Genomic DNA, 55,279 nt, shown 5'->3' on the forward strand with positions numbered 1-55,279 from the left:
TGATGCCCTGGTCGCGCAGCATCTGCAGGATCTTCGGGGTGTCCGGGCCGGGGCCGTCGTCGAAGGTCAGGGCCACCGTCGCGTCGCCCGTGGTGCGGATGATGCCGTCCGCGGGCGGGGCCGTCGACGCGGACGCCGACGGGGCGGCCGAGGTGGACGCCGAGGGTGAGGCCGAGGCGGAGGCCGACGGCTTGGCGGCGGGGGTGGAGCCGGCGGGGGCGGCCGCGGGGTGGGCGATCGGGTCGCCGCCGCCCTGGCCGGAGCCCGGGTACGAGCCGGAGCCGGACTGCGCGTGCCACGAGGCGGCGGAGGGTGTGCCGGAGTCGCAGCCGGCCGTGAAGGCCAGGATGGCGGCGGCGCTGATCACTGCTCCCACCGCGGCGAGTCGTAGACGAGGCATGAGGGGCTCCGAGGGGTCTATGGGGTTTCTCTGACGGAGCCACACGTTACTGATTCGAGACCGTCACTGTGCTCCCGCATTCGGCCCATGGCACGAACCCGGGAGTACTGGCACAAGGTTCTTTTACGCAGAGGGCTGGTCGTGTACCGAGCGCAGCATTCCCAACGCCTCGGCCAGACTGTCCGGAAGGAGGACGCCCGATGGCACGGACGGCCGAGGCCAGCCCGGGCCGGCCGCGGCGAGGACGAGCGGCCGGACGCGCTCGGCGAGGATCGCGGCGAGCTGCTCGGGTGCGCCGGTGGACGTGAGGTGCGACCAGATGAGCACCGCCGCGGGACCGGTGCGGCGCACGGCGGCCAGCAATGCCTCGAGCGGCACCCGGGCCCCGAGCGACCGGGCCGGCACCCCGTCGGCCGCCAGGGCCGCCGCGACCGCCTCGATCGGCAGGCTGTGCTGCTCGTCGTCGGCACAAGCCAGAAGAATTTTCGGCGGTACCCCGACCGGCGGCCGCGGCACCGCCCCGAGCACGGCCGAGATGCACCCCGAGACCAGGTGCTCGACCTCGACGAACTCGCCCGTCGCGGCGTACCGCTCCCCGATCCCGGCCAGGACGGGCCGAAGCACGCCGTCCCACGCCGCGGTCACCCCGAGCTCGCGGACGGCCTCGGCGACGCGCTGGCGCACGGCCGGCGCATCCAGGCGCAGCGCGGCGCGGCTGAGCCCGCGGACGGCGGAGAGGTCCGGGCCCACCTCGGGCGAGGCCATGGCGAGGACCGGACGCTGGGCCCAGCGCGCCGCCTCGGCCGGGGCGACGCCCTCGACGATCAGGCGCTGCATGAGCTCCAGGCGCTGGATGTCCTGCTCGGTGTACCGCCGATGATGCCCCGGCTCGTGCAGCGACGGACCCATCCCGTAGCGCTGGTGCCAGGTGCGCAGGGTCGTCACGGCGACGCCGAGCCGCCGCGCCACAGCCCCGGCCGAGTAGGCGGCGGCCCCGTTCATCGCGCGGCTGACCGCCAGGCGTCGAGCACCCCGGCGAGCCACGGCGCGTAGAAGTCGGGGAAGCGGCTGATGCGCGCGGCGAGCTCGTCCGGGGCGACCCAATCGGTCTCGGCCACCTCGGCCGGGTCGGCGCGGACCGGGCCCTCGTAGGGGCCGGTGAGCACGTGGTCGTACTCGAACTCGACACGCCCGGAGTCGGGGTCGGCGGCCTGGTACAGGTACACCCCGACCTCCTGCAACGGCGCGCGGACCCCCAGCTCCTCGCCCAGCCGGCGCGCGGCGGCGGCCTCGACCGGCTCGCCGGGGGCGGGGTGCCCGCAGCAGGAGTTGGCCCAGCGCAGCGCGAACCGGGTCTTCACCGCGGCGCGCTGCTGCAGCAGGATCCGGCCGTCGGGCGCCACGAGCAGCACGGAGAAGGCGCGGTGGAGCCGGCCGGGGGCCTGGTGGGCGGCCTCGACGGTCGCGGTGCCCTCGGCCCGGCCGTCGGCGGCGACGAGTTCGACCAGCTGGTGTTCGCGTGACAAGGGCTACGACTCTCCCGTGACCCGGCTCGCCGCGAGGCGGCCGGAGATGAGCACCATGGGCACGCCGACGCCGGGCTGCGTGCCCGAGCCGACGAAGACCACATTGGACAGTGTGGGGTGCAGGTTGCCCGGCCGGAAGGGGCCGGTCTGGCGCAGCGTGTGCGCCGCGGCGAACGGGGTGCCGGCGGCCATGCCCTGGTCGGCCCAGTCGGCGGGCGTGATGAACCGGGACACCTCGATGCCGTCGCCGAACCCGACGTACCCCCGCTGCTCCAGCGTCTCGATGAGCTCGCTGCGGTAGGTGCCGGCGAGCGTGCCCCGCCAGTCGAGCAGCTTCGCGGTCAGGTTGGGTGTCGGGGCGAGTACGTAGTAGGTCTGGCGACCCTCGGGGGCGAGCGACGGGTCGCTGCGCGTGGGGTTGGTGACCAGCAGCGACGGGTCGCTCATCAGCCGGCCCTGGTCGATGACCTCGTCGAAGGTCTCGCGCCACGCCCGCCCGAAGTGGATGTTGTGGTGCGCGATCGAGCCGTAGGCCTGGCGGGAGCCGGCGTGCAGCACCACGCAGGACGGCGAGTACCGCAGCGGGCCCAGCAACGGGCTGCGCCAGCGGGTCGGGGGCAGCAGGTCGCGGTACGCCACCGGAAGGTCGGGGTTGAGCACCACGACGTCGGCGGCATAACGGCGGCCGTCCGCGGTGGACACCCCGGTCGCCCGCCCGTTGGCGGTCTCGACGCGGCTCACCTCGGTGCCGTAGACGATCTCGACGCCGTGCTTCTCCGCGACCCCGGCGAGCGCGCGGGCGACGGCGTGGATGCCGCCGCGCGGGAAGTACACCCCGGCGACCGAGTCGAGGTAGGCGATGACCGCGTAGAGCGCGAGGGCCTGGTGCGGCGCGACGCCCGCGTACATGGCCTGGAAGGAGAAGATGCGACGGGTCCGCGGGTCCTTGAAGTACCGGTCCACCTTGGCCTGCAGTCGCCCGAAGCCGCCTTGGCGGGCCAGCCGCCACAGGTTGGCCGTGACGAGGTCGCGCGGGCGGTCGAGGTTGCGGTCGATGAAGTCGTCGCGCTCCAGCGCCCAGAGCTCGCGGGCGTGGTCGACGAAGCGGAGGTACCCGTCGGCCTCCCGCGACCCGCAGACCCGCGCCACCTCGCCGGCCATCCGGGCGGTGTCGGCGATGACGTCCAGCGTGGAGCCGTCGGGGAAGTGGGCGCGGTACGCCGGGTCGAGCTTCTCCATCGGCAGCCAGGCCGTGAGATCCTCGCCGACGGTGCCGAGCAGGTCGGCGAGCAGGTCCGGCATGGTGAGCACGGTCGGGCCCGTGTCGAACTCGTAGCCGTCCAGGACGAGCCGCCCGGCCCGGCCGCCCGGCTGGTCCTCGCGCTCGAGCAGGGTGACGGCGCGGCCGGCGGCGGCCAGGCGGATGGCGGCGGCGAGTCCGCCCAGGCCCGCGCCGACGACGACCACCCGATCGGTTCGCCCCTCGACGGTCCGCATGGTGTCCCCCTGAACGTTTCGGGTAGCTGCGTCGTCAACAGTAGCGTAGGCTCGACCTTGCGTCGATTGCTGCGTCGATTAGCTCTCATGCGAGCCTGGAGGTCAGATGGACGCGTCCTTAGCCGCCGCCTACGAGCGGTGCCGCGCGCTGCATCGGTTCCACGGTCGCACCTACTACCTCGCGACCCGGCTCCTGCCCGCCTGGAAGCGCCGGCATGTGCACGCGCTCTACGGGTTCACGCGCTACGCGGACGAGATCGTGGACCGCACCGAGGGCCGCACCCCGCGCGAGCGCGCCGACGAGCTCGCCGCCTGGTCGGCCGAGTTCCTGCGCGGGCTGCGGGGCGGGCACACCGACGACCCGCTGCTGCCGGCGGTGCTGCACACGATCCAGGTGTTCGACATCGACCTCGAGGACTTCCGCAAGTTCCTCGACAGCATGGCGATGGACCTGACCGTCACCGAGTACGAGACGTACGACGACCTGCTCGGGTACATGGAGGGCTCGGCGGCGGTGATCGGCACGATGATGCTGCCGATCCTCGAGTCGTCCGACCGTGCGGCCGCGCGCGAGCCGGCCCGGCAGCTGGGCCTGGCCTTCCAGCTCACGAACTTCATCCGCGACGTGGCCGAGGACCTGGAGCGCGGGCGCGTCTACCTGCCGCAGCGCGACCTGGCCGAGTTCGGCGTCACCCGCGCCGACCTCGAGGCGGCGCTCGCCTCGAAGCAAAGTTCCGAAAAGATCAAGAGCCTGGTTCGGTACCAGATGAGCCGCGCCCGCCGCCACTATGCCCTCGCGGCGCCGGGCATCCCGATGCTGGCGCCCGCGTCGCAGTCGTGCATGCGTGCGGCCTACCGCCTGTACGGCGGGATCCTCGACGAGGTCGAGGCGCAGGACTGCGACGTGTTCGCGCGCCGCGCGACGGTGCCGAAGTGGAAGCGGCTCGCGGTGGCGCTGTCGTGCGTCCTGGCGCGCCCGGGCGCCCCGGTGCCGGCGCCGTCCGCGGTGGAGATTCCGCAGCAGCGGGACGGCGCGGGGCTGCTGGATCTTCGCGGTACCGCCGCATGACCGTCTGTGTCGTGCTCTTCACGCGCGACCTGCGGGTGCACGACAACCCGGCGCTCGCGCAGTCGGCGCGCGCGTTCGACGCGGTGGTGCCGCTCTTCGTGCACGACGCGGCGCTGGCCGTCGGCGAGCACCGGCGGCGGTTCCTGCGCGGGGCGCTCGACGACCTGCGGGCCGCGCTGCGCCGGCGCGGCGGCGACCTTGCCGAGCTGCGCGGCGACCCGGTCCACGAGGCGCTGCGGGTGGCCAGGTCGGCCGGGGCGACGGCGATCGCGGTGGCCGGCGATGTGAGCGGCTACGCGCGATCCCGGGAGACGCGCCTGGCCGCGGCCGGCGTCGCGTTCAAGACCTTCCCGGGCGTGACGGTGCTGCCGCCCGGGGCGGTCCGGCCGGGCGGGGGCGGCTCGCACTACAAGGTGTTCACGCCGTACTACCGCGCGTGGGAGGCCGCCTCGTGGCGCCCGGTGCTCGACGCCCCGGAGCGGCTGGTACTGCCGCCCGACCTGCCGAAATCCTGGTTCAAGGGCACCACCGGCTCCGCCGGCGAGACCGCGGCCCGGCAGCGGCTGTCCTCCTGGCTGCCCTCGCTTTCGTCGTACGCCGACATCCACGACGACCTCGCCGCCGACCGCACGTCGCGGCTGAGCCCGTACCTGCACTTCGGCTGCCTCTCCCCGCGCGAGGTCGCGGAGACGGTGCGCGGCCGCGAGGGCGCGGAGCCGTTCCTGCGGCAGCTGTGCTGGCGCGACTTCTACCACCAGGTGCTGTCGGCGTTCCCGGCGCTGCGGCACCAGGCGTACCGCTCCGGCGCCGAGGACCGCTGGCGCGACGAGAAGGACGCGCTGCAGGCCTGGCAGGAGGGGCACACCGGGGTCCCGATCGTCGACGCCGGGATGCGGCAGCTGCTGGCCGAGGGCTGGATGCACAACCGCGCCCGCCTCATCACCGCGTCGTTCCTGACCAAGCACCTGAACCTGGACTGGCGCGCCGGCGGCGACCACTTCTTCGACCAACTCCTGGACGGCGACGTGGCAAACAACTACGGCAACTGGCAGTGGGTCGCCGGCACCGGCAACGACACGAAGCCGTACCGGCGGTTCAACCCCATCCGCCAGGCCGAGCGCTTCGACCCGACCGGCGACTACGTGCGCCGCTACGTGCCCGAGCTGGCCGGCATTCCCGGCAAGGCCGTGCACGAGCCGTGGAAGCGCCCGGCCGCCGAGCGTCGCGGCTACCCCGCGCCGCTGGCGCTGGACGTGAGCGCTTAGCCCGGCACCCTGGCTCGCCCGACCGCGGGATTAACCACGGCCTCGAACCACCCGCGCCGGCGCAGGTTCCGGTCCGCGTTCGCCCAGTCGAGATCGCGCCGATTCCGCCCGCTCGGCCTCTGGTTGTGCGGCGGCCGGACGCCGGCGGCTTGCAGCGCGGCCCCCGGCACGCGCCGGGGTAACAGCCCGAACGCGTTGAGCGTCCGATCGGCGACGCGGCGGAACCCGCACGGGAAAACGTCCCCGCACGCGGAGCACTGCTCCCCGGTCAGCGAGGGAAGATGCTGGGAGACGACCTGCTGCGCCGCGACGACGCCGGCCTGTGAGTTGCCCACGTTTGCTGAACCGCCTCTCGTGCGTACACGTAGGTTGGCATTGGGGGGCGGGCGCCCGGACCGCCAAGGGTCAGTTGACGAGTGCGGACGCCCGCCCTTTTCACCCGACCGCGCGGACCCCTTGTCAGCACACAGCCGGGGCTCGGGCGCTGCGCCGCGAGATATCAACGAACACGACGATTCTTCCAACGTGCACGTGCAGATAGCAACGACGTATGGCCCCAATCGGCTCCGACCAGCCATCAACCACCCTGCCGAGTGACGCGGCCCGCCTTATTGCCGCCCGCCATGCCATCGCGACAGTTCGTTGTAATCTGCACGCACCTGACCCGCGCCTGGAGCAAAATGCCCCCCGCGCCGGTCGGGTCGATCGCGGCATCAGCGCAGGCCCGCGAACCTCTCCCACGCGCCCGCCGACGTGCGGTTGGCGATCAGCGGCTGCGCGCCGCCCGCCTCCGCGGTGACGTACCGGCCGTTGACGCTCGCCACCAGCCCCTGGGTGTCGTCCATGTTGGGGATGATCCGGAACTTCTCCCACGCGCCGACCGCGGTGCGGTTGGCGATCAGTGGTTGCGCGCCCGCCGCCTCCGCCGCGACGAACCGGGAGTTCGCGTGCGCGAAGAGGGCCACCTGCCCGTCGCCCGCGTCTATCAGGTCGAAGGTCTCCCACGCGCCGGCGGACGTGCGGTTGGCGATCAGTGGTTGCGCGCCGCCCGCCTCGGCGGTGACCAGGCCTCTGACCTTCGCCGCGAAGGTGATGTTCGTGCTCCGGGCGGCGAGGAACTGCTCCCACGGGCCGGCCGCGTCGCGGTCCGCGGTCAGCTGGCGGTCGTAGTTCGTGCTCACGTACTTGCCGGTCGCCCGGTACCGCAGGCTGATCACGCCGTCGGGGCCGGACACGTACTGGAACCGGTCGGGCGTCGTCGCGCTCGCGACCAGGCGCGACGTAGCGGGGTCGACGGTCACGTAGCGCCCGTTGACCGAGGCTCGCAGGGCCACGTCGCCGTTGCCCAGGTCTTCCAGCTCCAGCCGCTCCCAGGCGCCGGCCGCGGTCCGGTTGGGCACGAGCGGCTGGCGGCCGGCGTCCTCCGCGGTGACGTACCGCAGATTGCTCAGCGCCAGCAGCGCGACCGGCCGGCTCAGCCAGGTGATGCGCAGCGGCTGGGCGGTGGTTCCGGTCCGGCCGTCGGCATCGGTCACGGTGAGCGTGACGACGTACGTGCCGGGGCCGGGGAACGTGTGCGAGGGGTCGCGCTGCGGGGTGGCGACACCGGTGCCGTCGCCGTAGTCGAACCGGTAGGCGACGATGCGGGCCACGCCGGTGAGCGAGTCGGTCGCGTCGAACTGCACGAAGCCGTAGGGGTTCGTGCGGTCGCTGTAGGTGAAGGACGGCGCCAGCGCGGCCGGCTCGGGCACGGTGACGTAGGCGATGCCGTAGGCGCCGCGGGTCAGGTCGATCGCCACCTCCGCCGTGTCGGTGGTCGTGTCGATCGGGACCAGGTCGTTGAAGACGCCCTGGGCGGTGACGTACGCGTGCTTGCCGTCGGGCGCCATGGCGATGCCGTTCGGGTGCTCGCCGACCGGCAGCGCGATCGTCGCCGTGACCGCGTTCGTCGTCGTGTCGACGGCCGCCACGGTGCCCGGGAGACGGTTGGTGATGTACGCCCGCCGGCCGTCCGGCGTGACCGCCACATCGGCCGGCTCGGCGCCGGCGGTGATGGTCGCGGCGACGGTGTTCGTCGCGGTGTCGATCACCGACACGGTGCCGGCGGCGAGGTTGGTGACGTAGGCGCGCCGGCCGTCGGGCGCAATGGCGACGGCGGTGGGCTTGCGGCCCACCGTGACGGTCGTGGTGACGGCCCCGGACGCGACGTCGATGACCGCGACCCGGCCGGCGGTACCGTCGTCGGCGCCCTCGACGGCCACGTAGACGCGCTTGCCGTCGGGCGTGACGGCGACATCGCTCGCATTGCCGCCGACGGCGACGGTCGTGTAGCCGGAAAGGTTCGCGAGGTCGATGACCGTGACTTCGCCGACGGTGGTCGCGGCGTAGATGCGGCCGCCGTCCGGAGTGACCGCCAGGCCCCGCACCGGGCCCCCGGCGCCGGCGCTGCCGACGATCTGGCTGCGCGCGGGGTCGACCACGCTGATGGATGTCCCGTTCGCCACGTAGGCCCGGCCCTTGACCGGATCGAACGCGATCCCACCGGTGCCGCCCTTGACGTCGACCGGCGGCCGCTCGGTGATCGTGTTCACGTCCTTGCCGGTGGCCGCGTCGACCACGGTGGCGAGCCCGGTTCCGGTGCCGCCGACGTAGAGCACCGGCCGGGGAGCCGTCGCGGCGGCGGACGCCGGGGCGGCCAGGGCGATCAATGCGCTCGCCGCGCCGGCCGCCGTCGCCGCGACGGCGGCGATGAGGGGTTTCTGCACGCGACGATTATGATCGACCACCCGCAACCCGTGGATGCGGGTGGGCGGTCGGCCAGAGGTATGTCAGGCGACCCGGCGCAGGGTGGTCAGGGCGCGCAAGGCGTCCGACAGGGAGATCGGGTGGTCGTCGGCCTCCGTGGCCAGGCACTGTTCGATCATCTGGCGCATCAGTGTCGAGGGCTTCACGCCGCGGTCCTTCGCCAGCGTCGCCAGCTGCTCGGCGGTGTCCGTCGGCAGGCGTACCGAGTACACGGCCATGGTCTCGCCGTCCGGTCTCGGGGGGAGGGTCGCCGGGGTGTCCGTGTAGGTGATGTTGCCCGCGGCGACGGCCAGGGCCAGCTGGTCGAGCTCGTCGTCGGTGGCCCGGGGGTGCGGCTGGCTCATTGCGAGACCTCCCATGCCTGGAACTCGGACTGCTGGGTGGGCGTCATGTCGAGCGCGCCGACGATGAGCCACTCCAGGCCGCCTTCGTGTCGCAGGACGACGATCAGCGGTCGTCCCGCCTTGGTGCGGGCCCACACGCTCAGGACCGGCAGGCCCAGGGCCTCGCCCGCCCGTGGGAGTCGACGGTCCGCGTTGAGGGCCTCCAGGGCCTCGAGCGGGTCGATTCCGCTGAGGGCCGCCAGGGTCGCCGGCCACCAACGGTAGGGCATACCCCAATGTACGACGCTCGTCATACGCACGTCCAGCAGGGAGGATACTGACGGCATGATCATTGTCAGCGGAGCGTCGGGGCAGGTCGGGTCCAGGGTCGCCCAAGGGCTCTCGAAGCCGTACGTGCGGATGGTGCGCGACGCCGCCAAGCTGCCCGGGGCCGAAAGGGCCGCCGACTACGCCGATCTCGCGGGGATGGTCGAGGCGCTGCGCGGCGGGGAGACGCTGTTCCTGGTGTCCGGGCGGGAGGACCCGCACCGGCTGCGGGCGCACAAGACGGCCGTCGACGCGGCGGTGCAGGCGGGCGTGCGGCGGATCGTCTACCTCAGCTTCGCCGGGGCCGCGGCCGACTGCACGTTCACGTTCGGGCGCGACCACTGGCACACCGAGCAGTACATCCGGGAGAGCGGCCTGCGGTTCACCTTCCTGCGGGACAACCTCTACCTCGAGATGGTTCCGCGGCTCGCCGGCGCGGACGGGGTCATCCGCGGGCCGGCCGGGGACGGGCGCATCGCCGCCGTGAGCTACGACGACATCGCGGCCTGCGCCGTGGCGGTGCTCGAGGACCCGGACTCGCACGACGGCCGGACGTACACCCTGACCGGGCCGGAAGCGTTCACGCTGCACGAGGCCGCGGAGGTCCTGCACCTGACCTATGTCCCGGAGACCGTTGCGGAGGCCTATGCGTCGCGGGCCCACCTCGGCGCGCCGGAGTTCGAGGTCGCCGGCTGGGTGACGTCGTACGAGGCCATCGCCAACGGCGAGCTGGAGCAGGTCACGGGCGACGTCGAGCGGCTAACCGGACAAAACCCCCGATCGCTGCGGGAATTGAGAGGTGTGTGACCGGGGCCGGCCATAGCATGAGATCCATGCCTGAAACCGATCGCATACCGCAGCGCCCCAGTCTCGACGGTCTCGAGGAGAAGTGGGCGCGCGTATGGGAGGTAGACGGCACGTACCGCTTCGACCGCACCGCGGCCCGGGAGGACATTTTCTCCATCGACACGCCGCCGCCGACGGTGAGCGGGGCGCTGCACATCGGGCACGTGTTCTCCTACACGCAGACCGACATCATCGCGCGGTACCAGCGCATGCGCGGCCGCGAGGTGTTCTACCCGATGGGGTGGGACGACAACGGCCTGCCGACCGAGCGCCGTGTGCAGCTCACGTTCGGCGTGCAGTGCGACCCGACGCTGCCGTACGACGCGGACTTTCAGGCGCCGGCGAAGCCCGGCAAGGACCGGGTGCTCGTGAGCCGCCGCAACTTCATCGAGCTCTGCCAGCGCCAGACCGCGATGGACGAGCAGTCCTACGAGCGGCTGTGGAAGCTCCTGGGCCTGTCGGTGGACTGGTCGCTGCTGTACACCACGATCGGTGACCGGGCCCGCGCCACCGCCCAGCGCGGGTTCCTCAACAGCCTCGCGCGCGGGGAGGCGTACCCCCTGGACGGCCCGACCCTGTGGGACGTGTCGTTCGGGACCGCCGTGGCGCAGGCCGAGCTCGAGGACCGGGAGCGGCCGGGCGCCTTCCACCGGATCCGCTTCGGCGAGCACTTCGTCGAGACGACCCGGCCCGAGCTGCTGCCGGCGTGCGTGGCGCTCGTGGCGCACCCGGGCGACGAGCGGTACCGGGCGCATTTCGGCGGTACCGTGCGGACCCCGTTGTTCAACGTGGAGGTGCCGATCCTGCCCCACCGCCTCGCCGACCCGGAGAAGGGCAGCGGCCTGGTGATGGTGTGCACGTTCGGCGACCTCACCGACGTGATCTGGTGGCGGGAGCTGGACCTGCCGACCCGCACCGTGATGCAGCGCAACGGCCGGCTCGGGCTCACCGCGCCCGACGGCGTGGACGAGGACCTCTACGCGCCGGTGGCCGGGCTGACGGTCCACCAGGCGCGGGAGAAGATCGTGGCGCTGCTGCGCTCCTCCGGCGAGCTCGACGGGGAGCCGCGGCCGATCACCCACTCGGTGAAGTTCTACGAGAAGGGCGACCGGCCGGTCGAGATCGTGGCGACCCGCCAGTGGTACATCCGCAACGGCGCCCGCACTCCCGAGCTGCGGGAGATCATGCTCGAGCGCGGGCGGGAGCTCGAGTGGGAGCCCACGCACATGCAGACCCGCTACGAGCACTGGGTGGAGGGGCTCACCGGTGACTGGGTGATCAGCCGCCAGCGGTTCTTCGGGGTGCCGATTCCGCTGTGGTACCGCCTCGACGCCGACGCCAACCCGGTCTACCACGACCCGATCGTGCCCGAGTCCCTGCCGATGGACCCCAGCAGCGAGGTCCCGCCGGGCTACGAGGAGATCGACCGCGGCATGCCGGGCGGCTTCGTCGGCGACCCGGACGTCATGGACACCTGGGCGACGTCGTCGCTGACCCCGCAGATCGCCGGGGCCTGGCTCGACGACCCGGAGCTGTTCGCGCTGGTGTTCCCGATGGCGATGCGGCCGCAGGCACACGAGATTATCCGCACCTGGCTGTTCTCCACCGTGCTGCGCGCCCAGTTCGAGCACGGCGTGCTGCCGTGGCGGCACGCCGCGATCGCCGGCTGGATCCTCGACCCCGACCGCAAGAAGATCTCGAAGTCGAAGGACAACGCCAAGGACTCGCCCGAGGAGCTGCTGGCCCAGTACGGCGCCGACGCGATCCGGTACTGGTCCGGCAGCGCCCGCCGCGGCGTGGACACCGCCATCGACGTGAACCAGTTCAAGGTGGGCCGGCGCCTGGCGGTGAAGCTGCTCAACGCGAGCCGGTTCGTGCTCGGGCTCGGCTCCGGGGGTGCCCCCGACGCGACCGCGGTGACCGAGCCGGTGGACCGCGCGCTGCTCGGCGCGCTGTCCACGGTGGTCCGCGAGGCGACCGCCGCGTTCGAGGGCTTCGACTACGCCCGCGCGCTGGAGGTCACCGAGCAGTTCTTCTGGACCTTCTGCGACGACTACGTGGAGCTGGTGAAGGCCCGCGCCTACGGCGAGGCCGCGCCGGCGGAGGTGGCGTCGGCCCGGGCCGCGCTGGCCGTCGCGCTGTCGGCGGTGCAGCGGCTGCTGGCGCCGTTCCTGCCGTACGTGGCCGAGGAGGTCTGGTCCTGGTGGCAGGAGGGCTCGGTGCACCGGGCGGCCTGGCCCGAGGCGCCGGCCACCGCCGACGTCGCGCCGTTCACGGTGGCGGCCGAGGTGCTCGGGGCGATCCGGCGGGCCAAGTCGGCCGCGCAGCAGTCGATGCGCGCCGAGGTGGCCCGGCTGGAGGTGGCCGGGCCGGTCGCCACCCTGGAGCGGGTCCGCGGCGACCTGACCGCGGCCGGCAACGTGCGCGACTGGGCCATCTCCGAGGCGGAGGAGCTGTCGGCTACCGTCAGCCTGTGATGGAACTTCAGGCCATCGGGCTCCAACACCCGGCCGTCCGGCAGGTGCAGCACATCCAGAACAACACCGCACCGAACCGGTACAAGCTCTTCGTCGCCGAGGGGCTGTGGGCGCACAACATGCTGCTGGAGGCCGGGGCCCCGATCGACACGTTCTTCTGGTGCCCGGAGGCGATCTACGCCGACGAGGCCCACAAGCGGGCCGAGGAGATCGCGGAGCGGGCCGAGCGCTCGTTCCGCATCTCCCTGCGCACGCTGGAGAAGATCTCCGAGCGTGACAAGCCCGACGGGCTGCTGTCGCTGGCCGCGCTGCCCCGCTGGGACGAGCGCGACCTGCGCTTCGGCAAGACGGCGCTGGTGCTGGTGGCCGACGGGCTGGAGATCCCCGGCAACCTCGGCACACTGATCCGTTCGCTCGACGCGTGCGGGGCGGACTGCCTGGTGCTGACCAACCGCAAGACCAGGCTCACGCATCCGAAGGTGATCCGGGCGAGCCAGGGGACGATTCTGACGGTACCGACGCTGGAGTTCGAGACCGTGGACGACGCGGTCGCGTGGCTGGAGTCGCGGCGCTTCACGGTGCTGCTGGCCGACACCGACGAGGCCGTCAACTACCGGCAGGCCGACTACGGCGGGCGCACCGCGCTCGTGGTCGGCAGCGAGCGGTACGGCATCGCCAAGGGCTGGTACGGCCACGGATACCAGCGAGTCGCCGTCCCCATGCTCGGGTCCGGCGACTCGCTCAACGTGTCGGTCTCCGCGTCCGTCCTGCTGTACGAGGCGCAGGCGCGCAAGTCCGGCTGGTAGCCCTTACTTCGGCTGCGCGATCTGGCCGCGCAGCGAGATGGCCTGCAGGAAGATGTCGCCGATCTTCGCCGGGTCCGGAGCGACGAACGTGCCGCCGCCGACCGAGTCGGTGATCTGCTTCATCGCGGCCTCGCCGACCTTGTCGCCGATGCCGATCAGGATGATCTGGATCGGCTTCTGCGGGTCGGCCGCGGCCTTCAGCTGCGCGATGAGATCCTCGAGCTTCAGGCCGCCGGCGGGGTCGTCGTTCTCGCCGTCGGTCATCACGATGATCGAGTTGACCCGGCCGCTCTCGTACCCGCTCTGCACCGCCTTGTACGCGGCGAGGATCGTGTCGTACAGGCCGGTGTCGCCGTTCTTCTTGGGCTGGATGGTGGCCAGCGCCTGCAGCGCGGTCGCGCGCTGGCTGACCAGCGGCCCGATCGGCACCAGCTGCTTGTAGTCCTTGTTGCCGTCCAGCAGCGTGGAGAAGATCCACACGCCGAGCGACCAGGAGTCGTCGAAGAGGCTCATGCCCTTGCGGGCGGCTTCCAGCGTGACCTGCATGCGGGTCGCGTTGCCGGCGGTCGGCACCGGCTCCAGCATCGAGCCGGAGACGTCGATCACGGCGAGCATGCGGGCCGGCAGCGTGATCGCCTGCCAGCGGCTCAGCAGCTGCTCGACCGTGGCCGCGTCGGGCAGCTGCGGGGCCGCGGCCGCGAGCGCACCGGGGGCGTTGGCCGGGGTCTGGAAGCCCTTGCCGGGCGCCCCGTCCGCGCCGCGCAGCCCGATCGCGCCGAGCTTGTCGCGGAAGTCCTGGCTGTTGAGCTGCTTGAGCAGCTCGTCGGCCATGCTGGCCTTGTCGGCGCTGAGCACCACGTAGGGGTAGTCCATCGGCGGGGCCGACGGCTCGGCGTAGAGCGCGGCCAGGCGGACCGGCGGCTGCTGGCCGTTGTACTGGATGACCGCCTGCTCCGACAGCGGGGCGACGGTCAGGCCGCTGCCCAGCGCGGCCGGGTCGCTGCCGCGGGGGAACTTCTGCACCAGGTCGGAGCGCACCGAGGAGCGCCCGGCGGCCAGCGCCCGCAGCGCGGCGGTGGCGATCTGCGTCGCCTGGGTCTGGTTGCCGCCGCCGGCCTGCTGGGCGACGGTGGCCAGGGTCAGCAGGCTGCCGAGGCCGGTCGCGTCGCGGCTGGGCTCGACGATGCCGACCTTGACCTTCTGGTCGGTCGCCACCTTGGTCACCAGGTCGGCGTACGAGATGTTCTTGTTCGGCCAGCCGAAGGAGGCCGTGGCGATCGGCTCGGGCATGGCGAGCACGACCGGGCTCAGCGCGATCGAGTGCGCGCCGGCCTGGAGGCTCTGCGGGTTGACCGCGCGGATGCGCTGCAGCCACAGCGAGGAGTCGGCGACCCAGACGTCCGGGATGCGGGTCTTGCCGTTGGCCTGCCCGACGCCCGTCAGCGACTTCTCGGCCTTGCCGGCCAATGCGGCGGCGACGTCGGCCGGGTCCTCGTCGAAGACCTCGATGTCGACGCAGTTGCCGTTCTGCTTGGCCTGCTCGGCCCAGTCCGCGGCCTGCTGGCGCAGCGCGGGCGCGATGTCCGCGACCGCGCCGATGCTGAGCTTCGCGGCGGTACCACCGCAGGCGGGCTTGGAGTACTTGTTGAACGCGTACCAGCTACCGGCGAGGACGATGAGCACGGCGACGGCGGCGGCGCCCAGCTTCAGCGCTCCGCCCGACGACCCCGCTGAGCGGTGGCGACCTTTCACGGCTCTAATCCTCCGGACCGGCGGCCTCTGCGGCCTTGTACCTTCGGTTGAAAAATCACTGACGGTACGCATCCCAACAAACGAACGCCCAATCTACAAGGCGCCGAAGAATCGTAGTTATCCGAGCACTCTTCGCAATCGCGACGCCTCCGCCTGGTGATCTACCAGCGGCCACGCACCGTCACCACGAGCGGCCGATGGTCGGAGAACGGCATCGAGGGGCTCGTCACATCGATGACCCGCCCCAGCCGCTCGATCCTGCGCCGGTCGGCCAGCACGTGGTCGAACTGCACCTGCGGCGACTGGGAGGGGTAGGTCGGCACGCCGGCCAGCCGGTGCCACCCGGAGAACAGCCGCGGCAGGCCGCCGGGCAGGTTCAGATCGGCGAGCAGGACCCGCGGGGCGGGCAGCGTGAGCAGCGCCCGGCGGACCATCCGCAGCTGCCGGACGTTCCACCCGGGCACGAACGACAGGTGGGTGGTGGCGACCGTCATACGCCCGACCGGGGTCGCGACCACCGCGGCGAGCAGCACCCGCGGCTCGTCGTCGAGCAGCGTCAGCCGCATCCCCTTCGGGCCGGGGATCACGATCGGGGCGCGCAGCGGGGCCGCGGGCAGGCGGGTGATCCGCCACTCCAGCACCGGATAGCGGCTGACCAGGGCCACGCCGTAGTGCGGGTCGACGCCCTCGGCGTCCTCGTCGGTGGCGGGCCGGAAGGCTTCCCCGGGTGTGCCGACGACCGCCGGCACGAACATCGCGTGCTCGGCGCCGAGCGCGTCCGCCGCGATCCGGGCCAGATCGGCGTGCCCGCTGCGCGGCTGGGCCCGGTCGACCTCCTGCAGGCCGAGCACATCGGCGTCGAGCTGCGCGATCCCTGACCAGATCCGGCCGGTCTCGACCAGCCCGTCGGTCAGCGAGCGTCCGTGCATCAGGTTGAACGTGCCGAACCGCATGACCTCATTCTTGTCGCTTGATCTTCGCGACGGCCGCCTTCGCGATCGACTCGGTCTCGGCGCGGTCGACCCCGGGCTGCCTGAAGTGCACGAGTGTGCAGGTCAGACCCGGCGTGACGCTCACGTTCGTGGTGTCGCCTTCGTCATCGGCGTCCGTGCAGCGGGCACATGTGCCCGCCATGGAGTTTATGTCGGTTTCCTGGGCCAGGCTCTCGGCGAGGAACGGGCCGCTGGTGCCGGCCTCGAACCGGGCCGCGTCCGCCGGGCCGGACTGGAAGAGGTCCAGGAGGGTGTCGCAGCCGGGGATGCTCGCGGTGCTCGCGGCGCTCACCCTCGTTTGGGGAATATGCACTCCTAGTGCATACTTTTCGAGACCCTGTCTCACGCGGGAGGATCGGTGTCGTGACCATTACTGACCTGAACCGCGTCGCCATCGTGACCGGCGCGGCCCGCGGCATCGGAGCCGCCACCGCCATCCGCCTCGCCGCCGACGGCCACGCCGTCGCCGTGCTCGACCTCGACGCGGACGCGTGCAAGGACACCGTCGAGCAGATCACCACGGCCGGCGGGCGGGCGCTCGCCGTGGGCGCCGACGTCGCCGACGCCGAGCAGGTCGCCGCGGCCGTCGAGCGGACCGTGGCCGAGCTCGGCCCGCCCGTGGTGCTGGTGAACAACGCCGGCGTCATCCGCGACAACCTGCTGTTCAAGATGACCGACGGCGACTGGGACACGGTCATCGGCGTGCACCTGCGCGGGGCGTTCCTCATGAGCCGGGCCGCCCAGGCGCACATGACCGCGGCGAAGTTCGGCCGGATCGTGAACCTGTCCTCGTCCTCGGCGCTGGGCAACCGCGGCCAGGTGAACTACTCCGCGGCCAAGGCCGGCCTGCAGGGCTTCACCAAGACCCTGGCGATCGAGCTCGGCCCGTTCGGCGTGACCGCGAACGCGGTCGCGCCCGGGTTCATCGCCACCGACATGACCGCGGCCACCGCCGCGCGCATGAAGATCGACTTCGAGACCTTCCAGAAGGGGGCCGCGGAGCAGATCCCGGTGCGGCGCGTCGGGCGGCCCGACGACATCGCGCACACCATCTCGTTCCTCGTCAGCGACGGTGCCGGGTTCGTGTCCGGTCAGGTGATCTACGTGGCCGGCGGGCCACTGAACTAGAGGGGTACCTCCTTTGAGTACAGCGGACCTCGCCCGGGAGTTTCTGGCCGGTCATGATCCTGTTCGTATGGACCCGTTGGACTTCCAGCGGGCGCGGTTCGACGCGGGGCTGGCCTGGGTGCAGTACCCGCCCGGCCTCGGCGGCCTCGGACTCCCGCGGGCCGAGCAGCTCGCGGTGGACCAGGCGTTCGCCGAGGCCGGGGCGCCCGACAACAATCCGCGGCGCATCGGCATCGGGCTCGGCATGGCCGCCCCGACCATCCTGCGCCACGGCACCGACGAGCAGCGCCGGCGCTGGCTGCGCCCGCTGTGGACCGGCGAGGAGGTGTGGTGCCAGCTGTTCAGCGAGCCCGGCGCCGGCTCCGACCTCGCCGGGCTCGGTACGCGTGCGGTCCGCGACGGCGACGACTGGGTCGTGGACGGGCAGAAGGTCTGGACCTCCATGGCGCACGAGGCCCGCTGGGCGATCCTCATCGCCCGCACCGACCCGGCCGTGCCCAAGCACCAGGGCATGACCTACTTCGTGCTCGACATGACCGGGCCGGGGGTGGAGGTGCGCCCCCTGCGCCAGATCACCGGCGAGGCGGAGTTCAACGAGGTCTTCATCACCGGCGCCCGGATTCCCGACACCGATCGCCTCGGCGCGGTCGGCGAGGGCTGGGCCGTGGCGCAGACGACGCTCATGAACGAGCGCGTCTCGATCGGCGGCCAGGCGATCCCGCGCGAGGGCGGCACGATCGGCATCGTGACCGAGCTGTGGCGGACGCGCCCCGACGTCCGCTCGCCCGGCCTGCACGACGCCTTGCTGCGGCTGTGGGTGGAAGCGGAGGCGGCCCGGCTCACGGGGGTGCGGTTGCGCCAGCAGCTCGCGGCCGGCCAGCCCGGGCCGGAGGGCTCGGCCTCGAAACTGCTCTTCGCGCGGCTCAACCAGGAGATCTCGGCCCTGGAGCTGGACCTGCTCGGCGAGGAGGGCCTGCGCCACGACGACTGGACGATGCGGCGCCCGACGCAGGTGGACTTCGCGGGGCGGTCGGCGGGGTACCGGTACCTGCGCGCGAAGGGAAACTCGATCGAGGGCGGCACCTCGGAGATCCTGCGCAACATCGTGGCCGAGCGGGTACTGGGCCTGCCGCAGGAGCAGCGGGCCGACAAGAACGTCGCGTGGAAGGACCTGCCGAAGTGAGCGACCTGCTGTACTCCGAGGTCGAGGAGGAACTGCGCGCATCGGTGCGCTCGCTCCTGTCGGACCGCGTCGACCTTTCGCTCTTCGAGGGCGCGGCCGACATGAAACTGTGGCGCGCGCTGGCGGCCGACATGGGCTGCGCGGGCCTGCCGATCCCGGAGTCCGCCGGCGGCGCGGGAGCCACGTGGCGGGAAACCGCGGTGGTCATGGAGGAACTGGGGCGTTTCGCGGCACCGGTGCCGTTCCTGGGCAGCGCGGTCCTCGCGACGGCGGCCCTGCCGGCGGACGATCCTCTGCTTCCGGAACTGGCCGCCGGCACCCGGACGGCCGCGCTGGCGATTCCGCTGTCCGGCGCCGCGCAGTGGACGGTCGAGGGCGGCGCTACCCTTTCCGGCCCGGTCACCACCGTGGCCGACGCCCTGACCGCGGACGTCCTCCTGGTGCCGACGGCGGCGGGCCTGTTCGCGGCCGACGCCTCGGACGTCACGCGGACGCCGGTGGTGTCCCTGGACCTGACCCGGCCGGTGGCGGACCTCGCGTTCGAGGGCACTCCGGCGCGGCTGGTCTCGGCGGACGCGGCCCCGCCCGTTTCCCGGGCCCTGCTGGCGGGCGCGGCCCTACTGGCGTCCGAGCAGCTGGGGATCGCCGAGTGGTGCCTGGAGACGACGGTCGAGTACGCCAAGACGCGCCGCCAGTTCGCCCGGCAGATCGGCTCGTACCAGGCGATCAAGCACCGGCTGGCCGACCTGTGGGTCGCGGTGACCCAGGCCCGCGCGGTGGCGCGCTATGCGGCCGACTGCCTGGCGAACGACGACCCGGACCTACCGGTTGCCGCGTCCCTGGCGCAGGCCTTCTGCTCCCCGGTAGCCGTGAAGGCGGCCGAGGAGTGCGTGCAGTTGCACGGGGGGATCGGGTTCACCTGGGAGCATCCGGCGCATTGGTACCTCAAACGCGCCCGGGCCAATGCGACGGCTCTGGGCTCGGCGACGCGCCATCGTGCGCTGCTGGCCGACCTGGTGAATCTTCCCGCCTGACGCTCTTCCGCTCAGCGCACGGGTGCGTCACGCGCCCGCGCGCTGAGCGGCCGAAGTCAGATGAGCAGGCGGGTCAGGGCGTCCGTCACGCAGACCGGCTTCTCGTGGCCCTCGCGCTCGATCGTCACCCGGCACTTCAGCTGGGTCCAGCCCTCGCCCTTGTCGTCGGCCGCCAGGATCTCCACGCCCGCGCGGATCTTCGAGCCCGTCGGCAGCGGGGACGGGAAGCGGACCATGTCCAGGCCGTAGTTGATGCCCATGCGGACGCCGTCGACGCGGTACACCTGGCCGACCAGGATCGGCAGCAGGGACAGGGTCAGGTACCCGTGGGCGATCGTGGTGCCGAACGGGCCCTCCTTGGCCCGCTCCGGGTCCACGTGAATCCACTGGTGGTCGCCCGTCGCGTCGGCGAAGAGGTTCACGCGCTCCTGCGTGACGTCCTGCCACTCGCTGTAGCCGAGGTGCTCGCCCACCGAGGCCAGTAGTTCGCCCGCGCTCGCAAAGGTCCGCATGGCCTCGATCCTCGGGCGGGGCATCCCTCGGCGCAAGGCATTGTGAGGAAATGGAAGCGGCCGGCCCCGGAGGAGGGGCCGGCCGCCTGTGTGCAGGGGTGGATCAGGTGCCGATGCGGTTGAGCCTCGGGCTCACCGTCACGGTGCTCTTCACGATCGTCGTGCCCGGTACCGCGGGCGTGCTGACGGACGTGGTGACCTCCCCGTTGCCGGGTATGAGGCCGAACACGGTCACGGTGTAGGACGTCGACGCCCCGGGCACCGGTTCGGTGCTGACGATGCGCAGGTCCTCGGTCGGCAGGGTGTTGTACAGGCCCTGGCCGCCCGTGCCGTTGACGTTCTCGGCGCCGACCGCCAGGTTCTGCCCGTTCGGCAGAGCCCCGACCGTCGCCGGGTCGTAGGCGAACACGATGTCCTGCACGCCGTTGATGCCGATCCAGGTCTGGAACCGCCGGGTCGTCGCCGTGCCGAAGTCGTTCACCCGCCACTCGACCACGAGCCACGAGTCGACCCCGTCGGTCAGGTTGGCCACGTAGATGCCGTCCGCGCCGGTGCCGTTCAGGTCGGTCCAGAACGGGGCCAGCACGTTGTTGGGCTTCGACGGGTCCGGGATCGGGGGCGGGTCGAAGACGCTGTTCTCGTTGCTGTCATCGCTGCCCGGATACATGTACCCGTTCGACGAGATGGTGAACGAGTTGTACGTGACGCCGTTGTACACGTAGTCGGGCACGTTGAACGAGAGCAGGCTTTCGTCGGTGACCGGCGTCGGGGTGATCCCGAACAGATCCAGGGGCAGATACCCGGCGATGGTGCCGGGCGTCAGCGACGGGGTACCAGGAACGGCCCCGGCAATGGGCGCGCCCTTCTTCTCCGCCTTGAACGGGTTCACGACCTTGGCGCCGTTGGCCCCCGCGATCGGGAGGTTCAGCGACGTCGTGGTGGTGAAGTCCGCCGTGGTGTCGTTGAAGGTGTTGTTGGTGGCCGTGACCGTGCACTTGCTGGTCTGCAGCAGACCGATCGCGGCCGGCGTGCAGGTCTGGGTGACCGTCACGTCGCCCTGCTTGGGCACGAACGCCACCGGCAGATGCAGCGTCGGTACCCCGCCGGTGACCGGCACGAGCCGGACCTCACCGAAGTACTGGCCCTGCGCCGCGCTGGACTTGATCGTGATGCTGATCTGCTGGCTCTTGCCCGGCGCGACGGAGAACACCGCCGGCGTCGCCGTGATCGAGGAGCCCTTCGGGGAAGTCGTCTCGACGCGGTACAGCAGCGTCTTGTTCGTGACGTTCTTCGCCGTTCGAACGGCGGTGAGCTTGCCCGGCATGACGGGCGCGTTCACCGACGGCAGGTTGATCTGCACCGCGTTGACCGGGTCGTTGCCGAGGGCGAACATCCGGTCGGCCGTCTCGTCGAACGTCAGGCCGGGGTTCGCGGCCAGGTTGACCTGGACGCGGCCCGAACCGAGGTCGAACGGGTCGGCCGGGGTGACCCCGTCCTCCTTGACCACCTTGGTCGTCGCCGTGGTCATCAGCGACGACTTGATCTGACCCGGGGTGAAGCCCGGGTGCAGCGCCTTCTCCAGGATCGCGGAGCCGGCGATGTGGGGGGAGGACATCGACGTGCCGGCGATCGCCTGGAAGTAGTTACCCGGCGGGCCGACGGCGATGTCATCCGGGGTCGGCGTGTTGCCGGCCAGGATCTGGGTGCCGGGCGCGGTGATGTCGGGCTTGATGAAGTTGCCGCCCGGGCCGCGCGACGAGAAGCTCGCCATCACGTCACCGGCCTGTGTTCCCTTCTCGCCCTGCGTGAAGCTCGCCGTGACGTTCGGGTGAGCCCCCATGTACGCCAGGAACGGCGCCCCGTTGCCCAGGTGCACCGCCGGCAGCCAATGGCTGTCGCTCAGCGTCTCGGCCGCCGGGTTGTTGTACAGGATCATGCCGGCCGCGCCGCCCTGCTTGACCGTGAAGCCCTTGAGGACCCGGTTCGGCCCGCGCTGGCACGCCACGATCTTGCCGGTGAACAGACCGGCGGGTGGCGTCTTGATGCAGAGCGGGTCGCTGTACGGAGCCGCGGAGGCCAGCACGACCGGCAGCGGGGTGGAGATACCGGGCGTGATCGAGGTGCCGATCAGCGACGCCCCCGTGCCGTCCGAGGACTGCAGCGTGAGCGTGGACTGGAACGCGCGCTTCTGGGTGGACGCGGCCACCGTGGTCACCCACGGCGACAGGTGGTCGGACGTGCTCGCGCCCGGTCCGGCGTTGCCGGCCGAGGCCGCGACGAAGACGCCGGCCTTGTACGCGTCGAAGAACGCCAGCTCCACGATGTCGGTGTACGGGCTCGCGCCACCCGAGATCGAGAAGTTGATGACGTTCACGCCGTCCTTGATCGCCTGGGCGACGGCGGCGGCGGAGTCGGTGCCGTAGCAGCCGGTGGCCCCGCAGACCTTGTACACCGAGACCCACGCGCCGGGCGCGATGCCGTTGACCGGCCCGCGCTCGATGTCGAAGATCTTCGCCGAGGCGACCGGGTCACCGGCGGCGGTCGACGCGGTGTGCGTGCCGTGACCGTCGGAGTCCCGGGCGGTGTACCCGTACACCTCCATCGGCTGCAGCGCGTTGTAGGTGTCCAGGAAGCCCTTGCCCCCGATGAGCTTCTTGTTGCACACGAACGGGTCGCTCGCCGGGGTCAGCGGGTTGTCGCCGAAGTCGCACGCGCGGGCCGTACCGTCGGCCTTGGCGGGCGGCGCGCCGAGGTTGCCGTTGTCGGCGAAGGACGGGTGCTCCGGCCAGACGCCACTGTCCAGCGAGCCGAAGATCACGCCCTTGCCGGCGTTGGGCGCCCCGCCGAGCTGCGGGTACACCTGGTCCGCGCCGATGAACTGCGGCGAGGAGTCCGTCTGCGGCTGCCGGGCCGAGTCGGCCTGGACCGCCACCACGTTGTCGATGGCGAGGATGGTCCCGATCTTGTCGGCCGGCACGGAGAGCGCGATGCCGCCGTAGACCGTCCGGAGCCGCTGCCCGACCTTGGCGTCGGGCACCTGCTTCTTCAGGTCGGCGAGGAACTTGTCCTCGATTCCGGCGATCCGGTTCTCGTACCGCTTTTCGTCGGCGCTGCCGGACAGCGCCTTCCCCGTTACGGATGGGCTCGTCGCCGCATATCCGGCGATATCACCGGAATAGGTCGCGGTCGAGTCGTAGTCGAGCTTGACCGCGATCGCCACCTTGGCGGTGTCGGAGCGGTTGAGCAGGGACGGGTCGGTCTTGGCCATTCGGCTCGTCGGTGCCTTGGCCATCTCGGACTGCTTGGCCGGTTTGAGGTTTTCGACGGCCTTCAGGCTGCCTGCCGGGATTGGTGCCGCTTCGCTCGGACTCGCCGAGACGATAACGAACAGAGGCGGAAGGAGTGCGCTCGCCACTGCGGCGTGCACCCATCTCCGTCGGCCCATCGTGCCCCCTCTCGCTGGTGGAGGTGATGCCTCAACATGCCAGCTTTCGTACGCACGGAAAAGAGGGGTTCACGCTGTGACATCGAATCGTGAAAAGCCGGTAGGGCAACGGCGAGGGTCGGTCCGAATTAGCCGTACCGACCGCATTTGACATTTATTGCCGTCGTTCGTCCGGGGGGCGGCACACGACGACGCCGGGCAGGCCGAGGAGCCCGGGGATCGGGCCCGGGATCGGTGCGACGATGTACGAGGCGGGCGCGGCCGGCTCGAGGAGGTCGGCGGGGCCGGGCACACGACGGCGCCGGCTCCCGTGGCGCCTGGTCAGGCGCTGGAAGCCGGCGCGGACAAGCCGGGCTATCACCCCAGGGGTCTCATGGATCGAATCCATGCTCCGAGGGGTTGCCCCATTCAGGCGTGTTTATTCATCCATGCCCGCGAGGCCGCGCGGGCTCTCCGCCTCACGGGCGTGTTCGGGGCCGCCGGCCATCTCCCCGGCGAGCGTGACGCTGCAGTGCTCGGAAGCGAAATCGCCGAGGTCGTCCTCGTCGAAGCCGGGAAAGGGCTCGGCGACGGCGACCGGTTGTTCTTGCTCGGTCATGGATCCAGTGATACCCCGGCCGGGGTGGGTATCACCCGCACATGACCAAACCCGTGACGGGCGTTCTCTTTGATGTGGACGGCACCCTGGTCGACAGCGTGTACCTGCACGTTGCCGCCTGGTGGCAGGCGCTGCGCCAGCACGACCACGACGTGCCGATGGCGCGCATCCATCGCGCGATCGGCATGGGCTCCGACAAGATCCTCGACGAGCTCCTCGGGCCCGGCCACGACCCGTCGGACGACGACGCGATGCGGACCGCGCACTCCAGCCTCTATGCGCCCCACTGGCCGGCCCTGCGCCCGCTGCCCGGGGCCCGGCCGTTGCTGGACACCTGCGCGAACAGGGGCTTGAAGGTGGTACTGGCGACATCCGCTTCCCGCCCGGAGCTCGACGCGCTGCTGCGCTGCCTCGACGCGGACGCATCCCTTACCGCGGTGACGAGCTCCGACGACGCCGAGCAGAGCAAGCCGGCGCCGGACATCGTGGAGGTGGCGCTGGAGCGCTCGGGGCTGTCGGCGGACGAGACGGTGTTCGTGGGCGACTCGGTGTGGGACGTGCATGCGGCCGGCAATCTCTCGATTCCGTGCATCGGGCTGACGTCCGGGGGATTGTGCGCGGCGGAACTGCTCGACCACGGGGCCGCCGGGATCTATGCGGATCCGCAGGATCTGCTGGACCACCTCGACGAGGCGCTGACCACGGCGTTCAGAATGGCGCTGGCGTAGAAACGGTGGGATGAGGCGGTCAGCCGGTACGCCGAGCACGTCGGCGGGCAACCGCGCTGTGCGTTTGAAGTCCACCGATTGGGTACCCCACACTGTTGACCAGTGAATCGGAAGGGAACGCCAGGTGGTTGACGACGACGAGGCGATCTGGGAGCTGGAGACGCACCGGCGCGGCGGCCGTGCGCACATGATGCTGACGGGGGAACTCGACCTCGACACCGCCCCCAGCCTGCTCACGGCCGTCGTGGGGGAGCTCGACGCCGGCGCCGGGGAGGTCGTGGTCGACCTCACGCACCTTTCCTTCATCGACTCGAGCGGCCTCGGCACGCTCGTCGGCTGCTGGCGGCGGGCGAAGAGCGCGGGCGCGAAGCTCGTCGTGGCCCACCCGAACGAGGACGTGCGGGTGACGCTGGAGATCACCGGGCTCGACCAGATCCTGCCGATCACGAACGAGCCGGTCGCCAACTGAGTCAGGCCGCGATCTCCGCCCAGACGGTCTTGCCGCCCTGGTGGGGCCGCACGCCCCAGGCGCGGGCGAGGGTGTCGACGATCTGCATGCCCCGGCCCGACATGCTGGTGAGGTTGTCGATCTCGGCGATGCGGGGCACCTGGTCGCTGCCGTCGCCGACCTCGATGATGAGCCCGTCGCCCCGGCGCAGCAGCCGCAGGACCGCCGGCGGCATGCCGTGGCGCAGGGCGTTGGCGACGAGCTCGTGGCCGACCATTACCGCGCCGCGGGTGAGATGGGGCAGGCCCCAGGCCTCGACTGCCAGGGTGATCACGCGGCGCGCCCAGCGGGCCTGACCCGCGAGCACGTCGACCTGGATCGAATCCCCCTCCACGTATTCATGGTGCCCTGCGGGGGTCGCAAAAAACAGTCAGGTTTGGGCCACCACCCGGGCGGGCAACCCGGAAGCCAATCCATCGCCGCGACACCGGGGGGCCCGATGACGCTCGTTTACCCTGAGACCCGTACCCAGGAAATCCGTACGGCCCTGCTCGGCCGGCGGGAGGAGCTGGAGGCGGAGCACGCCGTGACCGTGGCGGAGATGACGCTCGCGGGCGTCGTGGACGCCGGCGACGACGTGGCGGACCTGGGCACCAAGGCGTTCAACCGGGAGCAGGAGGCCGCGCTCGCCCTGTCGATCCGGACCCGTCTGGACCAGGTCGACCGGGCGCTCGAGCGCCTCGACGCCGGTCACTACGGCACCTGCGAGACCTGCGCCGGCGAGATCCCGGTGGCCCGGCTGGCGGCGTTCCCCTCAGTCACCCTCTGCGTCGCTTGCAAGAGCCGCAGTGAGTCGCGTCACTAGTCCCAGCGCCCGCTCGGCCGCGCTCTGCAGGTGCGGCAGGTACTCCGGGGCCGCCCCCGTGCGCGCCAGGTCCTCGGCGAGGAAGGTCGTGTAGTTCAGCACCGCGCCGAGGGCGTTGGACAGGTCGTGGGTGGTCGCGGCGACGGTGGCGCGCAGCGCATCATCGCTCATCCGGCCCCCCGCCCTCCGTCGACTGGCTAAAGTGAGTCCCGTTCGCGAAGGTAACGGGGCGTAGTCATGTGGTAACTCTTGTCACAGCCGCGCTGGTCGCGGCCGTCTTCCTGCGGGCGGCCGCGGGCTTCGTGCGTGGCCGGGACCCGTTGCGGCGCGACGTTGCCCTCATCTTCCTGCCGACGCTGGCGGTGTGCGCCAACGCCGTGTTCCGCGACCTGTCGCACCGGCGGCTCGCCGGCCGCCTCGGCCGGGTGCCGCGCCGGCTGAACAGGACGCTGCTCGTGCTCATGCTGGGTAGGCGGCGCCACGTGCACGTCGTGCACGACACCACCGGTACCGATGCCGTCCTGCTCCTGGGCCACGACCTCGAGCGCATCGCCTCGGTCTGCCGCTCCGGCACACGCCTGCCGCACGAGCGCCTCGAATTCGACGTGCCGGCGCTCCTCGCCGCGCGCCAGCCGGTCCGCCTGCCGAAGGACCACCCGCTCGCGCTGGCGCCTTTCCCGACAAACCCTATGCAGCCGCCGATTTGGTGACAATTCTGTCAAACCACCTAAGTCGTGCGTGATGGTTTGATCCTCGCCCTTGGCTGGGTAGGAGCCTCGACGCTCCACTCGTACCGGCACAAGGGGAGGAACGGGTGCAGACATTCGCCGATGGGCTGCGCCTGCAGATGGACGCGATGGACTACGTCCTGCTGGCGCTCTACTTCATCACCGTCCTGGGGGTGGGTCTCGCGGCCCGCCGCTCGATCCGCAACAGCGTGGATTTCTTCCTGTCCGGGCGTTCGCTGCCGGCCTGGGTGACCGGCCTCGCGTTCATCTCCGCCAACCTCGGGGCCCTGGAGATCCTGGGCATGGCCGCCAACGGGGCCAAGTACGGCCTCATGACGCTGCACTACTACTGGATCGGCGCCGTGCCGGCCATGGTGTTCCTGGGCATAGTGATGATGCCCTTCTACTACGGCTCGAAGGTGCGCAGCGTCCCCGAGTTCATGCGGCGGCGCTTCAACCGCCCCGCGCACATGCTCAACGCCCTGTCGTTCGCGCTGGCCCAGGTGCTGATCGCGGGCGTCAACCTCTACGCGCTCGCACTGATCATGCAGGCGCTGCTCGGCTGGCCGCTGTGGACCGCGATCATCGTGGGCGCCGCCATCGTCCTCGTGTACATCACCCTGGGCGGTCTCTCCAGCGCCATCTACAACGAGGTGCTGCAGTTCTTCGTGATCATCGCGGGCCTGCTGCCCATCGCCATCGTCGGCCTCGTCAAGCTCGGCGGCATCGGCGGGCTCTTCGACGCGGTACGCAACAGCACCAAGCTCGGCGACGCCGGCCTGCACACCTGGGCCGGCACCAGCGGCAGCGACAACCCGCTCGGCGCATCCTGGTGGGGCATCGTCTTCGGCCTCGGCTTCGTGCTCTCCTTCGGCTACTGGACGACCAACTTCGCCGAGGTCCAGCGCGGTCTGTCGGCCCGCAACATGAGCGCGGCCCGGCGCACGCCGATCATCGCGGCGTACCCCAAGCTGCTGATCCCGTTCGTCACGGTCATCCCCGGCCTCGTCGCGCTGGTGACCGTCAAGGGCCTGGGGGCGGACACCGGCGACCTGCAGTACAACAACGCGGTCCCGCTGCTGATGCGTGAGTTCCTGCCCAACGGCGTGCTCGGCATCGCCGTGACCGGCCTGCTCGCCTCGTTCATGGCCGGCATGGCGGCCAACGTGTCCGGCTTCAACACCGTGTTCACGTACGACCTCTGGCAGGAGTACGTCGCCAAGGACAAGCCGGACGGCTACTACCTGCGGGTCGGCCGGATCATCACCGTCGTGGGCGTGGTGATCGGCATCGGTACCGCCTTCATCGCGTCCGGCTACAGCAACATCATGGACTACATCCAGGCGCTGTTCTCGCTGTTCAACGCCCCGCTGTTCGGCGCGTTCATCATCGGCATGTTCTGGAAGCGGATGTCGGCCTGGGCCGGCTTCTGGAGCCTGCTGCTCGGTACGCTCGCCGCCTTCATCACCTACGCCGGATACAAGTGGTTCGGCTGGTTCACGTTCGGCTCCGACCTCGACGAGTCGTTCTGGGGCGCCGGCATCGCGTTCGTGGTGGTGGCCATCGTCGCCGTCATTGTCACGCCGCTGACCCGGGCGAAGGAGGAGTCCGAGCTCCAGGGCCTGGTCTACGGCGTGGGCAGCCACGACCTGCGGGCCGACGCGATCGCCGGCGACACCGCCTGGTACCGCTCGCCGGTCCTGCTCGGCTCGGGCGCCCTGGTCCTGGCCTTCGTCTTCTACCTGCCGTTCCTGTAGGCCTTCGTTCGTTGATAGGGGTGAACTTCCATGAGTGACGAGCAGAAGGTCGACACCGCCCGGGCCGCGCGCCTGTTCGACGTCCGGCGGGTCATCGGGGGCCTGTTCACGGTGTACGGCGTGATCGTGACGACCCTCGGGATCTTCGACTCGCAGGCCGAGATCGACAAGGCCGCGGGCGTGCGCATCAACCTGTGGATCGGGCTCGGGATGCTCGCGCTGGGGCTGCTGTTCCTGCTGTGGCAGTGGCTGCGGCCGGCCGAGCCGCCGGAGACCTCGGACATTCCGCCCGCGGATCACGTCCGGGAGTAGATGTTCTTTCGCGCTGCGGCGCCGCAGACTGCTCGGCATGGAAATCGTGCTGGCCGATGTGGCGCCGCAGCCGTCTGTCTCGCCCACGTCGGCCGTGGTCGTCATCGGCCTGGCCTGCCTGGTCTTCGTGGCTGCCCTGGCGGTGCTGATCGTCTGGCTCGTCAGGCGGCGGTCAGGCCGATGAGCAGCGAGGCGGCGTTCGCGCCGACGGCGATGAGCGTCAGTAGCAGTTTGTCGGTTTTTATCGCTTTTATTAGGACAAACGCCTCGATCGCCGTGGCGGTCACCTCGGCCGGCCAGAGCCGGTCCGGGTGGTGGCTGAGGAAGAGCCACAGGGCCGGGTGGGTCAGCAGGTTCACGAGAACGCCCAGCGCCGCCGCTTTCGCCGGTTTTGCGAGCTTCAGGGCCACGAGGGCTGCGGTGTACAGCGGCACCTCGACGGCGAGGGTCAGCAGCAGGGCCCGGAGCACGCGATGAAGATAAGCCTGCTCTTCGTGCTGGCCACCCTCGCCGCGCTCGGGATCGCGGTGCGCTCGCCGCTCATCGTGACCGTCGGCGGGCTCATCGCGTTCGGGGCGCTGCACAACGTGCTCGAGCTGCGCTATGTCGCCGGGCGCTTCTCGGCGTTGCTCACCGGGCGCTTCCTGGCGGTGCTGCTCGGGCTGGTCACCGCGATCGTGCTGTGCCGCCTCGCCGCGCTCGTGGTCGGCGACCCGGCCCGCCACGCCGAGATCCTCATCGGGTACGCGGTGCTGGCCGCCGCCTGCATCCACGCGCTGCGGGGCCGGCGGCTACTCGGTGCGGGGTTCGTCCTGTTCGTCGGGGCGGCGGTGTCGCTGAGCTTCCCGGGGTACCACTTCGTGGTCTTGGCTCATCTCCACAACGCCGTTCCGCTCTTCTTTCTGTGGGAGTGGGCGGGGCGGCTGCGGCGGCCGGCGCTGTTCCGGTGGACGCAGGTCGCGTGGGTGCTGGTCGTGCCCGCGCTGGTGCTGTTGGGCGCGATCGACTTCGCCCTGCCGGACGGCGTCGATTTCCGGCGGTTCCTGATCGCCCCGCCCGGCTCCTCCGACCTCGTCGGCACCCGGTTCCTGGTGGTGTTCGCGTTCCTGCAGACCATGCACTACTTCGTTTGGGTCTACTTCCTGCCGCGGTACGCCCCCGAAGCGCCCCGGTTCCTGCTCGGCCGGCGCGCGTGGCTGCTCGGCCTCGGGCTCGCCGCGCTGCTCGCCGTCCCCTTCGCGATCGACTACGCGACCGGGCGGGCGTTGTACGGCGCGTTCGCCTCGTACCACGCCTACCTGGAGTTCCCCGTGCTGCTCGCGGCCGTCGCAGGCGGTTCACAGCTGGTTATCAGGGAAACCGCACCGGGAGGTCAGGTACCGGCGGCAGTCTGAACAGGACAAGGGAAACTCTGACGCAATCTGGAGCGAATCATGACGCGGCTGCTTGTGGTCGACGACGAGCCCGACATCGTCGAACTGCTCTCCGCGAGCCTCAAGTACCACGGCTACGACGTCGCCAGCGCCACCAGCGGCCGCCAGGCGATGGAGGAGGCGCGGCGCTTCCGGCCGGACATGATCCTGCTCGACGTCATGATGCCCGAGCTGGACGGCTTCGAGGTGCTGCGGAAGCTCCGCGGCGAGGGCACCCGTGTGCCCGTGCTGTTCCTGACCGCCCGCGACGCCACCGAGGACAAGATCAAGGGCCTGACCCTGGGCGGCGACGACTACGTCACCAAGCCGTTCAGCCTCTCCGAGATCCTGGCCCGCATCCAGGCCGTACTGCGCCGGGTCGCCGACCCCGCGGGCGGTGCGTCCGCGCAGACGTCGCGGCTGAGCTTCGCCGACATCGAGCTCGACGAGGACACCCACGAGGTCTTCAAGGCGGGCCAGGAGGTGCAGCTGTCACCGACGGAGTTCAAGCTGCTGCGGTACTTCATGACGAACCCCGGTCGCGTGCTGTCCAAGGCCCAGATCCTCGACCACGTGTGGCAGTACGACTTCGGCGGCGACGCCGGCGTCGTCGAGTCCTACGTCTCCTACCTGCGCAAGAAGATCGACACCACCGAGCCCCGCCTGCTGCAGACCCTGCGCGGCGTCGGCTACTCCCTGCGGTTGCCACGCACATGAAGTCGTGGCCGCTCCGCGTCAAGCTAGTCGTTCTCATGCTCGTCCTGCTCGCGGCGGCCCTAGCGACGACCGGCATAGCCGGCGTGATCAGCACGCGCGACTACCTCATCAACCGCGTCGACGACCAGCTCCTGCAGAGCTTCAACGACGCCTCCCGCAACTGCAGCCCGGTCGGCCCGGACAACCAGAACGGCCACGGCCGCGGTCCCGGCGCACCGGTGCTGCGCAGCGGCTACTTCGTGGCCTGCGGCAAGCCCGACGGCTCCTTCGTGGACTCCGTGTTCACGCCGAGCACCAGCGACCAGGTCCAGCCGGTGACCCCGAAGACCTGGGACGGCATCGACACCACGCCCCTCGCGCCCAACATCATCGGCGTCTACTCGACCGTCGACTCCCGGGACGGCACGGGCCACGCTTGGCGCGTGCTCATCGCGTCACCGCCCACGGACCCGCCGCACCCCGTGATGATCGCGATCAGCTTCGACGAGATCGACAGCACGGTCAGCCGCCAGGTGGTGATGAGCGCGACGATCGGCGGGTTCGTCCTGCTGGTCCTGGCCGTGGTCGCGTACCTCCTGGTGCGCTCCAGCCTCCGCCCCCTCGTCGAGGTCGAGGAGACCGCCGAGGCCATCGCCGCCGGCGACCTGAGCCGGCGCGTGCCCGAGTCCGACCCGCGCACCGAGGTCGGCGGCCTCGCCCAGGCCCTCAACACCATGCTGGGCCAGATCGAGACCGCCTTCGAGGAGCGCCGCGCCTCGGAGGAGGCCGCCGTCGCCTCCGAACAGTCGGCGCTGGCCTCGGAGGGCCGCATGCGCCGCTTCGTCGCCGACGCGTCCCACGAGCTGCGCACACCACTGACGTCGATCCGGGGCTTCGCCGAGCTGTACCGCCAGTCCGGCCATCAGGACGAGAACATCCACCGAATCGAACACCACGCGACGCGCATGGGCCTGCTGGTCGACGACCTGCTCCTGCTGGCCCGCATGGACCAGCAACGCCCCTTGGAGAAGCGTCCGGTCGACCTGCTCTCCTTGGCCACCGACGCGCTCATCGACGCCCGCGTAACGGCCGGCGACCACCACCGCCTGCGCCTGCGCACCCCGAACAGCACCGACGCCGAGGCCGACACGGAGCCCCCGATCGTCCTGGGCGACGACGCCCGCCTGCGCCAGGTCCTGCAGAACCTGCTGTCGAACGCGCTGAACCACACCCCGCCCGGCACCGAGATCACCGTCTTCGTGGGCACTGAGGCGGACCAGGCCATCCTGGAGGTGGCGGACAACGGCCCCGGCATGACCGCCGAGGACGCGGCCCGGGTCTTCGAACGCTTCTACCGAACGGACCCGAGCCGAACGCGAGCCCTGGGCGGCTCAGGCCTGGGCCTGTCAATCGTCGCGGCCCTGGTAACCGCCCACGGCGGCCAGGTGTCCCTGACCACGGCCCCAGGCGAGGGCGCCACTTTCCGCGTGACCATCCCGCTCCTCCGCGAGCACCGTTGACGAGGCGGTCAGGTGCGGCTGGGGGCAACCTCCGCGGGCGCCTTTCCGTGACCATGCCGCTTGCTTCGCGGGACCATTGACGAGGCGGTCAGGTGCGGCTGGGCGCAACCTCCGCGGGCGCCTTTCCGTGACCATGCCGCTTGCTTCGCGGGACCATTGACGAGGCGGTCAGGTGCGGCTGGGGGCAACCTCCGCGGGCGCCTTTCCGTGACCATGCCGCTTGCTTCGCCGGACCATTGACGAGGCGGCCAGGTGCGGCTGGCCACGGCCTCCGGCGGGGACGCGACTTTCCGCGCGACCATCCCGCTTGCTTCGTGACGACCACGGCCCCGGCCATCGTCTAGTCTTCTCGCCCGCCGACGGGTCGGGTGGCCTCCTCGCCGCCGGGCGGGCATGGCCTCCCCCACCCGCTCGTGCACCACGCCCCGCTCTTCCTCAGGGCACTACTCCCCCCACCGGGCGCGGCTTGGCCGGTCAGACGCTCGCGGTCACCAACCCCGTCTCGTACGCCACGATCACCAACTGCGCCCGATCCCGCACCTCGAGCTTGGCGAGTATCCGCCCCACGTGCGTCTTCACCGTGGCCAGACTCAACCTGAGATGCGTGGCGATCTCGGTGTTGGACAGCCCGCGCCCGACGAGCTCGAGCACCTCCCTCTCCCGCTCGGTCACCCCGTCGAGCCGCCGCGGTATCGGCTTCTCCGGCTGCGGCCGCCGCGCAAACTCCGAGATGAGCCGCCGCGTAACCGACGGCGACAGTAGCGCCTCCCCGCCGGCCACGACCCGAACCCCATTGAGCAGCTCGACCGGCGGCGTGTCCTTGACGAGAAACCCACTGGCCCCCGCCCGCAGCGCCCCGTACACGTACTCATCGAGATCAAAGGTCGTCAACATCAGCACGCGCACGCCGTCGAGCTCCGGATCCCGGCAGATCAACTGCGTCGCCTCGATCCCGTTCATCCCCGGCATCCGCACGTCCATGAGCACGACGTCCGGCCGGTGCTCACCAGCCAGCCGCACCGCCTCGTCCCCGGTCCCGGCCTCCCCAACCGTGCTGCAGTCCCCACTGAGGTCGATGAGCGCCCGAAAACTCCCGCGGAGCAGCGCCTGATCGTCCGCAATCAGCACCCGAATCACAGTCCACTCCCGCCGCTCGTCTCCGGCTCGCGCGGCAGCGCTCGATTGTCCGGAGTCAGCTCCTGAATCACAGCCCGTCCCCGCCGCTAGTCTCGGGCCCGCGCAGCAGCGCCCGATCGTCTGCAATCAGCACTCGAATCACAGTCCACTCCCGCCGCTCGTCTCGGGCCCGCGCAGCAGGACTCGATTGTTTGGAATCAGCACCCGAATACAGCCCATCCTCGCGGCTCGTCTCGGGCCCGCGCAGCAGCGCCCGGTCGTCTGCAATCGGCACTCGAATCACGGTCCACTCCCGTCGCTCGTCTCCGGCCAGCCCTGGTTCATGTCGCGCCCCCCGCCGCCGGTAAGAGCGCTCGCACCGAGAACCCGCCCTCGGTCCGCGGCCCGGCGCTGAACGTGCCCCCGTGCAGCGCGACCCGCTCGCGCATCCCGATCAGCCCGTGCCCCACGCTGCCGGTGCGCGTCGGGCGCTTCCCGTCGTCGTCCACCTCGATGCTCACCTGGTCGGCCCCCACCACCACGCTCACGTGGCACCGGGCCGGCGACGCGTGCTTGACGACGTTCGTGATGGCCTCCTGCACGATCCGGTACACGGCCAGCTCCACCGACTCCGGCATCCCCGCCGCCTCCGCCTCCTCGGGCCGATCGACGTCGAGCCGCACCTGGACGCCGCCCACGGAGGCCAGCTCGACGAGGGCGGGCAGATCACGGAGGCCTCGGGTCGGCGCGTACGGCGTGTCCTCGCGCAGCATGTCCAGCACCCGGCGCACCTCGAGCATCGCTGTCCGGCCCGTCGCCTCGATCACCTGGAGCGCGTCACGCGCCTCGGCCGGGCTCGCCTCGGCGACGTGGTTGCCGATCGCGGCCTTCACCACGATGAGCGTCATCGTGTGCGCGATGACATCGTGCAGCTCGCGGGCCACCCGGAGCCGCTCCTCGACCGCGGCCCGCTGGAGCATCTGCCGGTTGCGCTCGGCGGCCTGCGCGCGGCGCTCGCCCAACGCGAAGCCGAACGTCTGGGCGGGCGCGATGGCGATGAACCCGAAGAGCGCGGCGAAGGCCCTCCCGGGGCTGTCGCCGGAGGGCGATCCGCCGGAGGCGACGATCGGACCGATCATGCCCGCGCTGACCAGGGCGCCACAGGCGATGCTCGTGCCCAGGCCTTTCCAGTCTCGTGCGCGAGTGCCGAACGTGTAGAAGACCAGAGCCAGTGCGAACCCCGGGCCGATCCCCGCAAAGTCGGGGACGATCTGGGTGGCCAGACTGACCGCCGATGTAATGGTCACGGCCAAGGCCATCGGATAGGGCCAGCGCCGCCGGAGGGCGACGGTCAAACCGAACACCACGGCGACGAGCATCGACACCCAGGTCGGCTCCTGTGGTCCGTGCATCGGCGCCGCGAGCGCCGCCGTGCTGCAGAGTACGGCGACAAGGATCGCGACGAACGCGTCGAGAGCGTACAGACCCTTTGGGGTGAACCGCCGGGTCAGCACCGGTGGCAGTTCCATGGGCTCGACGGTAGCGGTCGGGGCGGTTTTGCGCGTCGGCCTGCGAGCCGTCATACCCAGGTATGAGAGAGAGGCCGATCGCGGCTCGGCGTACCACAGTGGTCGGAACGAAAAGTGTCAATCACGGTCCGATGCGCGACCCGGCCCCGAGACGGCAAGGTTTCGGCCATGACGACGCAGACCGTTGTTCTGGAGAGCGTCCGGGCCGCTTATGGCGACGGCGCACGGCAACTCGTCGCGCTCGACCACGTCTCGGTGGCGTTCGAGCGTGGCACGTTCACGGCGGTGATGGGACCCTCCGGCTCCGGCAAGTCGACGCTGCTGCACTGTGCGGCTGGCCTCGATCGCCCGGTCGGCGGCTCGGTCACCGTCGACGGGGTCGTGCTCGACAACCTGAGCGAGGACGACCTCACGCGGCTGCGACGCGATCGGATCGGGTTCGTGTTCCAGGCGTTCAACCTGGTCTCCGCGCTCACCGCCGAGCAGAACGTCTCCCTGCCGATGCGCCTCGCCGGTCGCCGCCCACCCGCGGCGGACGTGGTGGCCGCGCTCGCCGCGGTCGGGCTGGCCGACCGGCTCCGGCACCGCCCGAGCGAGCTCTCCGGCGGCGAGCAGCAGCGGGTGGCCGTCGCCCGGGCCCTGATCAGCCGCCCGGCGGTCGTGTTCGCCGACGAGCCGACGGGCGCGCTGGACAGCGTGACGTCGCGCCACATTCTCGACCTGCTGCGAGCGCTCGTCGACGAGCATGCCCAGACGGTGGTGATGGTGACCCATGACCCGGTCGCCGCCGCCCGCGCCGACCGGATTGTGTTCCTCGCCGACGGCCGGATTGTCGACGACATCCGTGGCCCGCTCACCGCCGAGGCGATCGCGGCCCGCACCGCGCACCTCGAGGAGCCGATGGCGGCGAGCGCCACTCACCTCGAGGAGCCGATGGCGGCGGCCGCCACTCACCTCGGAGGGCCGACGGCGGCGGCCGCCACCCACCTCGAAGGGCCGACGGCGGCGAACGCCATCCACCTGGAGGGGTCGTGCTGAAGATCCGCCGGATGGCCGGCGCGCTCGTCGCCGTGGTGGTCGGGATCGCGCTGGTCGTGCTCGCCCTGCTGCTGCTCCTCGCGGGCCGTCCGATCGTGCCGGACCGGCTCGCCGCGGCGGCCGTGGTCGTGCAGGCCCCCGGGAGCCGCAGCCCGGCCGAGGCGTTTCCGCCGACGGTTCCGTGGTCCGCGGCCAGGACGGAGGAGCTCCGCCGAGAGCTCACCGCGCTACCCGGTGTTGAGGCCGCCATTGCCGATCGGAGTTTCTACGTCCAGGCGCTCGTGGACGGGCGGCCGCCGGCGGTTGCGGGGCAGCGGCAGGACACGTCCGAGGGGCACGGCTGGTCCTCGGCGCGGTTGGGCGGCCTGTCGCTCGTCGCCGGGGCGGAGCCTCGAGGGCCGGGCGAGGTTGTCGTCGACCGGGCGCTCGGGTTCCGGCCGGGGGACCCGGTGACGCTGCTGACCGCGACGGGCCCGGTGCGGTACACCGTGACCGGACTGGTCGATGCGCCCGGCTATCTGGTGGCGGACGAGGTGGCCGCGGAGCTGGCACCGGGAGTGCGCGCGATCGGGCTGGTGCTCGGGGCGGACGCGGACCCGAGCGCGGTGGCGGCGGCCGCGCGCGGAATTGTCGGGACCGGCGGGAGGGTGCTGTCCGGCGACGAGCGGGGCGCGCTGGAGCCGCGGGACGACGCGCGGGCCCGGTGGATCGGCATGCAGGCGCTCACCGGGGTGGCGACGCTCGCCGGGTTCGTCACGGTGTTCGTGGTCGCGTCGACGTTCGCGTTCACCGTCGCCCAGCGAAGGCGGGAGCTCGGGCTGCTGCGGGCGGTCGGGGCGACGCCGCGGCAGGTGCGGCGGATGGTGTACGGCGAGGCGCTGCTCGTCGGCGTCGTCGGAGCCGTCCTCGGCATCGTCGTCGGGGCGGCGGCGGCACCGATCGTGGCGCGGATACTGGTCGGGGGCGGGTTCGAGCCAGCGACGTACGAGGTGCGGTACGGGCCGCTGCCGTTCCTGGTCGCGCTCGCGCTGGGGCCGATGGTCGCGCTGCTCGGGGCGTGGTCGGCGGCTCGGCGCGCGGCCCGGGTGCGGCCGCTGGAGGCGTTGCGCGAGGCGGCCGTCGAGCAGCGGTCGATGGGGCGGACGCGCTGGGTGGTGGGCGGGTTGCTGCTGGCGCTGGGCACGGTCCTGGCCATCGGCACGGCGACGGCGGACGATGCGCAGGACGGGGCGACGCTCGCGTTGTACAGCGCCATGGCGCTGATCACCGGGATGGTGGCGCTGGCGCCGGCGGCGGTGCGGCCGATCGTGCGGCTGTTGCGGCTGCCGTTCCGGCGCGGAGGCGGGGCGATCGGGCTGCTCGTGCGCGAGGGGGCGACGACCGCGGCGCGACGGACGGCGTCCACGGCGGCGCCGGTGCTGCTGACCGTCGCGTTCGCGGTACTCGTCGCGGGGATGGTGCGGACGTCGACGGCGGCGTACGCCGCGGGGCGGGCCGCCGGCGTCGACGCGGGGCACGTGCTGGTGCCGGACCGCACGCCGGGGATGTCGGATGCCGCCGTGGCCGCCGTACCGGGGGCTGCGATGCTGCCGAGCACTGTGTTCGCGGCCGAGAACGGGAGCGGGCCGGGCCTGCGGGCCTGGAGCGTGCTCGGGGTCGACACGGCCGCGTTCGCCCGGGCCGATCGCGGGGCGCGTGTCGTCGCGGGCTCGCTCGGAGACCTCGGTGGCGGGGACACGGCGGTGGTCACCGAGTCGGTGCGTCGCGGGGTCGGGGACGCGTATCCGGTGGTGTTCGCGGACGGCGAGCGGGTGTCGTTGCGGGTCGTGGCGGTGGTGGCCGATCGTTCGGTACGAGCGGATCTGTTGCTGTCGCGGGAGACCGTCCGGCGCCATGATCCGTCGGCGTTGACCTCGGCCATCTACCTGCCGGGCGGCGGGGATGCGGTGCCGGGTGCGCCGGCGGGTACCGGGGCACGGGTGATCGACGTGGCCACGTGGGCCGCCGAGGCGGACAGCTCCGAGGACCGGCTCGTATGGCTGTTCACGTTGATGCTGATCGGGGTGTCGGCCGGGTACGGGGCGATCGCGGTCGCGAACACGCTGCTGATGGCGGCCCAGGGGCGCGGGGCCGACCTGCGGGTGATGCGGCTGGCGGGGGCGACGCGCAGGCAGGTGGCCGGGTACGTCGCGGCGGAGTCGGCGCTGGTTGTGCTCATCGGGGCGGTGCTCGGCGGGGTGGTCGCGTTCGGGGCGCTCGTGAGCATCCGGGCCGGGCTCAGCCAGCAGGTGGGGGCGGCGGTCGAGCTGGTGGTGCCGTGGTCGGTCGTCGGCGGGGTGGTTGGGCTCTGTCTCCTGCTTGCGCTGCTGGCGGGGGTGCTTCCCACCCGGCGGATGCTGCGGGAGCGTGCGATTCGGATGCCGTCATGAGCGGGCGGAACGGCGGCAATCGAGTGCCCGCCGTCCGTCCGGTGTGGACAGTCGGCGGGCACTCGACCCTGTGGGAGTTAAGCCTTGGAGATGGCGTCGCCGGTGACCTTGATGGCGATCGCGGCGAGCGCCTTTTTGGCGGGGCCGGCGGCTACGGTGCCGTCGGCGACCTTGAAGCGGCTGCCGTGGCAGGGGCAGTTGATGGTGCCCTCCGACACGTCGCCAACGATGCAGCCGGCGTGGGTGCAGACGGCGGTGAAGCAGCGGAAGGTGCCGGCCGTGGGCTGCGTGACGACGATCTTCTGGTCGGCGAGGACCTTGCCGCCGCCGACCGGGATGTCGCTCGTGCTGGCGAGGCTCGCGCCACTCGGGGCGGTCTGGTTCGTCCCGCTGTTGTCGTCGTCGTTGGCGTCGTCATCGGCGGGGGCGCTGTCGAGGCCGTACGCGGCGCAGCCGGAGAGTGCCGTCGCGAGGCCGACCGCGCCGGCGCCGGCCAGCAGGGTGCGTCGGGTAGGAGTGCCCATGGTTCTTCGCGCCCCTTTCAGAGCTTGACGCCGAACGTGGTGAAGAACCACAGGGCGGAGGTGACGAACAGGCCGGCCAGCGCGGTGAAGACGAGGCCGCCGAACAGCGGCAGCGCCCAGTTGGGGACGCCCTTCTTGGCGAGGATCAGCATCTTGGCCGCGAAGACGCCGTAGAAGAAGCAGCCCAACAGGGAGTGCAGGAGGACGCGGGTGTTGTAGTCGTCGAAGCCGAGCGCGTAGAGGCAGTGCAGGGCCACGGGAATGGAGGCGATGAAGGCCAGGCGGCCGGACCAGCGGTGCACGGGGCCGAGCCACTGGGCGTTGTTCAGGATCGGGATCTTGCCGTACATGACGAGGGCGGTGAAGAGCTGCACCAGGGCCAGGACGAAGGCGACCGTGGCCAGCCAGACCTTGACCGTTGCCGGGCTGGAGAAGCCGGCGACGTTCACGGCGATGCCCGTCGGCTCGTGGAGCTTGCCGTAGACGCCCAGGCCGGCGGCGACCAGGCAGGCGACCAGGAACGGGACGATCAGGGTTGCGATGGTCTTCGGGCTGGTCGGGGTTGTGGCCGGAGCGGTGGCCGGGGCCGTGGGGGCGGCCAGCGCTGGGGTCGCGAAGGCCGGGGTCGCGGAGGCCGGGGTCGCGGAGGCCGGGGTCGCGGAACCGGGGATGGCTGAGTTGGCGATGGCGAACGACGGAACGGTGGAGACCGGGAGCGGGGAACCTGGGACACCGGAGGCCGGCGCCCCCGAGAACGGGAGTGCGGAAGCTGGGACTGCGGAGGCCGGGACGCCCGAAGCCGGGGCTCCAGAGGTCGGGGCTGCGGACGCCGGAGACCCTGGCGCGGGGAAAGCCGTTGGGAGCGGTGCGTTTGGAGTCGGAGTGGGATAGGTGGGTGCGGAGGGCTCCGGTGGGGAGTACGTGGGCGGTGGCGTCGGAGGGGAGTAGGTCGGAGGCGGCTCCGGGGCAGAGTAGGTCGGAGGGGAAGTCGGGGCAGAGTAGGTCGGAGGGGAAGTCGGGGCAGAGTAGGTCGGAGGGGGAGTCGGAGCGGAGTAGCTGGGAGGGGGAGTCGGGGCGGAGTAGGCGGGTGCGGCTGGGAATGAGGGCTGGGCGGGCTCGGGGTACAACGGGTCGACCGTGTAGGCCTGGGGTACCTCGAACGGCTTGGCGTCCGACGGTGGTAGGGGCGACGGGTCCGGGATCGGGGGGAACTCCACGCGCTTCAGTGGCTCGTCGGCGTTGTTGAGCGGGGCGGTCATCTCGCGGGCTCCTCGCTCAGTATCCGGTCGCGGGGCTGGTGGGTTCGATCGTCACCGCGGTGCCGTCGACCACGGCGGTCTTGCTGTTCACGTCGAAGGGCGGGGCCGGCTGCAGGACGCCGTTGCGGGTTTCCACGCCCACCTGCTTGCCGTCCGGCAGGACGATCCAGCTCGCGTCCAGCTTCTTGCGCAGGCTCGCCTGGGAGCGGTACAGGCCCGACGGGGGTGCTACCGCCTTGATGGTGAAGGTCCACGTCTTCGTGCCGGCCTTCACGGTGCCCTTCATCTGGGCGGCGGTGTAGGTCGCGGTCAGGTTGCCCGTTGCCTTCGCGCTGTTGAGCTGGGCCTCGCCGTTGGCCATGTCGCCGTCCATCCAGGACTCGGCGGCGCGGCCGTCGCAGACGTACGCGATGGCCTTGCCGTTCTTGACGACCACGCCCAGGGAGGCGGCGCCGCCGTCCACCGCGCCCGCGTAGGTGATCGTGCCCTGCTGGGCCGCGTTGCCCGTGCCGTCGCCGGGCGGCGGCGTTGAGGGCTGGGCGGAGGTGGCGGCCGGGGCCGGGACCTGGGACGGGGACGCGGCGGGCGCCGCCGCGGTCGCGGCCTTGTCGCGGGCCGCTTCGTTGGTGACGCTCACATTCATGCCGTACAGCACGCCGGCCACGACCAGGCCGGCGCCCAGGGTGATGAGCGGTGCCTTGAGTTTCATCGGTAACTCCCACAGGTTGAGCACCGTGTCGGTGCTTCATGGCTTATGAGACCGAGGTTGCGCCGCCGTGTCTGCGTCGAAAGACGCAGAGCGAGATGTCCAGAACGAGACGGCTCGGATCCGCGGGAGTGGTGGGACCCTTATGCGGATCGATCGAGGACATAGGGAGGGGCGAGATGCCACGCGTCATCGTCTGGGCCGCGCATCTCGCGCTGCCGCTCGCCGGGCTCTGGCTCCTGCTGAGCCGGCCCGGTACCGACGTCATCTGGCAGCACCATCAGACGCACTTCTGGCTCGTCATGATCGTGGCGGGCGTCAACGTGATCGTGGGCGTGGCGATGGGCGTCGCGGCGCGGCGGCGCTCCGACGGGCGGCTGTTCCTCGTGTCGCTGGTGTTCCTCGCCGCGGCCGGGTTTCTGTTCGCGCACGCGCTCGCCACGCCCGGCGTGCTGATCGGGCACCCCAACGCCGGCTTCGACCAGTCGATGGCGGTCGGGCTGATCGTCGGGTCGGTGCTCGCGGTGCTGTCGTCGCTGAAGCTGCCGAGCGGGATCACCGGCTGGCAGCTCGGGCTGCGGATCGCGCTCGGGCTCGTGCTGTTCGTGTGGATCCTGTGGTCGCTGTCGGACCTGCCGCCGCTGTCGCGGCAGGACCAGATCCGCGACGTCGAGGGGCCGCTGGTCTGGGTGTCCTGGGCCGCGGTGGCGCTCTACGTGGCGGCCGCGGTGCGTTTCTTCCTGTTGTACCGTCGCAGCCCGGGCGCCGTGCTGATCTCCGTCGTGACCGCGTTCGCGCTGCTGGCCGAGGCCATGGTGGCCGTCACGCTGGCCGACAAGTGGCGGCTGTCGTGGTGGGAGTGGCACCTGATCCTGACGGCCGCGTTCCTGTTCGTGGCCTACAGCGCTTATGTGCAGTACCGCCGCGAGGGCAGTGCCGCGGGGCTCTTCGACGGCATCGCGATGGCCGCCACGAACCGGCGGATCCGGCAGCAGTACGAGGCCGCGCTCGAGGAGCTGGTGGCCGCGCTGCAGGAGTCCGAGCAGGGGGCGGCGCCCGAGCGGCTGGCGGCGCGTATGGCCGAGCGCTTCGGGCTCACCGAGAAGCAGGCGGAGGTCCTGGACCGGGCGGCCGCCGCGCTGGTGGCCGAGCGGGAGCTCTCGGAGCGGCTCGGCGCGCTGGTCGCGGTGGGCGAGCAGGCGCGGGTCGGGGCCGGCGAGGAGGAGTTCCTGCGGGGCGCGGTCGAGGCCGTCCGCGGCTCATTCGGTACCGTCGAAATCGCCCTTGTCTCTGACGGAGAGATTGAGGAACGGCCCGATGCGTTGCCGCTGACGGTCAAGAACATCAAGGCGGGCGCCGTCACGATTCCGGCCGGCACCCGCGCCGAGCTGCGCCAGACGCTCGCGCACCAGCTGTCCATCGGGCTGGAGAACGCGCGGTTGTACGGCGAGCTGTCGACCCTGTTCCGCCAGTACATGTCCCCGGACGTCGCCGCGGCGCTGCTGGCCGACCCGGACCAGGCGGCGCTGGGCGGGCGGCTGGTCGACGTCACCGCGCTGTTCGCGGACCTGCGCGGGTTCACCACGTTCTCCGAGGCGGTCGAGCCGGGCGACATCGTGGAGATGCTCAACCGGTACCACGGCGTCGCGGTGCCCTGCATTCTCGACAACGGCGGCACCATCGTGCAGTTCGTCGGCGACGCGCTGCTGGCGCTGTTCAACGCGCCCGCGCGGCAGGAGGACCACGAGGCCCGGGCGGTGCGGGCGGCGCTGCAGATGCAGGAGGCCGTGCGCGGGATCGCCGAGGGGCACCCGGACTGGCCGCGGTTCCGCGTCGGGGCGAACACCGGGCCGGCGCTGGTCGGCAACATCGGCAGCGAGCTGCTGCGCGGGTTCAACGCGATGGGCGACGCGGTGAACGTGGCCGCGCGGCTGCAGACGATCGCCGAGCCCGGGCAGGTGGTGATCGGCGGGGTCACGTACGACGCGATCGCCGAGCGGGCCACCGCGACGCCGCTGGGGGAGCTGGAAGTGAAAGGTCGCCGACAGACAGTCCGCGCCTATGTGGTGGAGACTTTGGCGTGACCGAGTTCTTCGAACTTCTGCACGCCGACGAGCAGGCCGCGCTGGAGGCCGCCGGGCACCGCAAGCAGTGGCGGCGCGGCTCGGTGATCTTCCGCGAGGCGAGCCGCTCCGAGGCGGTGATCATCCTGCGGTCCGGGCGGGTCAAGGTCTCCTCCGACACGGCGTCGGGCACCGAGGTGGTGCTCGCGGTGCGCGGGCCGGGGGCGCTGCTCGGGGAGCTGTCGGCGATCGACGGCGGCCTGATGTCGGCGACCGTGACGGCGCTGGAGCCGGTGACCGCGCTCTCGGTGCCGTCGCCGGACTTCGAGCGGTACCTGCTGGGCCACGCCCGCGTCTCATTCCTGCTCATGCGCGAGGTGACCCGCCGCCTGCGCGACGCCGACCGCAAGCGCATCGAGTTCGGCGCCTACGACACCACCGGCCGGGTCGCGGCCCGGCTGGTCGAGCTGGCCGAGCGCTTCGGCGAGCCGTCGCCGGAGGGGCTGCGCATCAGCCTGCCGCTGTCGCAGGACGAGCTGGCCGGCTGGACCGGATCGTCGCGCGAGGCGGTCACCAAGGCCTTGCGCACGCTGCGTGAAGAGGGCCTGATCCAGACGGGGCGACTCCACGTGATCGTCCATGATCTCGATGCACTCAGAGACCGCGCTCAATAAATCGGTGACCCTTGTTTTGACCCTCGCAACCATGCACAAACCCAGATGTTGATCTTCAGGAGGCGAGAACAGCCCCTAGTCTTCCGCGACAGGTGCATCGAGGCATCGACGCAGGGCCTCGGTGCGGAAGCCCCACCAGGGAGGTACCTGTGCGTAAGTTGACCGTGGGACTGCTCAGTCTCACGCTCGCGTCGGGGATGGGGGTGTTCGTCGGAGGAGGTGCGGCCCATGCCGTGCCGGCCCAGGCGCCGTCCGTCGACGCCGCGTCGCCGTCCGACGAGCTGATCACGGCCGACGAGCAGAAGCAGCGCGCTGCTCGTGAGGTCGCCCTCTCGCAGGTGCTCACGGGTCAGGCCCAGCCGGAGAAGCGTGGCGCGAGCACGGTCGTGAACATCGGCAAGACCGACCGGAGCAAGGGCCACGTCGACAAGTACGTCGAACTGGGCCGTGAGAAGACGGACAAGATCTTCGTGGTGCTGGCCGAGTTCGGCAACACCCGCCACCCGTCGTACCCGGACCAGGACACCAACCCGGCCATCGCCGGCCCGGCCAAGTTCGACGGCCCGCTGCACAACGCGATTCCGCAGCCGGATCGCACCCAGGACAACTCGACCATCTGGAAGCCGGACTTCAGCCGGCAGTACTTCGAGAACATGTACTTCGCCTCCGGCAACGGGGTCGAGTCGCTCAAGACGTACTACGAGAAGCAGTCCTCGGGCCGCTACAGCGTCGAGGGCATGGTCTCGGACTGGGTGAAGGTGCCCTACAACGAGGCGCGGTACGGCCGCAGCAACGGCTTCCCGTGCACCGCCAACGTGTGCAGCAACAGCTACTACCTGATCCAGGACGGCATCCAGGCCTGGGTCGACGCGCAGCACGCCCAGGGCAAGTCCGACGCGGACATCAAGGCGACGCTGGCCTCCTACGACCAGTGGGACCGCAACGACTACGACCACGACGGCGACTTCAACGAGCCCGACGGGTACATCGACCACTTCCAGATCGTCCACGCCGGCGGCGACCAGGCCGACGGTGACCTGATCCAGGGCGAGGACGCGATCTGGAGCCACCGCTCGACGGCGTTCCCGGGCGACAGCACCGGCCCGGCGTACAACATGCGCGGCGGCACGCAGGTCGGCAACACCGGCCTGTGGGTGAGCGACTACACGATGCAGCCCGAGAACGGCGGCCTGAGCGTGTTCGCGCACGAGTACGGCCACGACCTCGGCCTGCCGGACCACTACGACACCTCGGGTGCCGGCGGCAACGCCGAGAACCCGGTGAACTGGTGGACGATCATGGCGCAGAGCCGGGTCAGCCTGCCCAGCGACAACGGGATCGCGGCCCGCGCCGCCGACTTCGGCGCCTGGGACAAGCTGCAGCTGGGCTGGCTGGACTACACCACGGTCAACGCCGGCAAGACGAAGCTGGTCGACCTCGGCCCGCACGAGTACAACAGCAAGAAGCCGCAGGCGGTGGTCGTCAACCTGCCCAAGAAGAAGGTCACCACGCCGCTGGCGACACCGCCGGAGGGCACCAAGTCGTGGTGGAGCGGCTCGGGCAACCTGCTCGACAACTCGCTGACCCGCAACGTCTCGGTCCCGGCGGCCGGCACCACCACGCTGACGTTCCAGGCCAACTGGGACATCGAGGACTGTGGGCCGGACCCGTGTGACTACGCGTACGTCGAGGTCGACGACGGCTCCGGCTTCAAGGAGATCCCGGGCTCGATCACGAACGCGGCCGAGGGCGACGGCATCGACGGCACCAGCAACGGCTGGGTGCCGGCGACGTTCGACCTGTCCGCCTACGCGGGCAAGACGGTCGGCCTGCGCTTCCGCTACGTCACCGACCCGGCGGCCGGCGGCAAGGGCTTCTTCGCCGATGACATCCGCATCGCCAACGGCGCCACCACGGTGTTCGCCGACGGCGCGGAGAACGGGCTCAACGGCTGGACCGCGGTCGGCTTCACGGCGGTCGGCGCGTCGCTGACGACGGAGTACGACAACTTCTACATCGCGTCGCACCGCACCTACGAGTCGTACGACAAGTACATGAAGGCGGGCCCGTACAACTTCGGGTTCGCGGACCGGCCGAAGTGGGTCGAGCACTTCCCGTACGAGACCGGCCTGCTGGTCACGTACTGGGACACCTCGTACCGCGACAACAACACCAGCCAGCACCACGGTGAGGGCCTGATCCTGCCGATCGACTCGCACCCCGACCTGGTGCTCAAGGCCGACGGGACCCCCTGGCGGCCGCGCATCCAGGGCTTCGACGCGCCGTTCTCGTTCGCGCGGACGGACTCGTTCACCCTGCACTCGGGCGCGACGAACGCGCCGAGCCACCTCGGCGGCCAGTGGGGCAACCCGCTGTTCGACGACAGCAAGAGCTACTACCGGGAGGACCCGGCGACCAGCACCTACTACGGCGTGAAGGTTCCCAACAACGGCGTGAAGATCTTCGCGCTGCTGGAGAACGGCACGTCGATGGCGGTACTCGTCACCGGCTGACCGGAACCGATCGAACCGGGAGGAGGTCCAAGGAGTATGAAAGCTCCGCTGGGCCTCCTCCTGGCCGTTCTGCTGCTGGCCGGATGCGCCACCGCACCGAAGACGGATGAACCCGCACAATCCGCCGCACCGGCCGTTTCTGTTTCCCGGGAACCGACGATCAGCATTCCTCCGGGCGTGCCGAAGACGACCAAGGTCGAGCCGCCGGTCGACGAATTCCAGCAGGTCGTGACCCAGGGCCGGGTTCGCGTCACGGGTACCTGTATCGAGCTGATCACCGCGCAGCTGAACTGGGTGCTCATCGGGCCCGCCGCGGACGGCCTGCGCGACGGCCAGCAGGTGAAGGTCACGGGCGTGCCGAACCCGAACCGCGAGACCATCTGCACCGGCAGCCCGCTGCTCGTGTCCAGCGTCGCGCCCGTGGGGTGACGTTCCCGGGGCGACTCCGGCTGACCGTTGAGGCATGACCACCACGCCCTTCCAGGTCACGATCCCCCGGCTGACGATCCCGGTGGGCCCCGACGACCACACGTTCGGTCCGGCGAGCGCCCCCGTGTCCCTCGTCGAGTACGGCGACTTCCAGTGCCCGTACTGCGCCATGGCCCACGTGATCCTCCATGACCTGCTGCGGCTGCGGCGGGAGACGGTGCGGTACACCTTCCGCCACTTCCCGCTGACCAACGTGCACCCCTACGCCGACCTCGCCGCCGAGGTGGCCGAGGCCGCCGGGGTGCGGGGTACGTTCTGGCCGATGCGCGACTGGCTCTTCGCCAACCAGGCCGGCATCAACCCGCGCCGGCTCATGGTCGGCGTCGAGCGCCTCGGCCTGCCCTCGGCCGAGGTCGGCGACGAGGTCGGCGCGCACCTGTACCTCGACCGCGTCCGCCGTGACCTGGTCGGCGGCGTGCGCAGCGGCGTCGCCGGCACCCCCACGTTCTTCGTCAACGGCATCCGCCACGACGGCGGCTACGCGCTGGACGACCTGCTCGAGGCGGTCGACGAGGCGGCCGAGACGGTACAGCGGCACAACGAACACGCACCGTAGCGGGCCCGACATTACGCAGCGTGCACGCTCGGCGGACGGTGAGTGGACCGTCCGCCGTTCAGGCGCGTGCCGTCAAATGGTCAGATAATTCGGTGCGTAATCGGCGGCGGTGAACTCCGGAAATTCCGGACATCACCGTGTGTGAAAAACGGACGTTGCAACATCCGTCAATTCGGTAATGGTCGGCGGCGATTATCCGATTTTGCGCGCCGATGGTTGCGGTCCGTCAATACGCAGGGCATGCTTTCCGATCGGGTCGCACGTGTCTTTCGGGCCCTAACTGTCAGATCTGGGGTAATGGGGGCCCTGGTCGGGGCGACGATTGGTGACGGGTACGCGGTCGAATGCTGTTGGCCGATGACTTCTTTCTCATTGCGCACGACGACCGGGACGGCCGATCCCGGCTGTCCGCGCGCGCGGTGGAGCTCGGGCTGGCCGGGGCCCTGCTCGGCGAACTGGTACTGGAGCAGCGGATCACCGTCGAGGGTCCGCGGCTGCGGGTGCTCAGCGGAGAGCCGCCCTCCGACCCCCTGGCACACACCAACCTGGCCACGATGGTCGCCGAGGTGCAGCACCGCGAGGTGCGCACCTGGCTGCAGTTCCTCGGGCGCACGGCGGTCGACGAGGTCGGCACGCGGCTGGCCCGCAACGGCATGGTGGAGCAGATCCAGGTGCGGCGCCTGCTGCGGTCCTCGACCCGGTGGCTGCCCACGGACATCAACCTGCCGGCGGGGCGGGTGGTGCGACTGCGCCGCCTGCTCACCGGATTCGAGCCCATGCGCGTCGCGGACACGACCCTCGCCGGCCTCGCGGAGGCGACCGGGCTGACCGGTCACATCCTCTGGGAGCGCGACCCCTCGGGCGGCAGAAGACTTCAACACGCGATCGGCGCCCTGCCGCCACCGCTGCGCGACCTGATCCTGCAGGTCGAGTCGGCGGTCGGCGACGCGGTGCTGTCGCAACGCGGGTGACGGCGCGGCTCGGACTTCCCTCTCCCCCTTCCCCTCTCAAAGAACCCTGGAGGACCGATGTCCGCAACGTCGCCCGTGCGACCGAGCGTGGTATCCCAGGCACTGGCCCGCGACCGGCTGGGCGTGCCTTCCGTCATCATGTTCGCCCTGACCGCGGCAGCGCCGCTGATGGTCGTCGGCGCGCTCGTCTCGACCGGCTGGGGCGTGGTCGGCACGACCGGGTTCCCGCTGGCCTTCCTGATCATCGCGGTGATCCTGGCGCTGTTCAGCTTCGGCTACGTCGCCATGTCGCGGCACATCACGAACGCCGGTGCCTTCTACTCGTACATCGCGCAGGGCCTGGGCCGGCCGCTGGGCGTCGGCGGGGCCATGGTGGCCCTGGTCGCCTACAACCTGCTGCAGGTCGGCCTGTACGGCGCGTTCGGGGCCTTCCTGTCGCAGCTGCTCGCCGAGAAGGCGGACGTCGCCATCGACTGGTGGGTCCTCGCCCTGGTGCTGTGGCTGTTCATCGCGGTCCTGGGCCTGCTGCGGGTCGACGTCAACAGCAAGGTCCTCATGATCCTGCTCGGCGCCGAGCTGATCGTGGTCACGATCTTCGACGTGATCTTCTTCAGCCACCCGGCCGGCGGTTCGCTGAGCTTCGAACCGTGGAGCTGGGGCGCGCTGCAGGACAGCGCCGGCCCGGCCTTCGCGGTCGCGACCACGGCGTTCGTCGGCTTCGAGGCCGCACCGGTCTTCGCCGAGGAGGCGCGCAGCAAGAACCGCACGGTGGCCCTGGCGACGTTCCTCGGCCTCGCCGTCATGCTGCTGTCGTACTCGCTCACCAGCTGGGCGGCGTCGGCGAGCATGGGCGTCGACGCGACCGTCGGGCAGGCCCAGCAGACCCTCGACCAGGGCGGCCCGTTCTTCCCGGCCCTGGTCGCGGCGAGCGGCAACTGGGCCGGCGACCTCGGCCGGACCCTGCTCATCACGAGCATCGCGGCGGCGGCGCTGAGCTACCACAACACGACGGCCCGGTACGCGTTCGCGCTCGGCCGCGAGCGGGTGCTCCCGTCGTTCTTCGGCCGCACCCGGGCCCGTTCGGGCGCCCCGATGGCCGGCTCGCTGTTCCAGACGATCATCGCGGCCGTCACCATCGTGCTGTTCGCGGTGACCGGCTGGGACCCGCTGGTGAACCTGTTCTTCTGGCTGGGCACCGCGGGCGGCGTCGGCGTGCTGCTGCTCGTCGCGGCGACGTCCCTATCGGTGATCTTCTACTTCGTGCGGGACAGCCGCGGCGAGAGCGCCTGGTCGCGGCTCGTCGCGCCGATCCTGGCCACGGTCGCGCTCGGCTACGTGATGTGGCAGGTGTTCGACAACTTCGGGCTCCTGCTGGGCATCCCGCCGGACACGAAGAACGCGGCGGTGTGGGCGTTCCCGGCCACCTACGGCATCGCCGCGGTCGTCGGCATCGTCTGGGCGCTCATCCTGCGCGGCCTCAACCGGCAGGACTACGAGGCGATCGGCCTCGGCGCCCGGGCCAACACCGCACGCATCGAGACCGCGGAGGCGGTCGAGGTTCGTTAGATCCGGTTGTACCCGAGGGAAGACAACAGCAAGGGGAGGTCGGCGGTGGCCGGCCTCCCCTCGCTGTTTCACATACGCCTACCGCCGGGTGTCACCCGGCTTCGCATACGCCGTCCCTTGGCGGGGTGTTACCCGTAGGTGAGGGCCGGCGTGGGCTCGACTCGGTCGGCGACGGCGCGCAGCCGGCGAGCGGCGAAGCCGCGCACCTTCTTCATCGTGGCCGACTCGGGACGGCGGTCGTCGACGACCGGGGCGTTCGGCAGCGCGGAGTGCATCTCCAGCCGGACGGCCTCGAGCGAGACGATCATGGCGATCGGGGTCATGACTGCTCCTTGGTGGGGTTCGGGCCAGTGGTCGCCCTGACCACCAGCGATACGGGCAGCGTCAGGCGACGCCGCGCCGGGTCGTCGGGCGGGTCGAGCAGGAGCTCGCCCGCGAGCCGCCCGCGCTCGACGCTGGGCTGGCGGATGGTGGTGAGGCCGGCCGGCTCGGCCTCGCCGATGTCGTCGAAGCCGGTGACCGACACGTCCCGGCCGGGGCGCAGGCCCCGCACGCGCAGCGCGTCGAGCACGCCGAGCGCGAGAACGTCGGAGGTGGTCAGGATCGCCGTGGCCCGGTCGAGCCGGTCCAGCGCGTGCGCCGCGGCGGCCGAGCCATCGTCGCGGCTGTTGTCCGCCGCGTTGATGAGCAGCACCCCGTCCCACTCGACGCCGGCCTCGGCGAGCGCGTCGCGGAACCCGCGCACCCGCTGGCCGGTCACGTAGTACCGCAGCGCGTCGGGGTCGGCGTCGACCGGCCCGGTCACGCCGCCGTCGACGATCCAGTGCGCGACGACCGCGATGTCCCGGTGCCCGAGCCGGGCGATGTGCTCGCCCAGCCGGTGCGCGGCCGCGCGCTCGTCGATGCCCACGTAGCCGGCGTCGGGGCCGAACGCGTTCGGGTCCTCGCCGATGACGATCGGCACGCCCCGGGCGCGGATCAGCTCGAGCGCGCCGTGCCAGTCGGGCACGCAGTAGAGGCAGAAGGCGTCGACCGCGGCGTTGCTCACGATCCGCCGGCCGGCCTCCTCGTCCTTGGGCAGGTTGAGCAGCAGCAGCGAGGTCTCCCGCGCCGAGGCCGCCTCCGCCAGTCCGCGCAGGTAGGCCACCGCGTAGGGGTCGGTGAACGCCATCGACAGGTTGTCGGTGAGCAGCACGCCGATCGCGTTGACCTTGCCGCGGCGCAGCGACCGGGCCGTCGGGTTGGGGCCCGAGTAGCCCAGCTGCTCGGCCGCCGCGAGGATCCGGGACCGCAGCTCGGGGGAGAGCTGATCCGGGCGGCTGTACGCGTTCGACACGGTGCTCCGCGACACGCCCAGCTCGTCGGCGATGGTCTGCAGGGTGGCGGGCATGGCCTGGATCCTCCCTTCCGGCTGTATCGATCCAGTTCCTTCTGTATCGATACAGTACGCCGAGGCGGCCCACGCTGCCAGGCTTTTGCCGGCTCCTGGCATGTGGGCCGCAACACGTGCTCTGAGCTGCGGATTTAAACGTCACGCAACAGCGCGCCACCACGGTTCAAGTGCCGGTAACGCGTCGATGTTCACCCGGTCACCCGGGCGCGGCACAACGAGCTCGATGTCGCGCGCCTGCGCCTCCTCGACCAGCCGCTCGACCGGCTCCGACCACGCGTGCAGGGCGAGGTTGAACGTGCACCAGTGCAGCGGGATGAGCACCCGTGCCCGCACGTCGAGGTGCGCGCTCGCGCCGTCCTCGGGCTTCATGTGGATGTCCGGCCAGGCGTCGTTGTACGCCCCCACCTGAATCAGCGACGCGTCGAACGGGCCGTGCTGCTCCCCGATCTGCTTGTACCCCTCGAAGTAGCCGGAGTCGCCCGTGTAGAACAGGCTCCGGCGCGCCCCCTTCACCACCCACGACGCCCACAGGGTGCCGTCACGGGTGAACCGGCGGCCCGAGAAGTGCCGGGCCGCCGTCGCGGTCAGCGTGATCCCGCGGATCTCGGCCTGCTCGTCCCAGTCCAGCTCGATCAGCCGGTCCGTGGGCACGCCCCAGCGCTCGAGGTGCGCCCCGACGCCGAGGGGTACCAGGAACGGCGCCTGCTGGGTGCGCTGGAGCGCCCGGATGGAGTCGAGGTCGAGATGGTCGTAGTGGTCGTGCGAGATGACCACGGCGTCGATGCGCGGCAACTCGTCCAGCGGCAGCGGCACCGGGTGCAGCCGCCGCGGGCCCGCGAACCCCGTGGGCGAGCAGCGATCGCTCCACACCGGGTCGAACAGCACCCGTACGCCCTCGATCTCGACCAGCGCGGTCGAGTGGCCCAGCCAGGTCACGTGCAGCTCGTCCGGCTCCAGCCGGCCGCCGAGCGCGGGCCGTGTCACCGGTATCACGCCGAGCGGTTTGCGCCGCTGTCTGCCCGTGAGCAGCTCGACGAAGGCGTTCCGCATCGCGTGCGGCGGCAGGATGTCGGCCGGCACCGAGTTCACGAACCGGCCGTCGCCGCCGTACTGCGGTGAGCGCCGCATGCGCTCGGCCCGCGCCCCCGCCGGGACCGCCCCCAGCTGCGCCGGGAGGTCACGCAGAGCCCATGCGACGCCGCCGGCGGCGGCCGCCACCGCGGCCCAGGCAAGCACCCGAGTCGTCTTCCCCATTGCTCCGTCGCCTCCAGTTGTGGTGAGGTTCAGCACCCGTCCGTTTCGATTTTCGCTCGGCCCTCTGGGTGACCCGCCACCGGCAGAGCCCCCGTGAACGCCCACGATCTGCGAAAACGTCGATCAACAGGCCTTTGACCGGTGATAACGACCCGGTATAGGGCATGGGCGGGGCCCTGTTGCCGGACTTCCAGTTGTGCAAGGCTGCCCGCGAACCCCCTCTTTCACGCTTCCCTTTTCACGCCTGCCCCGGAGGCCTGTCGTGGTCTGGTACACCAACCAGTCACTTTTGTTGATCCTGCTCGCGTTCCTGCTCGGTCTGCTGGTCGGGTACCTCTGGTGGGGCCTGCGCCTGCGCCGGGTCCGGTCGTCCGAATCCGCCACCGAGTCCACCACCGATGCGCCGGTTGCGCTCGCCAAATCGGCTTCGGCGGCCGCTGTCGCCGATCCTGAGCCCCTTGCTTCGCCGGTCGACGTGCCTTCGCCGGTCGATGTCGCTTCGCCTTCGCCGGTCGTCGAGGATTCGCCTTCGCCGGCTGTTGAGGATTCGCCTTCGCCGGTCGTGGCAGAAGAGCGCGACCCCGTCGATGCCGATCTCGTGGCCGATGTCGAGTCCGCGTTCACGGCCGAGCCGGCGCCGGTCGTGGTCAGCGAGGAGCCACAGCCGCACGACAAGCTCGAGCGTATCGAGGGCATCGGGCCGAAGATCGCGGCGGCGCTGCGGGCGGCCGGCATCACGACGTACGCGGCGCTGGCCGACGCCGACCGGTCCACTGTGGAGCTCGCGCTCGAGCGGGCCAATCTCCGGTTCGCGCCGAGTCTTGCGACCTGGTCGCGGCAGGCGCGGCTGCTGGCCGACGAGGACGAGGCCGGCTTCAAGGAGCTGACCGACCGTTTGATCGCGGGCCGGGAAGTCTCGGCCTCGCCGGCCGTGGTCTCGCCGGTCGTGGTCTCGCCGGTCGTGGACGAGCCGGTCGTGGACGAGTCCGTGGTGGACGAGTCCGTGGTGGACGAGCCGGTGGTTGAGGAGCCGGTGGTTGAGGAGCCGGTGGTTGCGGAGCCGGAGGTGGCTGAGGTCGAGCCCGAGCCCGAGCCGGAGCCGGTTGCCGAGGTCGTGGAAGAGCCCGCGGTCGAGGAGCCGGTGGTCGAGCCTGAGCCCGAGGTCGAGCCGGTCGCCGAGGTTGTGGAAGAGCCCGCGTCCGAGGTTGTCGTTGTGCCCGCGCAGGCGGCGGCGGTCGAGGATGTCGAGCCCGACAATCTGCGCCGGATCGAGGGCATCGGCCCGAAGATGTCGGCGGCGCTGATCGGGGCGGGCATCAAGACGTACCGTCAGCTGGCCGAGACCGACGTGGACACGCTGCGGGCCGCGATCGAGGCGGCCGGGCTGCGCTTCGCGCCCAGCATCGTCACGTGGTCCCGCCAGGCGCAGCACCTCGCCGACGGGGACGAGGAGGGCTTCGCCGACCTCACGCGCCGCCTGGTCGCCGGCCGTGACACCGGGCGGGCCTGATGGCGGGCGCCACCCGCACGGCGTCGTCGACCGGCTGGGAGGTCCGCAAGCGCAATCCGCTCATCCCGATCGGCGTTGCCGTCGTGGGGCTTGCGGCGCTGGTCGTCACGTTCGAGGTACCGCATAGGCATGCCGTGGAGGACAGTCTGACCGACCGCACGAAGGTCGCGCTCGCCAAGGCGGGCATCGACGCCGACGTGCGGTTCGTCGGGCGGGACGGCACCGTGAAGGTCGGCTCGGCCGACGAGAAGGACAAGGCGCGCGAGGTCACGCTCGGGATCGACGGCGTGCGCGTGGTCGACGTACAGGCCCCGCCGAAGGTGACGACGCCGGAAGTCCAGCGGTCGGCGATCTCGGTCAAGCTGCTGGTCGACAACGGCAAGGTGACGCTCACCGGGGCCGTGCCGGCCGAGGGCGACCGGGCGAAGATCGCCGACGCGGTCAAGCCGGTCTTCGGGGCCGAGAACGTGCAGGACGAGATGACCGTCGACGCCACACGGGTCGCCGACGACACCGACCTGGCCGGGCTGGGCGCGGTGGCGGTCGCGCTGGGCAAGGACGCCAAGGCCGCCGTGGTCGACCTGACCGACCACGTGGTCACGCTGACCGGCACCGTGGCCTCGGCGGAGACCAAGGACAAGGCCGAGACGGCGGCGAAGGCGGCGGCCAAGTCGGTCCGCAACGAGCTCGTGGTGGGCCAGGCGGCCGCGCCGGAGCAGGTGCAGACCCAGCTGGTCGCGCTGCCGACGGTCGAGTTCGAGAACGACAGCGCCACGCTGACCCCACAGGGCCGGGCCGTGGTGGAGAACGCGGCCTCGATCCTGCGTGCGAACCCGAACATCAAGGTCAGCATCGAGGGCCACACGGACCTGACCGGCACCGTCGAGCACAACCAGACGCTGAGCGAGAACCGCGCGCGCACCGTCCTGGACACCCTGGTCTCGCTGGGCATCGCCGCTGACCGCCTGACCTCGAAGGGTTTCGGCGAGAGCCGCCCGAAGGTTCAGGGCAGCGACGCGGCGGCGAACGGCGTCAACCGGCGGGTCGAGTTCATCGTGCAGCAGTAATCCGGGGGACGGGCACGAGGCCGATTTCGTGCCCGTCCCCCGTGTCAGCGGCCGCGTCAGGGCGCTGACCGTTTGGTGTCAGCGGCGGCCCGCATGGTGGTGGCACAACAACCGCTACGAAGGAGCGCCCACCATGTCGATCACCCTCACCGACCAGGACCAGAACACCAT

General features: G+C 71.2%; 54 protein-coding genes (1 of these 54 cut by a window edge). 29 read left to right on the forward strand and 25 right to left on the reverse strand.

All coding sequences use genetic code 11. From position 1 onward, the window contains the following. The 4 genes from AB0B76_RS03440 to crtI form a co-directional block, all read right to left on the reverse strand. Positions 1 to 400 carry the start of a polysaccharide deacetylase family protein gene (locus AB0B76_RS03440; RefSeq protein WP_360368517.1) on the reverse strand. 494 nt of this gene lie to the left of the window's left edge, so only the first 400 of its 894 coding nucleotides appear in the window; the start codon lies at positions 398 to 400; its stop codon lies beyond the left edge, outside the window. 123 nt (positions 401 to 523) lie between these two features. Continuing rightward, positions 524 to 1,402, reverse strand: coding sequence for a MerR family transcriptional regulator (locus AB0B76_RS03445; RefSeq protein ID WP_360368520.1), 879 nt, complete (start codon positions 1,400 to 1,402; stop codon positions 524 to 526). Then, entirely contained in the window at positions 1,399 to 1,908 is a 510-nt protein-coding gene (gene idi / locus AB0B76_RS03450; protein WP_360368757.1) for an isopentenyl-diphosphate Delta-isomerase, read from the reverse strand. Before idi ends, AB0B76_RS03445 begins: the two co-directional genes overlap by 4 nt. 21 nt (positions 1,909 to 1,929) lie before the next feature. After that, complete coding sequence (gene crtI / locus AB0B76_RS03455) at positions 1,930 to 3,423, reverse strand: phytoene desaturase family protein (protein WP_360368523.1); 1,494 nt, start codon at positions 3,421 to 3,423, stop codon at positions 1,930 to 1,932. A 106-nt stretch (positions 3,424 to 3,529) separates the two neighbouring features. Here crtI and AB0B76_RS03460 point away from each other — a divergent pair, with 106 nt between their 5' ends. Together AB0B76_RS03460 and AB0B76_RS03465 are read left to right on the forward strand one after the other, a co-directional pair. Further along, on the forward strand, positions 3,530 to 4,492 hold the full coding sequence (locus tag AB0B76_RS03460; RefSeq protein WP_360368526.1) for a phytoene/squalene synthase family protein: 963 nt from the start codon (positions 3,530 to 3,532) through the stop codon (positions 4,490 to 4,492). Continuing rightward, the gene (locus tag AB0B76_RS03465; RefSeq protein WP_360368529.1) at positions 4,489 to 5,757 is read left to right on the forward strand and encodes a deoxyribodipyrimidine photo-lyase; all 1,269 of its coding nucleotides are present in this window, start codon (positions 4,489 to 4,491) and stop codon (positions 5,755 to 5,757) included. Before AB0B76_RS03460 ends, AB0B76_RS03465 begins: the two co-directional genes overlap by 4 nt. A gap of 713 nt (positions 5,758 to 6,470) precedes the next feature. Here AB0B76_RS03465 and AB0B76_RS03470 read toward each other — a convergent pair. The 3 genes from AB0B76_RS03470 to AB0B76_RS03480 form a co-directional block, all read right to left on the reverse strand. Beyond that, a complete protein-coding gene (locus AB0B76_RS03470) occupies positions 6,471 to 8,522 on the reverse strand; it encodes a PKD domain-containing protein (RefSeq protein ID WP_360368531.1) in 2,052 nt (683 codons plus the stop codon). 63 nt (positions 8,523 to 8,585) lie between these two features. Beyond that, positions 8,586 to 8,906, reverse strand: coding sequence for a CopG family transcriptional regulator (locus AB0B76_RS03475; protein WP_360368533.1), 321 nt, complete (start codon positions 8,904 to 8,906; stop codon positions 8,586 to 8,588). After that, positions 8,903 to 9,175, reverse strand: coding sequence for a hypothetical protein (locus tag AB0B76_RS03480; RefSeq protein ID WP_360368536.1), 273 nt, complete (start codon positions 9,173 to 9,175; stop codon positions 8,903 to 8,905). Before AB0B76_RS03480 ends, AB0B76_RS03475 begins: the two co-directional genes overlap by 4 nt. Positions 9,176 to 9,230: 55 nt before the next feature. On the opposite strand from AB0B76_RS03480, the gene AB0B76_RS03485 reads away from it, so the two are divergent. Genes AB0B76_RS03485 through AB0B76_RS03495 form a run of 3 tightly spaced genes read left to right on the forward strand, consistent with a single transcriptional unit; the run spans position 9,231 to position 13,341 of the window. Further along, positions 9,231 to 10,019, forward strand: a complete 789-nt coding sequence (locus tag AB0B76_RS03485; protein WP_360368538.1) for an SDR family oxidoreductase — start codon at positions 9,231 to 9,233, stop codon at positions 10,017 to 10,019. Between the two features lie 26 nt (positions 10,020 to 10,045). Further along, positions 10,046 to 12,535, forward strand: a complete 2,490-nt coding sequence (gene valS, locus AB0B76_RS03490) for a valine--tRNA ligase (protein ID WP_360368541.1) — start codon at positions 10,046 to 10,048, stop codon at positions 12,533 to 12,535. Continuing rightward, positions 12,535 to 13,341: a TrmH family RNA methyltransferase gene (locus AB0B76_RS03495; RefSeq protein ID WP_360368759.1), complete on the forward strand. Its 807-nt coding sequence runs from the start codon at positions 12,535 to 12,537 to the stop codon at positions 13,339 to 13,341. The genes valS and AB0B76_RS03495 overlap by 1 nt, the downstream gene beginning before the upstream one ends. Positions 13,342 to 13,344: 3 nt before the next feature. Here the strand turns inward: AB0B76_RS03495 and AB0B76_RS03500 are convergent, their stop codons facing one another. The 3 genes from AB0B76_RS03500 to AB0B76_RS03510 all read right to left on the reverse strand — a co-directional run bounded on the left by AB0B76_RS03500 (position 13,345) and on the right by AB0B76_RS03510 (position 16,377). Beyond that, positions 13,345 to 15,093, reverse strand: coding sequence for a VWA domain-containing protein (locus tag AB0B76_RS03500; RefSeq protein WP_360368544.1), 1,749 nt, complete (start codon positions 15,091 to 15,093; stop codon positions 13,345 to 13,347). A gap of 161 nt (positions 15,094 to 15,254) precedes the next feature. Next, a complete protein-coding gene (locus AB0B76_RS03505; RefSeq protein WP_360368547.1) occupies positions 15,255 to 16,046 on the reverse strand; it encodes an endonuclease/exonuclease/phosphatase family protein in 792 nt (263 codons plus the stop codon). A 4-nt stretch (positions 16,047 to 16,050) separates the two neighbouring features. Continuing rightward, the gene (locus AB0B76_RS03510) at positions 16,051 to 16,377 is read right to left on the reverse strand and encodes a hypothetical protein (protein WP_360368550.1); all 327 of its coding nucleotides are present in this window, start codon (positions 16,375 to 16,377) and stop codon (positions 16,051 to 16,053) included. A gap of 77 nt (positions 16,378 to 16,454) precedes the next feature. Here AB0B76_RS03510 and fabG point away from each other — a divergent pair, with 77 nt between their 5' ends. The 3 genes from fabG (at position 16,455) to AB0B76_RS03525 (ending at position 19,430) form a co-directional block, all read left to right on the forward strand. Further along, positions 16,455 to 17,213, forward strand: a complete 759-nt coding sequence (gene fabG / locus AB0B76_RS03515; RefSeq protein WP_360368761.1) for a 3-oxoacyl-ACP reductase FabG — start codon at positions 16,455 to 16,457, stop codon at positions 17,211 to 17,213. A 67-nt stretch (positions 17,214 to 17,280) separates the two neighbouring features. Next, a complete protein-coding gene (locus tag AB0B76_RS03520) occupies positions 17,281 to 18,396 on the forward strand; it encodes an acyl-CoA dehydrogenase family protein (RefSeq protein ID WP_360368553.1) in 1,116 nt (371 codons plus the stop codon). Continuing rightward, entirely contained in the window at positions 18,393 to 19,430 is a 1,038-nt protein-coding gene (locus tag AB0B76_RS03525; protein ID WP_360368556.1) for an acyl-CoA dehydrogenase family protein, read from the forward strand. Before AB0B76_RS03520 ends, AB0B76_RS03525 begins: the two co-directional genes overlap by 4 nt. A 56-nt stretch (positions 19,431 to 19,486) precedes the next feature. Here AB0B76_RS03525 and AB0B76_RS03530 read toward each other — a convergent pair whose 3' ends face one another. The 3 genes from AB0B76_RS03530 to AB0B76_RS03540 all read right to left on the reverse strand — a co-directional run bounded on the left by AB0B76_RS03530 (position 19,487) and on the right by AB0B76_RS03540 (position 23,985). Further along, complete coding sequence (locus tag AB0B76_RS03530; protein WP_360368559.1) at positions 19,487 to 19,942, reverse strand: MaoC family dehydratase; 456 nt, start codon at positions 19,940 to 19,942, stop codon at positions 19,487 to 19,489. A 103-nt stretch (positions 19,943 to 20,045) separates the two neighbouring features. Then, complete coding sequence (locus AB0B76_RS03535; protein ID WP_360368562.1) at positions 20,046 to 23,234, reverse strand: S8 family serine peptidase; 3,189 nt, start codon at positions 23,232 to 23,234, stop codon at positions 20,046 to 20,048. 571 nt (positions 23,235 to 23,805) lie between these two features. Continuing rightward, positions 23,806 to 23,985: a hypothetical protein gene (locus tag AB0B76_RS03540; protein WP_360368565.1), complete on the reverse strand. Its 180-nt coding sequence runs from the start codon at positions 23,983 to 23,985 to the stop codon at positions 23,806 to 23,808. Between the two features lie 41 nt (positions 23,986 to 24,026). Here AB0B76_RS03540 and AB0B76_RS03545 point away from each other — a divergent pair, with 41 nt between their 5' ends. Further along, a complete protein-coding gene (locus AB0B76_RS03545) occupies positions 24,027 to 24,713 on the forward strand; it encodes an HAD family hydrolase (protein ID WP_360368568.1) in 687 nt (228 codons plus the stop codon). A 124-nt stretch (positions 24,714 to 24,837) separates the two neighbouring features. Beyond that, entirely contained in the window at positions 24,838 to 25,182 is a 345-nt protein-coding gene (locus tag AB0B76_RS03550) for an STAS domain-containing protein (protein ID WP_360368570.1), read from the forward strand. A 1-nt stretch (position 25,183) separates the two neighbouring features. Here the strand turns inward: AB0B76_RS03550 and AB0B76_RS03555 are convergent, their stop codons facing one another. Continuing rightward, the gene (locus AB0B76_RS03555; protein WP_360368573.1) at positions 25,184 to 25,555 is read right to left on the reverse strand and encodes an ATP-binding protein; all 372 of its coding nucleotides are present in this window, start codon (positions 25,553 to 25,555) and stop codon (positions 25,184 to 25,186) included. Between the two features lie 105 nt (positions 25,556 to 25,660). Between AB0B76_RS03555 and AB0B76_RS03560 the strand changes: the two genes are divergently transcribed. After that, on the forward strand, positions 25,661 to 26,026 hold the full coding sequence (locus tag AB0B76_RS03560; protein ID WP_360368576.1) for a TraR/DksA family transcriptional regulator: 366 nt from the start codon (positions 25,661 to 25,663) through the stop codon (positions 26,024 to 26,026). On the opposite strand, the gene AB0B76_RS03565 is transcribed toward AB0B76_RS03560, so the two are convergent. Beyond that, positions 25,976 to 26,197, reverse strand: coding sequence for a hypothetical protein (locus tag AB0B76_RS03565; protein WP_360368579.1), 222 nt, complete (start codon positions 26,195 to 26,197; stop codon positions 25,976 to 25,978). The two genes, AB0B76_RS03560 and AB0B76_RS03565, sit on opposite strands and share 51 nt — an antisense overlap. Positions 26,198 to 26,265: 68 nt before the next feature. On the opposite strand from AB0B76_RS03565, the gene AB0B76_RS03570 reads away from it, so the two are divergent. The 4 genes from AB0B76_RS03570 to AB0B76_RS03585 all read left to right on the forward strand — a co-directional run bounded on the left by AB0B76_RS03570 (position 26,266) and on the right by AB0B76_RS03585 (position 29,007). Beyond that, entirely contained in the window at positions 26,266 to 26,736 is a 471-nt protein-coding gene (locus tag AB0B76_RS03570; protein WP_360368581.1) for a hypothetical protein, read from the forward strand. 137 nt (positions 26,737 to 26,873) lie between these two features. Then, complete coding sequence (locus tag AB0B76_RS03575) at positions 26,874 to 28,511, forward strand: sodium:solute symporter family protein (protein ID WP_360368764.1); 1,638 nt, start codon at positions 26,874 to 26,876, stop codon at positions 28,509 to 28,511. A gap of 30 nt (positions 28,512 to 28,541) precedes the next feature. Further along, positions 28,542 to 28,823, forward strand: coding sequence for a hypothetical protein (locus tag AB0B76_RS03580; RefSeq protein WP_360368584.1), 282 nt, complete (start codon positions 28,542 to 28,544; stop codon positions 28,821 to 28,823). Positions 28,824 to 28,860: 37 nt separating this feature from the next. After that, entirely contained in the window at positions 28,861 to 29,007 is a 147-nt protein-coding gene (locus AB0B76_RS03585; RefSeq protein ID WP_360368587.1) for a hypothetical protein, read from the forward strand. Here the strand turns inward: AB0B76_RS03585 and AB0B76_RS03590 are convergent. After that, a complete protein-coding gene (locus AB0B76_RS03590; protein WP_360368589.1) occupies positions 28,985 to 29,293 on the reverse strand; it encodes a hypothetical protein in 309 nt (102 codons plus the stop codon). The two genes, AB0B76_RS03585 and AB0B76_RS03590, sit on opposite strands and share 23 nt — an antisense overlap. Positions 29,294 to 29,296: 3 nt before the next feature. On the opposite strand from AB0B76_RS03590, the gene AB0B76_RS03595 reads away from it, so the two are divergent. Genes AB0B76_RS03595 through AB0B76_RS03605 form a run of 3 tightly spaced genes read left to right on the forward strand, consistent with a single transcriptional unit; the run spans position 29,297 to position 32,451 of the window. After that, positions 29,297 to 30,217 (forward strand): hypothetical protein, encoded by a 921-nt coding sequence (locus AB0B76_RS03595; RefSeq protein ID WP_360368592.1) that lies wholly within the window; start codon positions 29,297 to 29,299, stop codon positions 30,215 to 30,217. Positions 30,218 to 30,256: 39 nt separating this feature from the next. Further along, positions 30,257 to 30,952, forward strand: coding sequence for a response regulator transcription factor (locus AB0B76_RS03600; RefSeq protein ID WP_360368595.1), 696 nt, complete (start codon positions 30,257 to 30,259; stop codon positions 30,950 to 30,952). 35 nt (positions 30,953 to 30,987) lie between these two features. Continuing rightward, positions 30,988 to 32,451: a HAMP domain-containing sensor histidine kinase gene (locus tag AB0B76_RS03605; RefSeq protein WP_360368598.1), complete on the forward strand. Its 1,464-nt coding sequence runs from the start codon at positions 30,988 to 30,990 to the stop codon at positions 32,449 to 32,451. 474 nt (positions 32,452 to 32,925) lie between these two features. On the opposite strand, the gene AB0B76_RS03610 is transcribed toward AB0B76_RS03605, so the two are convergent. Both AB0B76_RS03610 and AB0B76_RS03615 read right to left on the reverse strand, forming a co-directional pair. Further along, the gene (locus tag AB0B76_RS03610; protein ID WP_360368601.1) at positions 32,926 to 33,588 is read right to left on the reverse strand and encodes a response regulator transcription factor; all 663 of its coding nucleotides are present in this window, start codon (positions 33,586 to 33,588) and stop codon (positions 32,926 to 32,928) included. A 320-nt stretch (positions 33,589 to 33,908) separates the two neighbouring features. Continuing rightward, positions 33,909 to 35,096, reverse strand: coding sequence for a sensor histidine kinase (locus AB0B76_RS03615; RefSeq protein WP_360368604.1), 1,188 nt, complete (start codon positions 35,094 to 35,096; stop codon positions 33,909 to 33,911). A gap of 168 nt (positions 35,097 to 35,264) precedes the next feature. On the opposite strand from AB0B76_RS03615, the gene AB0B76_RS03620 reads away from it, so the two are divergent. Together AB0B76_RS03620 and AB0B76_RS03625 are read left to right on the forward strand one after the other, a co-directional pair. Continuing rightward, the gene (locus tag AB0B76_RS03620) at positions 35,265 to 36,134 is read left to right on the forward strand and encodes an ABC transporter ATP-binding protein (protein WP_360368607.1); all 870 of its coding nucleotides are present in this window, start codon (positions 35,265 to 35,267) and stop codon (positions 36,132 to 36,134) included. Continuing rightward, positions 36,128 to 38,563: an ABC transporter permease gene (locus tag AB0B76_RS03625; protein ID WP_360368610.1), complete on the forward strand. Its 2,436-nt coding sequence runs from the start codon at positions 36,128 to 36,130 to the stop codon at positions 38,561 to 38,563. The genes AB0B76_RS03620 and AB0B76_RS03625 overlap by 7 nt, the downstream gene beginning before the upstream one ends. 77 nt (positions 38,564 to 38,640) lie before the next feature. Here the strand turns inward: AB0B76_RS03625 and AB0B76_RS03630 are convergent, their stop codons facing one another. From AB0B76_RS03630 to AB0B76_RS03640, 3 genes are all read right to left on the reverse strand, one after another. Then, positions 38,641 to 39,087 carry a Rieske (2Fe-2S) protein gene (locus tag AB0B76_RS03630; RefSeq protein WP_360368613.1) on the reverse strand — a complete coding sequence of 149 codons (447 nt, stop codon included), beginning with the start codon at positions 39,085 to 39,087 and terminating at the stop codon, positions 38,641 to 38,643. A gap of 17 nt (positions 39,088 to 39,104) precedes the next feature. Next, positions 39,105 to 39,629, reverse strand: coding sequence for a DUF6529 family protein (locus tag AB0B76_RS03635; protein ID WP_360368767.1), 525 nt, complete (start codon positions 39,627 to 39,629; stop codon positions 39,105 to 39,107). A gap of 733 nt (positions 39,630 to 40,362) precedes the next feature. Continuing rightward, positions 40,363 to 41,055 carry a hypothetical protein gene (locus AB0B76_RS03640; RefSeq protein WP_360368616.1) on the reverse strand — a complete coding sequence of 231 codons (693 nt, stop codon included), beginning with the start codon at positions 41,053 to 41,055 and terminating at the stop codon, positions 40,363 to 40,365. Positions 41,056 to 41,231: 176 nt separating this feature from the next. Between AB0B76_RS03640 and AB0B76_RS03645 the strand changes: the two genes are divergently transcribed. The 7 genes from AB0B76_RS03645 (at position 41,232) to AB0B76_RS03675 (ending at position 49,884) form a co-directional block, all read left to right on the forward strand. Further along, positions 41,232 to 43,136, forward strand: coding sequence for an adenylate/guanylate cyclase domain-containing protein (locus AB0B76_RS03645; RefSeq protein WP_360368618.1), 1,905 nt, complete (start codon positions 41,232 to 41,234; stop codon positions 43,134 to 43,136). A 17-nt stretch (positions 43,137 to 43,153) separates the two neighbouring features. Then, a complete protein-coding gene (locus AB0B76_RS03650) occupies positions 43,154 to 43,789 on the forward strand; it encodes a Crp/Fnr family transcriptional regulator (protein ID WP_360368770.1) in 636 nt (211 codons plus the stop codon). 149 nt (positions 43,790 to 43,938) lie between these two features. Beyond that, on the forward strand, positions 43,939 to 46,302 hold the full coding sequence (locus AB0B76_RS03655) for an immune inhibitor A domain-containing protein (protein ID WP_360368621.1): 2,364 nt from the start codon (positions 43,939 to 43,941) through the stop codon (positions 46,300 to 46,302). A 177-nt stretch (positions 46,303 to 46,479) separates the two neighbouring features. Further along, positions 46,480 to 46,731, forward strand: a complete 252-nt coding sequence (locus tag AB0B76_RS03660) for a hypothetical protein (RefSeq protein WP_360368623.1) — start codon at positions 46,480 to 46,482, stop codon at positions 46,729 to 46,731. A gap of 34 nt (positions 46,732 to 46,765) precedes the next feature. Continuing rightward, entirely contained in the window at positions 46,766 to 47,347 is a 582-nt protein-coding gene (locus AB0B76_RS03665) for a thioredoxin domain-containing protein (protein WP_360368626.1), read from the forward strand. Positions 47,348 to 47,691: 344 nt separating this feature from the next. Beyond that, the gene (locus AB0B76_RS03670) at positions 47,692 to 48,318 is read left to right on the forward strand and encodes a GPP34 family phosphoprotein (protein ID WP_360368629.1); all 627 of its coding nucleotides are present in this window, start codon (positions 47,692 to 47,694) and stop codon (positions 48,316 to 48,318) included. A gap of 87 nt (positions 48,319 to 48,405) precedes the next feature. Then, positions 48,406 to 49,884, forward strand: a complete 1,479-nt coding sequence (locus AB0B76_RS03675; RefSeq protein ID WP_360368632.1) for an APC family permease — start codon at positions 48,406 to 48,408, stop codon at positions 49,882 to 49,884. 128 nt (positions 49,885 to 50,012) lie between these two features. On the opposite strand, the gene AB0B76_RS03680 is transcribed toward AB0B76_RS03675, so the two are convergent. From AB0B76_RS03680 to AB0B76_RS03695, 4 genes are all read right to left on the reverse strand, one after another. Further along, positions 50,013 to 50,207 (reverse strand): hypothetical protein, encoded by a 195-nt coding sequence (locus AB0B76_RS03680; protein ID WP_360368634.1) that lies wholly within the window; start codon positions 50,205 to 50,207, stop codon positions 50,013 to 50,015. After that, positions 50,204 to 51,274 (reverse strand): LacI family DNA-binding transcriptional regulator, encoded by a 1,071-nt coding sequence (locus AB0B76_RS03685; RefSeq protein ID WP_360368636.1) that lies wholly within the window; start codon positions 51,272 to 51,274, stop codon positions 50,204 to 50,206. The genes AB0B76_RS03680 and AB0B76_RS03685 overlap by 4 nt, the downstream gene beginning before the upstream one ends. Before the next feature lie 141 nt (positions 51,275 to 51,415). After that, a complete protein-coding gene (locus AB0B76_RS03690) occupies positions 51,416 to 52,531 on the reverse strand; it encodes an MBL fold metallo-hydrolase (RefSeq protein ID WP_360368639.1) in 1,116 nt (371 codons plus the stop codon). Between the two features lie 283 nt (positions 52,532 to 52,814). Beyond that, positions 52,815 to 53,201 (reverse strand): hypothetical protein, encoded by a 387-nt coding sequence (locus tag AB0B76_RS03695; protein WP_360368642.1) that lies wholly within the window; start codon positions 53,199 to 53,201, stop codon positions 52,815 to 52,817. Between AB0B76_RS03695 and AB0B76_RS03700 the strand changes: the two genes are divergently transcribed. Both AB0B76_RS03700 and AB0B76_RS03705 read left to right on the forward strand, forming a co-directional pair. Beyond that, complete coding sequence (locus AB0B76_RS03700; protein ID WP_360368645.1) at positions 53,175 to 54,041, forward strand: helix-hairpin-helix domain-containing protein; 867 nt, start codon at positions 53,175 to 53,177, stop codon at positions 54,039 to 54,041. The genes AB0B76_RS03695 and AB0B76_RS03700 overlap by 27 nt on opposite strands. Continuing rightward, positions 54,041 to 55,108, forward strand: coding sequence for an OmpA family protein (locus AB0B76_RS03705; protein WP_360368647.1), 1,068 nt, complete (start codon positions 54,041 to 54,043; stop codon positions 55,106 to 55,108). Before AB0B76_RS03700 ends, AB0B76_RS03705 begins: the two co-directional genes overlap by 1 nt. Positions 55,109 to 55,279 lie beyond the last annotated feature (171 nt).

The sequence above is a fragment of the Dactylosporangium sp. NPDC049140 genome (assembly GCF_040648435.1).

Bases quoted from the DNA above. Each gene is read 5' to 3' on its own strand.
- AB0B76_RS03575 (WP_360368764.1), top strand. From the start codon at position 26,874: ATGGACGCGATGGACTACGTCCTGCTGGCGCTCTACTTCATCACCGTC.
- valS (WP_360368541.1), top strand. From the start codon at position 10,046: ATGCCTGAAACCGATCGCATACCGCAGCGCCCCAGTCTCGACGGTCTC.
- AB0B76_RS03540 (WP_360368565.1), bottom strand. From the start codon at position 23,985: ATGACCGAGCAAGAACAACCGGTCGCCGTCGCCGAGCCCTTTCCCGGC.
- AB0B76_RS03670 (WP_360368629.1), top strand. From the start codon at position 47,692: ATGCTGTTGGCCGATGACTTCTTTCTCATTGCGCACGACGACCGGGAC.
- AB0B76_RS03565 (WP_360368579.1), bottom strand. From the start codon at position 26,197: ATGAGCGATGATGCGCTGCGCGCCACCGTCGCCGCGACCACCCACGAC.
- AB0B76_RS03585 (WP_360368587.1), top strand. From the start codon at position 28,861: ATGGAAATCGTGCTGGCCGATGTGGCGCCGCAGCCGTCTGTCTCGCCC.
- AB0B76_RS03485 (WP_360368538.1), top strand. From the start codon at position 9,231: ATGATCATTGTCAGCGGAGCGTCGGGGCAGGTCGGGTCCAGGGTCGCC.
- AB0B76_RS03520 (WP_360368553.1), top strand. From the start codon at position 17,281: ATGGACCCGTTGGACTTCCAGCGGGCGCGGTTCGACGCGGGGCTGGCC.
- AB0B76_RS03560 (WP_360368576.1), top strand. From the start codon at position 25,661: ATGACGCTCGTTTACCCTGAGACCCGTACCCAGGAAATCCGTACGGCC.
- AB0B76_RS03645 (WP_360368618.1), top strand. From the start codon at position 41,232: ATGCCACGCGTCATCGTCTGGGCCGCGCATCTCGCGCTGCCGCTCGCC.
- AB0B76_RS03640 (WP_360368616.1), bottom strand. From the start codon at position 41,055: ATGAAACTCAAGGCACCGCTCATCACCCTGGGCGCCGGCCTGGTCGTG.
- AB0B76_RS03475 (WP_360368533.1), bottom strand. From the start codon at position 8,906: ATGAGCCAGCCGCACCCCCGGGCCACCGACGACGAGCTCGACCAGCTG.
- AB0B76_RS03690 (WP_360368639.1), bottom strand. From the start codon at position 52,531: ATGGGGAAGACGACTCGGGTGCTTGCCTGGGCCGCGGTGGCGGCCGCC.
- AB0B76_RS03685 (WP_360368636.1), bottom strand. From the start codon at position 51,274: ATGCCCGCCACCCTGCAGACCATCGCCGACGAGCTGGGCGTGTCGCGG.
- AB0B76_RS03680 (WP_360368634.1), bottom strand. From the start codon at position 50,207: ATGACCCCGATCGCCATGATCGTCTCGCTCGAGGCCGTCCGGCTGGAG.
- AB0B76_RS03620 (WP_360368607.1), top strand. From the start codon at position 35,265: ATGACGACGCAGACCGTTGTTCTGGAGAGCGTCCGGGCCGCTTATGGC.
- AB0B76_RS03465 (WP_360368529.1), top strand. From the start codon at position 4,489: ATGACCGTCTGTGTCGTGCTCTTCACGCGCGACCTGCGGGTGCACGAC.
- AB0B76_RS03580 (WP_360368584.1), top strand. From the start codon at position 28,542: ATGAGTGACGAGCAGAAGGTCGACACCGCCCGGGCCGCGCGCCTGTTC.
- AB0B76_RS03495 (WP_360368759.1), top strand. From the start codon at position 12,535: ATGGAACTTCAGGCCATCGGGCTCCAACACCCGGCCGTCCGGCAGGTG.
- AB0B76_RS03530 (WP_360368559.1), bottom strand. From the start codon at position 19,942: ATGCGGACCTTTGCGAGCGCGGGCGAACTACTGGCCTCGGTGGGCGAG.
- AB0B76_RS03630 (WP_360368613.1), bottom strand. From the start codon at position 39,087: ATGGGCACTCCTACCCGACGCACCCTGCTGGCCGGCGCCGGCGCGGTC.
- AB0B76_RS03605 (WP_360368598.1), top strand. From the start codon at position 30,988: ATGCTCGTCCTGCTCGCGGCGGCCCTAGCGACGACCGGCATAGCCGGC.
- AB0B76_RS03600 (WP_360368595.1), top strand. From the start codon at position 30,257: ATGACGCGGCTGCTTGTGGTCGACGACGAGCCCGACATCGTCGAACTG.
- AB0B76_RS03615 (WP_360368604.1), bottom strand. From the start codon at position 35,096: ATGGAACTGCCACCGGTGCTGACCCGGCGGTTCACCCCAAAGGGTCTG.
- AB0B76_RS03595 (WP_360368592.1), top strand. From the start codon at position 29,297: ATGAAGATAAGCCTGCTCTTCGTGCTGGCCACCCTCGCCGCGCTCGGG.
- AB0B76_RS03445 (WP_360368520.1), bottom strand. From the start codon at position 1,402: ATGAACGGGGCCGCCGCCTACTCGGCCGGGGCTGTGGCGCGGCGGCTC.
- AB0B76_RS03535 (WP_360368562.1), bottom strand. From the start codon at position 23,234: ATGGCCAAGGCACCGACGAGCCGAATGGCCAAGACCGACCCGTCCCTG.
- AB0B76_RS03460 (WP_360368526.1), top strand. From the start codon at position 3,530: ATGGACGCGTCCTTAGCCGCCGCCTACGAGCGGTGCCGCGCGCTGCAT.
- AB0B76_RS03480 (WP_360368536.1), bottom strand. From the start codon at position 9,175: ATGCCCTACCGTTGGTGGCCGGCGACCCTGGCGGCCCTCAGCGGAATC.
- AB0B76_RS03705 (WP_360368647.1), top strand. From the start codon at position 54,041: ATGGCGGGCGCCACCCGCACGGCGTCGTCGACCGGCTGGGAGGTCCGC.
- AB0B76_RS03665 (WP_360368626.1), top strand. From the start codon at position 46,766: ATGACCACCACGCCCTTCCAGGTCACGATCCCCCGGCTGACGATCCCG.
- crtI (WP_360368523.1), bottom strand. From the start codon at position 3,423: ATGCGGACCGTCGAGGGGCGAACCGATCGGGTGGTCGTCGTCGGCGCG.
- AB0B76_RS03505 (WP_360368547.1), bottom strand. From the start codon at position 16,046: ATGCGGTTCGGCACGTTCAACCTGATGCACGGACGCTCGCTGACCGAC.
- AB0B76_RS03545 (WP_360368568.1), top strand. From the start codon at position 24,027: ATGACCAAACCCGTGACGGGCGTTCTCTTTGATGTGGACGGCACCCTG.